The sequence below is a fragment of the Mesorhizobium sp. WSM4844 genome, assembly GCF_055811775.1.
On record NZ_JBVVQB010000043.1, the window covers coordinates 1 to 55,274 of the forward strand.

Annotated in this window: 59 protein-coding genes (1 of these 59 running past the window's edge); 41 read left to right on the forward strand and 18 right to left on the reverse strand. The window is 63.4% G+C overall.

The genetic code is table 11. The features are described 5' to 3' along the window. Window positions 1–81: 81 nt before the first annotated feature. A complete protein-coding gene (locus AC0L2A_RS26200) occupies window positions 82–876 on the reverse strand; it encodes a DUF1223 domain-containing protein (protein WP_473611255.1) in 795 nt (264 codons plus the stop codon). A gap of 176 nt (window positions 877–1,052) precedes the next feature. On the opposite strand from AC0L2A_RS26200, the gene AC0L2A_RS26205 reads away from it, so the two are divergent. After that, complete coding sequence (locus tag AC0L2A_RS26205) at window positions 1,053–1,718, forward strand: ceramidase domain-containing protein (protein WP_473611256.1); 666 nt, start codon at window positions 1,053–1,055, stop codon at window positions 1,716–1,718. Between the two features lie 74 nt (window positions 1,719–1,792). On the opposite strand, the gene acnA is transcribed toward AC0L2A_RS26205, so the two are convergent. Further along, entirely contained in the window at window positions 1,793–4,483 is a 2,691-nt protein-coding gene (gene acnA, locus AC0L2A_RS26210) for an aconitate hydratase AcnA (protein ID WP_473611258.1), read from the reverse strand. Between the two features lie 285 nt (window positions 4,484–4,768). Between acnA and ccmA the strand changes: the two genes are divergently transcribed. The 4 genes from ccmA to AC0L2A_RS26230 all read left to right on the forward strand — a co-directional run bounded on the left by ccmA (window position 4,769) and on the right by AC0L2A_RS26230 (window position 6,974). Continuing rightward, window positions 4,769–5,377, forward strand: coding sequence for a heme ABC exporter ATP-binding protein CcmA (gene ccmA, locus AC0L2A_RS26215; RefSeq protein WP_473611259.1), 609 nt, complete (start codon window positions 4,769–4,771; stop codon window positions 5,375–5,377). 37 nt (window positions 5,378–5,414) lie between these two features. Beyond that, the gene (ccmB, locus tag AC0L2A_RS26220; protein WP_473611260.1) at window positions 5,415–6,080 is read left to right on the forward strand and encodes a heme exporter protein CcmB; all 666 of its coding nucleotides are present in this window, start codon (window positions 5,415–5,417) and stop codon (window positions 6,078–6,080) included. A gap of 151 nt (window positions 6,081–6,231) precedes the next feature. Beyond that, entirely contained in the window at window positions 6,232–6,399 is a 168-nt protein-coding gene (gene ccmD / locus AC0L2A_RS26225; RefSeq protein WP_023803344.1) for a heme exporter protein CcmD, read from the forward strand. Then, window positions 6,396–6,974, forward strand: coding sequence for a DsbE family thiol:disulfide interchange protein (locus AC0L2A_RS26230; protein WP_473611261.1), 579 nt, complete (start codon window positions 6,396–6,398; stop codon window positions 6,972–6,974). Before ccmD ends, AC0L2A_RS26230 begins: the two co-directional genes overlap by 4 nt. Window positions 6,975–7,063: 89 nt before the next feature. On the opposite strand, the gene AC0L2A_RS26235 is transcribed toward AC0L2A_RS26230, so the two are convergent. Then, window positions 7,064–7,231, reverse strand: coding sequence for a hypothetical protein (locus AC0L2A_RS26235; protein WP_023803346.1), 168 nt, complete (start codon window positions 7,229–7,231; stop codon window positions 7,064–7,066). Between the two features lie 296 nt (window positions 7,232–7,527). Between AC0L2A_RS26235 and AC0L2A_RS26240 the strand changes: the two genes are divergently transcribed. Further along, on the forward strand, window positions 7,528–8,445 hold the full coding sequence (locus tag AC0L2A_RS26240) for an SMP-30/gluconolactonase/LRE family protein (RefSeq protein ID WP_473611263.1): 918 nt from the start codon (window positions 7,528–7,530) through the stop codon (window positions 8,443–8,445). 58 nt (window positions 8,446–8,503) lie between these two features. Here the strand turns inward: AC0L2A_RS26240 and AC0L2A_RS26245 are convergent, their stop codons facing one another. From AC0L2A_RS26245 to AC0L2A_RS26280, 8 genes are all read right to left on the reverse strand, one after another. After that, window positions 8,504–9,037: an NADPH-dependent FMN reductase gene (locus AC0L2A_RS26245; RefSeq protein WP_473611303.1), complete on the reverse strand. Its 534-nt coding sequence runs from the start codon at window positions 9,035–9,037 to the stop codon at window positions 8,504–8,506. A gap of 40 nt (window positions 9,038–9,077) precedes the next feature. Then, a complete protein-coding gene (locus AC0L2A_RS26250; protein WP_287222707.1) occupies window positions 9,078–9,698 on the reverse strand; it encodes a pyridoxamine 5'-phosphate oxidase family protein in 621 nt (206 codons plus the stop codon). Between the two features lie 16 nt (window positions 9,699–9,714). After that, entirely contained in the window at window positions 9,715–10,389 is a 675-nt protein-coding gene (locus tag AC0L2A_RS26255) for a septation protein A (protein ID WP_023803351.1), read from the reverse strand. A gap of 62 nt (window positions 10,390–10,451) precedes the next feature. Next, on the reverse strand, window positions 10,452–12,260 hold the full coding sequence (gene ftsY / locus AC0L2A_RS26260) for a signal recognition particle-docking protein FtsY (protein ID WP_473611264.1): 1,809 nt from the start codon (window positions 12,258–12,260) through the stop codon (window positions 10,452–10,454). A gap of 11 nt (window positions 12,261–12,271) precedes the next feature. Beyond that, on the reverse strand, window positions 12,272–13,591 hold the full coding sequence (gene mtaB / locus AC0L2A_RS26265; RefSeq protein WP_473611265.1) for a tRNA (N(6)-L-threonylcarbamoyladenosine(37)-C(2))-methylthiotransferase MtaB: 1,320 nt from the start codon (window positions 13,589–13,591) through the stop codon (window positions 12,272–12,274). After that, complete coding sequence (dapF, locus tag AC0L2A_RS26270) at window positions 13,591–14,475, reverse strand: diaminopimelate epimerase (protein WP_128170464.1); 885 nt, start codon at window positions 14,473–14,475, stop codon at window positions 13,591–13,593. Before dapF ends, mtaB begins: the two co-directional genes overlap by 1 nt. A 278-nt stretch (window positions 14,476–14,753) precedes the next feature. Continuing rightward, window positions 14,754–14,915, reverse strand: a complete 162-nt coding sequence (locus AC0L2A_RS26275) for a DUF1328 family protein (RefSeq protein ID WP_023803355.1) — start codon at window positions 14,913–14,915, stop codon at window positions 14,754–14,756. Window positions 14,916–15,004: 89 nt separating this feature from the next. Further along, on the reverse strand, window positions 15,005–16,015 hold the full coding sequence (locus AC0L2A_RS26280; protein ID WP_473585793.1) for an MBL fold metallo-hydrolase: 1,011 nt from the start codon (window positions 16,013–16,015) through the stop codon (window positions 15,005–15,007). Between the two features lie 293 nt (window positions 16,016–16,308). Between AC0L2A_RS26280 and AC0L2A_RS26285 the strand changes: the two genes are divergently transcribed. The 13 genes from AC0L2A_RS26285 to AC0L2A_RS26345 all read left to right on the forward strand — a co-directional run bounded on the left by AC0L2A_RS26285 (window position 16,309) and on the right by AC0L2A_RS26345 (window position 30,252). After that, window positions 16,309–16,851 carry a protease inhibitor Inh/omp19 family protein gene (locus AC0L2A_RS26285; RefSeq protein WP_473585794.1) on the forward strand — a complete coding sequence of 181 codons (543 nt, stop codon included), beginning with the start codon at window positions 16,309–16,311 and terminating at the stop codon, window positions 16,849–16,851. 146 nt (window positions 16,852–16,997) lie between these two features. Further along, entirely contained in the window at window positions 16,998–18,194 is a 1,197-nt protein-coding gene (gene zapE / locus AC0L2A_RS26290; RefSeq protein ID WP_473611267.1) for a cell division protein ZapE, read from the forward strand. 403 nt (window positions 18,195–18,597) lie between these two features. Further along, entirely contained in the window at window positions 18,598–19,566 is a 969-nt protein-coding gene (gene mdh / locus AC0L2A_RS26295; protein WP_027153710.1) for a malate dehydrogenase, read from the forward strand. Between the two features lie 47 nt (window positions 19,567–19,613). Next, on the forward strand, window positions 19,614–20,807 hold the full coding sequence (gene sucC / locus AC0L2A_RS26300) for an ADP-forming succinate--CoA ligase subunit beta (RefSeq protein ID WP_473611268.1): 1,194 nt from the start codon (window positions 19,614–19,616) through the stop codon (window positions 20,805–20,807). 10 nt (window positions 20,808–20,817) lie between these two features. Further along, complete coding sequence (locus AC0L2A_RS26305; RefSeq protein ID WP_473611270.1) at window positions 20,818–21,372, forward strand: hypothetical protein; 555 nt, start codon at window positions 20,818–20,820, stop codon at window positions 21,370–21,372. Between the two features lie 36 nt (window positions 21,373–21,408). Beyond that, complete coding sequence (locus tag AC0L2A_RS26310) at window positions 21,409–21,780, forward strand: cupin domain-containing protein (protein ID WP_254017006.1); 372 nt, start codon at window positions 21,409–21,411, stop codon at window positions 21,778–21,780. 54 nt (window positions 21,781–21,834) lie between these two features. Further along, window positions 21,835–22,737 carry a succinate--CoA ligase subunit alpha gene (gene sucD / locus AC0L2A_RS26315; protein WP_473611271.1) on the forward strand — a complete coding sequence of 301 codons (903 nt, stop codon included), beginning with the start codon at window positions 21,835–21,837 and terminating at the stop codon, window positions 22,735–22,737. Between the two features lie 66 nt (window positions 22,738–22,803). Next, window positions 22,804–25,788 carry a 2-oxoglutarate dehydrogenase E1 component gene (locus AC0L2A_RS26320; RefSeq protein ID WP_473611272.1) on the forward strand — a complete coding sequence of 995 codons (2,985 nt, stop codon included), beginning with the start codon at window positions 22,804–22,806 and terminating at the stop codon, window positions 25,786–25,788. A gap of 49 nt (window positions 25,789–25,837) precedes the next feature. After that, window positions 25,838–27,145, forward strand: coding sequence for a 2-oxoglutarate dehydrogenase complex dihydrolipoyllysine-residue succinyltransferase (odhB, locus tag AC0L2A_RS26325; protein WP_473611273.1), 1,308 nt, complete (start codon window positions 25,838–25,840; stop codon window positions 27,143–27,145). Between the two features lie 68 nt (window positions 27,146–27,213). Next, complete coding sequence (locus AC0L2A_RS26330; protein WP_473611274.1) at window positions 27,214–27,699, forward strand: hypothetical protein; 486 nt, start codon at window positions 27,214–27,216, stop codon at window positions 27,697–27,699. Then, window positions 27,696–28,451 (forward strand): SDR family oxidoreductase, encoded by a 756-nt coding sequence (locus AC0L2A_RS26335; RefSeq protein ID WP_473611276.1) that lies wholly within the window; start codon window positions 27,696–27,698, stop codon window positions 28,449–28,451. The genes AC0L2A_RS26330 and AC0L2A_RS26335 overlap by 4 nt, the downstream gene beginning before the upstream one ends. 38 nt (window positions 28,452–28,489) lie before the next feature. Beyond that, window positions 28,490–29,896 carry a dihydrolipoyl dehydrogenase gene (gene lpdA / locus AC0L2A_RS26340; protein ID WP_473611277.1) on the forward strand — a complete coding sequence of 469 codons (1,407 nt, stop codon included), beginning with the start codon at window positions 28,490–28,492 and terminating at the stop codon, window positions 29,894–29,896. 125 nt (window positions 29,897–30,021) lie between these two features. Beyond that, the gene (locus AC0L2A_RS26345) at window positions 30,022–30,252 is read left to right on the forward strand and encodes a hypothetical protein (RefSeq protein WP_473611278.1); all 231 of its coding nucleotides are present in this window, start codon (window positions 30,022–30,024) and stop codon (window positions 30,250–30,252) included. A 360-nt stretch (window positions 30,253–30,612) separates the two neighbouring features. On the opposite strand, the gene AC0L2A_RS26350 is transcribed toward AC0L2A_RS26345, so the two are convergent. Beyond that, window positions 30,613–31,695 (reverse strand): TraB/GumN family protein, encoded by a 1,083-nt coding sequence (locus AC0L2A_RS26350; protein ID WP_128187223.1) that lies wholly within the window; start codon window positions 31,693–31,695, stop codon window positions 30,613–30,615. 113 nt (window positions 31,696–31,808) lie between these two features. After that, window positions 31,809–32,747, reverse strand: a complete 939-nt coding sequence (locus AC0L2A_RS26355) for a tyrosine recombinase XerC (RefSeq protein ID WP_128187221.1) — start codon at window positions 32,745–32,747, stop codon at window positions 31,809–31,811. A gap of 132 nt (window positions 32,748–32,879) precedes the next feature. On the opposite strand from AC0L2A_RS26355, the gene rimM reads away from it, so the two are divergent. Both rimM and trmD read left to right on the forward strand, forming a co-directional pair. Beyond that, on the forward strand, window positions 32,880–33,479 hold the full coding sequence (rimM, locus tag AC0L2A_RS26360; RefSeq protein WP_287222732.1) for a ribosome maturation factor RimM: 600 nt from the start codon (window positions 32,880–32,882) through the stop codon (window positions 33,477–33,479). Then, window positions 33,476–34,174 carry a tRNA (guanosine(37)-N1)-methyltransferase TrmD gene (gene trmD, locus AC0L2A_RS26365; RefSeq protein ID WP_473611280.1) on the forward strand — a complete coding sequence of 233 codons (699 nt, stop codon included), beginning with the start codon at window positions 33,476–33,478 and terminating at the stop codon, window positions 34,172–34,174. The genes rimM and trmD overlap by 4 nt, the downstream gene beginning before the upstream one ends. Here trmD and AC0L2A_RS26370 read toward each other — a convergent pair. Then, the gene (locus AC0L2A_RS26370) at window positions 34,156–34,908 is read right to left on the reverse strand and encodes a sulfite exporter TauE/SafE family protein (RefSeq protein WP_091592219.1); all 753 of its coding nucleotides are present in this window, start codon (window positions 34,906–34,908) and stop codon (window positions 34,156–34,158) included. The genes trmD and AC0L2A_RS26370 overlap by 19 nt on opposite strands. A 333-nt stretch (window positions 34,909–35,241) precedes the next feature. Here AC0L2A_RS26370 and rplS point away from each other — a divergent pair, with 333 nt between their 5' ends. The 5 genes from rplS to leuC all read left to right on the forward strand — a co-directional run bounded on the left by rplS (window position 35,242) and on the right by leuC (window position 40,277). Then, the gene (rplS, locus tag AC0L2A_RS26375; protein ID WP_023800592.1) at window positions 35,242–35,781 is read left to right on the forward strand and encodes a 50S ribosomal protein L19; all 540 of its coding nucleotides are present in this window, start codon (window positions 35,242–35,244) and stop codon (window positions 35,779–35,781) included. A gap of 256 nt (window positions 35,782–36,037) precedes the next feature. After that, window positions 36,038–36,835 carry a transporter substrate-binding domain-containing protein gene (locus tag AC0L2A_RS26380; RefSeq protein WP_473611281.1) on the forward strand — a complete coding sequence of 266 codons (798 nt, stop codon included), beginning with the start codon at window positions 36,038–36,040 and terminating at the stop codon, window positions 36,833–36,835. 258 nt (window positions 36,836–37,093) lie between these two features. Then, window positions 37,094–37,903 (forward strand): amino acid ABC transporter permease, encoded by an 810-nt coding sequence (locus tag AC0L2A_RS26385; RefSeq protein ID WP_473611282.1) that lies wholly within the window; start codon window positions 37,094–37,096, stop codon window positions 37,901–37,903. 56 nt (window positions 37,904–37,959) lie between these two features. Continuing rightward, complete coding sequence (locus tag AC0L2A_RS26390) at window positions 37,960–38,595, forward strand: class I SAM-dependent DNA methyltransferase (protein ID WP_473611284.1); 636 nt, start codon at window positions 37,960–37,962, stop codon at window positions 38,593–38,595. A 272-nt stretch (window positions 38,596–38,867) separates the two neighbouring features. Continuing rightward, on the forward strand, window positions 38,868–40,277 hold the full coding sequence (gene leuC, locus AC0L2A_RS26395) for a 3-isopropylmalate dehydratase large subunit (protein ID WP_027153727.1): 1,410 nt from the start codon (window positions 38,868–38,870) through the stop codon (window positions 40,275–40,277). Between the two features lie 50 nt (window positions 40,278–40,327). Here the strand turns inward: leuC and AC0L2A_RS26400 are convergent, their stop codons facing one another. Continuing rightward, entirely contained in the window at window positions 40,328–40,639 is a 312-nt protein-coding gene (locus AC0L2A_RS26400) for a hypothetical protein (RefSeq protein ID WP_023800585.1), read from the reverse strand. 162 nt (window positions 40,640–40,801) lie between these two features. Between AC0L2A_RS26400 and AC0L2A_RS26405 the strand changes: the two genes are divergently transcribed. Further along, window positions 40,802–42,013: a GGDEF domain-containing protein gene (locus AC0L2A_RS26405; protein WP_473611285.1), complete on the forward strand. Its 1,212-nt coding sequence runs from the start codon at window positions 40,802–40,804 to the stop codon at window positions 42,011–42,013. 179 nt (window positions 42,014–42,192) lie between these two features. Then, window positions 42,193–43,416 carry a GGDEF domain-containing protein gene (locus AC0L2A_RS26410; RefSeq protein WP_473611286.1) on the forward strand — a complete coding sequence of 408 codons (1,224 nt, stop codon included), beginning with the start codon at window positions 42,193–42,195 and terminating at the stop codon, window positions 43,414–43,416. Here the strand turns inward: AC0L2A_RS26410 and AC0L2A_RS26415 are convergent. Further along, the gene (locus tag AC0L2A_RS26415; protein ID WP_473611288.1) at window positions 43,400–43,768 is read right to left on the reverse strand and encodes a hypothetical protein; all 369 of its coding nucleotides are present in this window, start codon (window positions 43,766–43,768) and stop codon (window positions 43,400–43,402) included. The two genes, AC0L2A_RS26410 and AC0L2A_RS26415, sit on opposite strands and share 17 nt — an antisense overlap. A 106-nt stretch (window positions 43,769–43,874) precedes the next feature. On the opposite strand from AC0L2A_RS26415, the gene AC0L2A_RS26420 reads away from it, so the two are divergent. The 7 genes from AC0L2A_RS26420 (at window position 43,875) to AC0L2A_RS26450 (ending at window position 49,273) form a co-directional block, all read left to right on the forward strand. Further along, window positions 43,875–44,000, forward strand: coding sequence for a hypothetical protein (locus AC0L2A_RS26420; protein ID WP_473611289.1), 126 nt, complete (start codon window positions 43,875–43,877; stop codon window positions 43,998–44,000). Further along, window positions 43,991–44,326, forward strand: a complete 336-nt coding sequence (locus AC0L2A_RS26425; RefSeq protein WP_473611290.1) for a hypothetical protein — start codon at window positions 43,991–43,993, stop codon at window positions 44,324–44,326. Before AC0L2A_RS26420 ends, AC0L2A_RS26425 begins: the two co-directional genes overlap by 10 nt. A gap of 398 nt (window positions 44,327–44,724) precedes the next feature. Continuing rightward, window positions 44,725–45,144 carry a succinate dehydrogenase, cytochrome b556 subunit gene (gene sdhC, locus AC0L2A_RS26430; RefSeq protein WP_077380892.1) on the forward strand — a complete coding sequence of 140 codons (420 nt, stop codon included), beginning with the start codon at window positions 44,725–44,727 and terminating at the stop codon, window positions 45,142–45,144. 23 nt (window positions 45,145–45,167) lie between these two features. Further along, window positions 45,168–45,542: a succinate dehydrogenase, hydrophobic membrane anchor protein gene (gene sdhD / locus AC0L2A_RS26435; RefSeq protein WP_268929907.1), complete on the forward strand. Its 375-nt coding sequence runs from the start codon at window positions 45,168–45,170 to the stop codon at window positions 45,540–45,542. 4 nt (window positions 45,543–45,546) lie between these two features. Next, window positions 45,547–47,385, forward strand: coding sequence for a succinate dehydrogenase flavoprotein subunit (gene sdhA, locus AC0L2A_RS26440; RefSeq protein ID WP_473611292.1), 1,839 nt, complete (start codon window positions 45,547–45,549; stop codon window positions 47,383–47,385). Between the two features lie 382 nt (window positions 47,386–47,767). Then, window positions 47,768–48,547, forward strand: a complete 780-nt coding sequence (locus AC0L2A_RS26445) for a succinate dehydrogenase iron-sulfur subunit (RefSeq protein WP_473513156.1) — start codon at window positions 47,768–47,770, stop codon at window positions 48,545–48,547. An 87-nt stretch (window positions 48,548–48,634) separates the two neighbouring features. Continuing rightward, entirely contained in the window at window positions 48,635–49,273 is a 639-nt protein-coding gene (locus AC0L2A_RS26450) for a YceH family protein (protein WP_473611293.1), read from the forward strand. 99 nt (window positions 49,274–49,372) lie between these two features. Here AC0L2A_RS26450 and AC0L2A_RS26455 read toward each other — a convergent pair whose 3' ends face one another. Then, window positions 49,373–49,798, reverse strand: a complete 426-nt coding sequence (locus tag AC0L2A_RS26455; protein ID WP_287222750.1) for an OsmC family protein — start codon at window positions 49,796–49,798, stop codon at window positions 49,373–49,375. 30 nt (window positions 49,799–49,828) lie between these two features. On the opposite strand from AC0L2A_RS26455, the gene AC0L2A_RS26460 reads away from it, so the two are divergent. From AC0L2A_RS26460 to AC0L2A_RS26470, 3 genes are all read left to right on the forward strand, one after another. Then, window positions 49,829–50,206: a hypothetical protein gene (locus AC0L2A_RS26460; protein ID WP_473611295.1), complete on the forward strand. Its 378-nt coding sequence runs from the start codon at window positions 49,829–49,831 to the stop codon at window positions 50,204–50,206. Window positions 50,207–50,209: 3 nt separating this feature from the next. Next, complete coding sequence (locus AC0L2A_RS26465; RefSeq protein ID WP_473611296.1) at window positions 50,210–50,566, forward strand: YciI family protein; 357 nt, start codon at window positions 50,210–50,212, stop codon at window positions 50,564–50,566. A 112-nt stretch (window positions 50,567–50,678) separates the two neighbouring features. After that, entirely contained in the window at window positions 50,679–51,206 is a 528-nt protein-coding gene (locus tag AC0L2A_RS26470; RefSeq protein ID WP_287194757.1) for a hypothetical protein, read from the forward strand. Between the two features lie 42 nt (window positions 51,207–51,248). Here AC0L2A_RS26470 and AC0L2A_RS26475 read toward each other — a convergent pair whose 3' ends face one another. Continuing rightward, window positions 51,249–52,496 carry a ubiquinone biosynthesis hydroxylase gene (locus AC0L2A_RS26475; RefSeq protein ID WP_473611297.1) on the reverse strand — a complete coding sequence of 416 codons (1,248 nt, stop codon included), beginning with the start codon at window positions 52,494–52,496 and terminating at the stop codon, window positions 51,249–51,251. Window positions 52,497–52,653: 157 nt separating this feature from the next. Here AC0L2A_RS26475 and tesB point away from each other — a divergent pair, with 157 nt between their 5' ends. The 3 genes from tesB to AC0L2A_RS26490 all read left to right on the forward strand — a co-directional run. Then, on the forward strand, window positions 52,654–53,529 hold the full coding sequence (gene tesB / locus AC0L2A_RS26480) for an acyl-CoA thioesterase II (protein ID WP_128173684.1): 876 nt from the start codon (window positions 52,654–52,656) through the stop codon (window positions 53,527–53,529). A 220-nt stretch (window positions 53,530–53,749) separates the two neighbouring features. Then, window positions 53,750–54,088 carry a P-II family nitrogen regulator gene (locus AC0L2A_RS26485; protein ID WP_023800571.1) on the forward strand — a complete coding sequence of 113 codons (339 nt, stop codon included), beginning with the start codon at window positions 53,750–53,752 and terminating at the stop codon, window positions 54,086–54,088. Between the two features lie 31 nt (window positions 54,089–54,119). Beyond that, window positions 54,120–55,274 carry the 5' portion of an ammonium transporter gene (locus AC0L2A_RS26490; protein ID WP_287327197.1) on the forward strand. The gene runs 264 nt beyond the window's last position, so the window shows 1,155 of its 1,419 coding nt (coding positions 1–1,155); its start codon is at window positions 54,120–54,122; its stop codon lies beyond the right edge, outside the window.

The following is a 55,274-nucleotide window of genomic DNA, read 5'->3' on the forward strand; positions in this document are numbered from 1 at the left end:
GCAAAACTGTTCGCGATGTCCTCGCACACCTGTTCGCGATGTCTCCGGTCCAAACACCCTGGTGGGAGAAGGGGAGGGAGTTCAGGGCTTGTGGATCAGGGCGGCGCCCAGGATGGGACCCGGCATGCCGTCCTTGCCCACCGATTGCAGCAGCACGGCGCAGCCGCCTTTCTTGGTAATCACGCTCATCGGCAGTTCGTAGCGCTGCGCCTTGCCGTGCCACATGCCGGCGGTCTGGATGCCGGAGACGGCGTTCCAATAGGTCATGCTGCGGCCGGTGTTCTCGCCCTTGCCGATCTTGATCGTCTGCGGCGGGTCGAAATAGACGATGACGACATGGGCATCGCTGGGGCCGCTCCCGGCATCGCCGGCGTCGATGATGACGCGGTCGCTGGTCCGGCTGACGTCGATCGGGACCTGCATGCCTTCGCCGGACGTTTCCATGCGGGCGAGCGCGCCGTCGACTTCCTCGCGGCGGGCGCCGTTGACATGGCTGCGGCCATTGATGACGGCCTGCGGCGTATAGACCGAGCGGCTGCCAAAGGCACGCATATACTCATACTGCCGCTCGGTGTTCTCCTTGCGGCTCAGCGTGTCCTTCCAACCGAGATAATCCCAGTAGTCGACATGATAGGCGAGCGCGACGATGTTCTCCTTGGCGGCAAGCTCGGCGAAAAACGCATCGGCCGGCAGGCAGGAACTGCAGCCCTGGCTGGTGAAGAGCTCGACCACGCCCAAGGGCTGGCCGACCAGGGATTTATCTGTCTGGGAGCGGTCGGCCTCGCCGGCAAGCGCATTGGCGGCAAGTCCAGCGCCAGCAAGCACCGAGAGGGCCAGCGCAAATACCGCAAGCCGCAATGGTTTTCGAGGTGTCATGGCCGTTTCGACTCCCGCCGGTGATGGCCGGCTTTGTTCTGGTTGGCGAAATATGTGGCAGAAGCGGCAGTCAACGGGAAGTCACGTTGCGGTGAAACTTTTACCGCTGCAGCCAACTGCAAGGGCGCTCCAGGACGGGCTACACTTCAGGGATACCGATTCGGGCGACAATCAGCATGTGGCAAACTCTCCTGACGCCGGTCGACCTGTACTGCGAGCGGGTCGGGCCACAGTTCTGGGCCGAACCGGTCAACGCACTGACCAATATGGCTTTTCTTGTCGCCGGGCTGTGGGGTGTCCGGGAGGTGCGCCGGCGCGGCACAGGCATCTTCGCCGAAATGCTGGCCTGGTGGGTGGTGGCGATCGGCATCGGCTCGGCGCTGTTCCACACCTTTGCCAACCATGCCACGGTCTGGGCCGACCTGCTGCCGATCGCCGGGTTCACGCTGGCGTACACGCTGTTCAACCTGCGCCGTTTCCTCGGCATGAAATGGGGCAAGGCGATCGCCATCTTCTTCGCCTTCTATGCCGTCACCGGGTTGTTGACCTTTGCCGTGCCGGACTGGCTGCGCCAGGCATCGAACGGCACGACCGGCTACCTGCCGCCCTTCCTGGCGCTCGCCTTCTTCGGCGCCTGGGTGGCGGCGAGCGGCAACCGCGCCGGCTGGTACAATCTGGCGGGCTCGGCGATCTTCGTCGTGTCGGTCATCTTCAGGACGATCGATCCGCTGGTCTGCGGCAGCTTCCCGCTCGGCACGCATTTCCTGTGGCACATCCTCAACGGGCTGATGCTCGGCGTGCTGCTGGCGGCGGCGGCGAGGTTCGGGAAGGGAGGGCAGTAGGCAGTAGGCAGTAGGCAGTAGGCAGTAGGGGAGGTGTTTCCTGCCCCTACTGCCCTACTCCCTATTCCCTCACCTTATGCTGCCAGATCGCGCAGTACATATTGCAGGATGCCGCCGTTCTTGAAGTAGTCGAGCTCGTCCAGCGTATCGATGCGGCAGATGATCGGAATGTTCTTCACCGTGCCGTCGCCATAAGTGATCTTCGCGATCATCTTCTGACGCGGCTTGATGGCGCTCAGTCCGTCGATTTCGACCAGTTCGTCGCCCTTGAGGTTGAGCGAGGCCCATGAGGTGCCTTCCTCGAAGACGAAGGGGATGACCCCCATGCCGACCAGGTTCGAGCGGTGGATGCGCTCGAAGGACTGAGCGATGACGGCGCGAACGCCCAACAGGTTGGTGCCTTTGGCCGCCCAGTCGCGCGACGAGCCGTTGCCGTATTCGACACCGGCGAAGATGACCAGCGGCACGCCTTCCTTCTTGTACTCCATGGCGGCGTCGTAGATCGATTTCTCTTCCTTCGACGGATAGTGGATCGTGTAGCCGCCCTCGCGGCCGTTCTCACCCAGCATGTGGTTGCGGATGCGGATGTTGGCGAAGGTGCCGCGCATCATCACCTCGTGATTGCCGCGCCGCGTGCCGTACTGGTTGAAGTCGGCGACGCCGACGCCATGGTCGGTAAGATACTTGCCGGCCGGCGAGGCCGCCTTGATCGAGCCGGCCGGAGAGATGTGGTCGGTGGTGATTTTGTCGCCGAACAGCCCGAGCACGCGGGCGCCCTTGATGTCGCCGATCGTGCCGAAGCCCGATGTCATGCCGGCGAAGTAGGGCGGGTTCTGCACATAGGTCGAATTGTTGTCCCAGGCATAGGTCTGGCCTTCCGGCACCTTGACGTTCTGCCAGTATTCGTCGCCCTTGAAGACGTCGGCATATTTGCGGGCGAACAGTTCGCGCGTCACGTTCCTCTCGATGAACTCCTGGATCTCGACCGAGCTCGGCCAGATGTCCCTGAGGTAGACCGGGTTGCCGTCGCGGTCCTCGCCGAGCGGTTCGGTGGTCAGATCCTTGGTCACGGTCCCGGCCAGTGCGTGGGCGACGACCAGCGGCGGCGAAGCGAGGTAGTTCGCCTGCACGTCGGGCGAGACGCGGCCTTCGAAATTGCGGTTGCCGGAAAGCACCGCGGCAGCAATCAAGCCCTTGTCGTTGATGGTTCTGGAGATCGGCGCCGGCAACGGGCCGGAATTGCCGATGCAGGTGGTGCAGCCGAAGCCGACCAGATTGAAGCCGATCTGGTCCAGTTCCTTCTGCAGGCCGGATTTCTCCAGATATTCGGCGACGACCTGGCTGCCCGGCGCCAGCGATGTCTTGACCCACGGCTTCTGCTTGAGCCCGAGCCGGTTGGCGTTGCGTGCCAGCAACCCGGCGCCGATCAGCACGCTCGGGTTCGACGTGTTGGTGCAGGAGGTGATGGCGGCAATGACGACGTCGCCATGGCCAAGGTCGTAGTCGGTGCCCTCGACGGCATAGCGCCTGTTGATTTCGACCGCCTTCTTGTATTCGGTTTCCATCGCCTTGACAAAGCCGGCCGGAATGCCTTCAAGCGCGACCCGGCCCTCTGGACGCTTGGGGCCGGCCATCGACGGCACGACACTGCCGAGATCGAGCTCGAGCAGGTCGGTGAAGACCGGATCGGCCGACCCGGTATCGCGCCACATGCCTTGCGCCTTGGCGTATGCCTCGACCAGCGCGATGCGGTTTTCCTCGCGGCCGGACATGGTGAGATAGCGGATGGTTTCGCCATCGACCGGAAAGAAGCCGCAGGTCGCGCCATATTCGGGCGCCATGTTGCCGATGGTGGCGCGGTCGGCCAGCGTCATGTTGGACAGACCCGGACCGAAGAATTCGACGAACTTGCCGACGACGCCCTTCTTGCGCAGCATCTGGGTGACGGTGAGCACGAGATCGGTGGCGGTGACGCCTTCCCTGAGCCTGCCGGTGAGCCGGAAGCCGATGACTTCGGGCAACAGCATGGAGACGGGCTGGCCAAGCATCGCGGCCTCGGCCTCGATGCCGCCGACGCCCCAGCCGAGCACGCCAAGGCCGTTGATCATGGTGGTGTGCGAATCGGTGCCGACGCAGGTGTCGGGATAGGCGGTGGTTTCGCCGCCTTCAGTGTTGGTCCACACGACCTGGCCGAGATATTCGAGATTGACCTGGTGGCAGATGCCGGTGCCGGGCGGCACGACGCGGAAGTTGCGGAAGGCCTGCTGGCCCCATTTCAGGAATTTGTAGCGTTCCTCGTTGCGCTCGTATTCAAGCTCGACATTCCTGGCGAAAGCCAGCGGCGTGCCGAACTCATCGACGATGACCGAGTGGTCGATGACCAGGTCGACCGGCACCAGCGGATTGATCTTTTGCGGGTCGCCGCCGAGCGAGGCCATGGCATCGCGCATGGCGGCCAGGTCGACCACGGCCGGAACGCCGGTGAAATCCTGCATCAGCACGCGGGCCGGGCGATAGGCGATCTCGACCCCGGCGGTGCCCCTGTCGGTCAGCCAGCCGGCAACCGCCTGGATGCTCTCCTTGGTGACGGAACGGCCGTCCTCGTTGCGCAGCAGGTTCTCCAGCAGCACCTTCATCGAATAGGGCAACTGGGCGATGCCGGTGAGGCCGTTCTTCTCGGCCTCGACGAGGTCGTAATAAACATAGTCGGAGCCGCCCGCGGTCAGCGTGCGGCGGCAATTGAAACTATCGAGGGATTTTGACACGTGCGATCCGTCCTTGTCTGTTCAGCCTGAAAGGGAACGGACGCCGATGGCATGCAATCACGCGCAAAGGTGCGGGTACGGCCATTTCCGCTGTCCGTTCCCAGCCAACCCGAGCCGTTCAAGGCGGCGCGTGCGCTGGTTCGGCGCTAATTCGCTTCCCGTGCCGACCGCTGGCACGGATGCCCCGCATATAGAGAATTTCCTGGAATAGTTCTAGACAGTCGAACGGCTATTTTGTGCGATGCGGCAGCTGCCGTGAAGCGATGTTTTCGGGACGGGCATGGAATGCGGCTGATCGCCGAAAATCTGGGCGGCGAACGCGGCGGCGAGGCGGTTTTTTCCGGCCTCGACTTTGCCCTTGGCAAAGGCCAGGCGCTGATCGTCACCGGGCCGAACGGCGCGGGAAAATCGACACTGCTCAGGGTCGTTGCCGGGCTGCTGCCGGTGGCGGCAGGCCGTTTGCTTGTCGAAGGTGGCGGTGAGGATTTTCCGTCGGTCGCCTCGGCCTGCCACTATCTCGGCCACCAGAATGCGATGAAGACGGCGCTGAGCGTGGCGGAAAATCTGCGCTTCTGGCGCGATTTTTCGGGCGCGGATTTCTTGAGCGCCGAAGAGGCGCTGGCAATGGTCGGGCTTGACGGTATCTGCCATCTGCCGTTCGGCTATCTCTCCACCGGGCAACGCCGCCGCGCGGCGATCGCAAAACTGATGGTCAGCCGGCGGCCGCTGTGGCTGCTCGACGAGCCGACGGCCGGGCTGGACAAGGCTTCGGAAGAGCGATTCGGCCGGCTGATGCGGGAGCATCTGGACGAGGGCGGAATCATTATTGCGGCGACGCATCTGCCACTGGGGTTGGAGGGGGCACAGGAATTGAGGATGGGGGAAACTCGGTAATGTCGGCGTTCCCGCCTGGGCAAGGGCATCTAAAACCATGCTAGTCCTCTTCCTGCGCGACATTCGCCTGAGTATCCGGGCCGGCGGCGGGGCGCTGACCGGCGTGATCTTCTTTCTCGCGGTGATCGCCACGATCCCCTTCGGCGTCGGGCCAGACCTCAATCTGCTTGCCCGCATCGGCCCGGCGATCCTGTGGATCGGCGCCTTGCTGGCTTGCCTGCTCGGTCTCGATCGATTGTTCCAGGCCGACCGGGAAGACGGCTCGCTCGATCTGCTGGTGCTCGGCGACGACCGGCAGATGCTGGCGCTGACCGTGCTGACGAAATGCCTGGCGCATTGGGCAGGAAGCGTGCTGCCGCTGGTCATCGCCGCACCCTTGCTCGGCCTGTTCATGAACATGGAGCCGATCGGCATCGGCGCCACGGCGCTGACCCTTCTGGTCGGCACGCCGGCGATCACCTTCATCGGCGCGGCCGGTGCGGCGGTAGCGGTAGCACTGCCGCGCGGCGGGCTGCTGATCTCGGTGCTGGTGCTGCCGCTGACCATCCCGGTGCTGATCTTCGGCGTCTCGGCAAGCTATGGCGCGGTGGCGAACCCTGATCCGTTTCTGCAGCCTTTCCTCATTCTTGCCGCGCTGACCTTGTTTCTTGCCGTGCTGGGGCCGGTTGCGGCAGCGTTGGCGCTGCGCCATGGAACCGACTGATTTGGCCGGCCATCGTTGGTGATTACAGGGCGTCAAAGGCTTGCGGCGCTGCTGTCGATTGCGAAGCCGATGGCGCAGGGTTAAAGGAAGGCATGTTGGAACGAAGCGAAATGGTCCGGCTGAAAGGTTTTGCACCGGAGGAGCGACCCCTATGAGCGCGCATGCGCTCTATGTGACCGCTGCCTATGCCATCACGGCCGTGGTGCTGGCCGGGCTGATCGGCTGGATCCTGCTCGACCAGCGTGCACGCAGACGAGACCTCGCCGAGCTGGAAGCGTCCGGCGTGCGGCGGCGCTCCGACAAGGCGGGGAAATCATGAGCATGGAGACGGAAACGCCGGCGCGCTCACGCCGCCTGATCGTGCTGTTGCCGCTGCTGATTTTCCTCGGGCTGGCGGGGCTGTTCCTGGCGCAGCTGCTGTCCGGCCGCGACACGTCGGAAGTGCCATCGGCGCTGATCGGCCTGCCGGCGCCGCAGACCAATCTGCCGGCGCTGGAGGGCATGAATTTGCCGGGGCTCGATTCCAGGCAGTTCGCCGGCAAGGTCACGCTCGTCAACGTCTTCGCGTCGTGGTGCGGGCCGTGCCGCGACGAACATCCGCTGCTGCTGGCGCTGTCGCAGGACAAGCGCTTCGTCATCGCCGCCCTCAACTACAAGGACCAGCCGGAAAACGCCCGCCGGTTCCTCGGCGATCTCGGCAACCCGTTCCAGGCGATCGGCGTCGACACGGCAGGGCGCGCGGCGATCGACTGGGGGGTCTACGGCGTGCCGGAAACCTTCGTCGTCGGCAAGGACGGCAAGATCGCCTACAAGCACGTCGGCCCGCTGACGCCGGGCTCAGCACAAGCGCTGCTGCTGCCGGAGATCGAGAAGGCGCTGGCAGCACCCGGCTGATGGCCCCGCCGTTTCGTCATCCTTGGGTCTTCACTCCGCTTTGCGTCGTTACACCCAAGGATTACGAACGTGATAGGTCGACCGAAGATTTAGCCGTAGACCTGCTTGTGGACCTGGTAGAGCATTTCGCTGCGGTCGGCGCGCATGTCAGCCAGATCGCGGCTGGAAAACGAGTCGATTTCGGCGATGAGGCGGTTGTATTGCCGGCGCTTGGCGATGCTGGTGCGAGCGCGGCTCATGAGGCTGTCGAGAATCATAGCGAGGTTCCTTCTGTGCCGCATTGTCGCGGCAGGTTGTTCCTCCCTGATCGATACGCAGCATGACATAGTTATGGTGCATCGCAAAAAGAAGATGTTGCAATGCACCATTGCGCTGGGCGCATAGCCGGTTAACGGCGCATTGGCCGTCATTTGGGTTTTGCCATCTGTGCAAGGGCGGCGTTGCCCGTCTCCGTCAAGATGCGGTGAGACCGGTATCAACGATCTTGCCATATCGATCGCCGGCTGGCTTGATCGCGCCGGCACCAACGATTTGCATGACCCGGGAGAAAACCATGGCCGCCGAAGACTACGAAATTCTCGATCCACGCTTTGCGCGGCTGTTCAACGGCAATGCGCAGGTGGACAAGCTGTTCACCGGATGCCGGTGGGCCGAAGGACCGGCCTGGTTTGCGGCCGGCCGTTATGTGGTCTGGTCCGACATCCCCAACAATCGCATGCTGCGCTACGACGAGACCGACGGCAGCGTCAGCGTGTTCCGGCAGCCGTCGGGCAATTCCAACGGCAACACCGTCGACCGGCAGGGCCGGCTGGTCACTTGCGAGCATTCGGGCCGCCGCGTCAGCCGCACCGAGCATGACGGCTCGATCACCACCATCGCCGACAAATGGCGCGGCAAGCGGCTGAACTCGCCCAACGATGCGGCGGTCAAGTCCGACGGTTCGATCTGGTTCACCGACCCGACCTACGGCATCGATACGGATTATGAGGGCGACAAGGCCGAGAGCGAGATCGGCGCCTGCCATGTCTACCGGGCCGACCCCGGCACCGGCGAGATCGAAGCGGTGATCACCGACATGGTCAGGCCCAACGGGCTTGCCTTCTCGCTCGACGAGAGCAAGCTCTATGTCGTCGATACCGGCCGCACGCATGGCGCGAAGAATCCGGCGCATATGCGGGTGTTCGATGTCGACGGGGCCGGCAAGAAGGTCTCAGGCGGAAAGGTCTTCGCCGATTGCACGGCCGGCCTGTTCGATGGTTTCAGGCTCGATGACCAAGGCCGGATCTGGACCAGTGCCGCCGACGGCATCCATTGCTACGATCCGGACGGGACGCTGATCGGCAAGATCAAGGTGCCGGAAGTCGTCGCCAATTGCGTGTTTGGCGGCAACAAGCTGAACTGCCTCTACATCGCCGGCACGACCTCGCTCTACATGGTCCGGCTGATGGTCAACGGCGCAAAGACATTTTGAGCGGCCGTGGGGATCGCGGTCGCTCCGCTCCGGGACAAGAAAGCACAGCGGCCGCCGCTTAACGCGACCGGATGAAATCGGCGAATTCCGAAATGGCGTTGTGCATTGCCAATTGGCTTGCCGGCTCCGACAGGATTTTGTCCACCTCCGGTGGCCTCTTGCCGAGCAGGGCGATTTCGAGCGCGGTGTCTTCAAAAAGCGCGAAAGACATGGTGCGCATGATCTCGGCCAGAGCCGCGCGGGCAAACAGCGAGCGCGGCGAGGCGTGCACCAGCATGGCCGGCTTGGCGACAGCGGCGTCGCGCGACACCAGCCAGTCGAGCGCGTTCTTCAGCCCGCCCGGCACGCCATGGGCATATTCAGGGCAGGAGACGATCACACCGTCAGCGGCGGTGACCGCGTCGATCAGCGCGGATGCTTGCGCTGGCGTCCGCTCGCCTTCGTCATCCGGATTGAAAATCGGCAGCCGGCCAAGCCCGTCATAGACGATGACGCGGCAGCCAGTCGGCGCATTTTGCGCCAAACCCGCGCTCAACGCCGAATTGGTTGAGGCGGCGCGCAGGCTGCCAGAGATTGCAAGGATGTTGAGCAAAGGAATGGAGATCAGCTTGGGCGATTCGTGGTCGGGCACACTACCACATGGTGTGTTTGTATTCTTCGTCCAGCCAGCGGTCGGTCGCCTCGGCCGAATCGGCAAGCGCCAGCTGGTCGCGCAGGATCTGGCCGAGCGTCGGCAGCGTCGCGCGGTCGTACCAGGTTTCCGGCTTCCACAGATCGGAGCGCATGAAGGCCTTGGCGCAATGCATGTAGGCGGCCTTGACCGTCACCAGGACGACGCTTTGCGGTTCCTTGCCGTCGACGGCGAGCCGCTCGCGCAAAGCCGCATCGACGGTGATGCGGGCGTCGCCGTTGACGCGCAGCGTCTCGTTCATGCCCGGGATGAGGAAGAGCAGCCCGACCGAAGGGTTGAGAAGAATGTTCTCCAGCGTGTCGAGCCGGTTGTTGCCGGGCCGGTCGGGGATGGCGATGGTCTTCTCGTCGAGCACGGCGGCAAAGCCCGGCCTGTCGCCCTTCGGCGTCACATCGGCATTGCCGGCGCCGTCCGAGGAGCCGATCAGCACGAAGGGGCTTTTGCCGATGAAGGAACGGCTGTGGCCATCCAGCGCCTTCAGTTCCTTGCGGATCGAGCCGTCGGTCGGCCGAGGCGTCTTGTAGATCGTTCTCAGCTCTTCGCGCGTGGTGACGAATTCCATGCCGTCTCCTTGATCGTTACTTGCCGGGCTTCCCTTCCGTTCCGGTCTTGCCTTCAAGCGAATGGCGCATGATCAGCGGCATCTGGCTGAAGGTGAAAAGAAGGGTGATCGGCATGATGCCCCAGACCTTGAAGGTAACCCAGGCGTCGGTGGAAAAATTCCGCCAGACCACTTCGTTGACAAGGGCCAGGAACAGGAAAAACAGGCCCCAGCGGAAAGTGAGTTTCTTCCAGCCCTCGGCATCGAGGCTGAAGGCCGAATCGAAGACGTAGCCGAGCAGCGACTTGCCGAAGAACAGGCCGCCGAGCAGCACGCCGCCGAACAGCATGTTGACGATTGTCGGCTTCATCTTGATGAAGATGTCGTCCTGCAGGTAGAGCGTCAGCGCGCCGAAGACGAAGACGACGACGCCCGACACCATCGGCATGATCGGCAAGGTGCGGGTGAGCAGCCAGGACGCGGCCAGCGCGATCGCGGTCGCGGCCATGAACAGGCCGGTGGCGACGAAGATCGGTCCGCCGAATTCGGCCAGCACCGGAAATTTCTGCGACAGCCACGCGCCACGGGCGTTGGCGAAGAAGAACACCATCAACGGGCCGAGCTCCAACACCAGCTTGAGCAGCGGATTGACGCCTTCCTTCTTCTGTTTCTGCGGGTCGGACGGGTCGCGTTCGAGGATGCGCGGGTTCATAGGCTTTCCTTCTTGCGCATGATCCTGTCCAAAAAGCCTGCAACTTCTTGGGATCAAGCTTGTTATGCCACTCCAGCGATCGCCCTGGCGAACTCGCTTGCGGAGAATGGTTCGAGGTCGTCGACCTGTTCGCCGACGCCGATGAAATAAACCGGCAATTTGTGCTTTGCCGCAATCGCCACCAGAATACCGCCGCGTGCCGTGCCGTCCAGCTTGGTCATCACCAGGCCGTTGACGCCGGCGACATTGCGGAAGATCTCGACCTGGTTGAGCGCGTTCTGGCCGGTGGTGGCGTCGACCGTCTGCAGCACGGTGTGCGGCGCCTCCGGATCGAGCTTGCCCAGCACCCGGACGATCTTTTCGAGTTCCGCCATCAGCTCGGTCTTGTTCTGCAGCCGCCCGGCGGTGTCGATGATCAGCACATCGGAGCCGGCTTGCCTGGCCTGTTCGAAGGCATCATAGGCGAGGCCGGCGGCGTCGGCGCCAAGCTTCGAGGCGATGACCGGCGACCTGGTGCGCTCGCCCCAGATCTTCAATTGCTCGATCGCGGCGGCACGGAACGTGTCGCCGGCGGCGAGCATCACCGACAGTCCGCCGTCGGTCAGCTTTGCCGCCAGCTTGCCGATGGTCGTGGTCTTGCCGGTGCCGTTGACGCCGACGACAAGGATGACATGCGGCTTGTGGCTGAGGTCGAGCTCCAGCGGCAAGGCGACATGGGTCAGCACCTTCTCCACCTCGGCCGCCATGATGGCGCGCACTTCCGTCTCGGAGACGTCCTTGCCGTAGCGGCTGGCAGCCAGCGAATCGGTGATGCGCAAAGCCGTCTCCATGCCGAGATCGGCGCGGATCAGCACGTCCTCCAGATCCTGCAGCGTGTCCTCGTCGAGCTTGCGCTTGGTGAAGACGCCGGCGATGTTGCCTGACAGTTCCCGGGAAGAGCGGGCGAGCCCCTCCTTCATGCGCTGGAACCACGAGCGTTTCGGCGCCGGTTCCGGCCCCTTCTGCGGTTCGGCTCTCTGCTCGACCTTCTTGGTGACGGTGACCTTGCCGGGAGCCGGCTTTGGCTCCGGTGGCGGTTGCGGAACGGGCTCGCGCTTTACCTCCCCATCGAGGGGAGGGTGGGGCGCTGGAATGGCTTCAGGTTCGGGCGCAATCTCCGCAAGGACCGGCTTTGCCTCGACTGGCGCCGGCTGGCGAATGGGGGGCGGGATCTCGGCCGCCGGCGCCTCAGGCTCGGGCGCAGTTAAGGGGGCCCCGGCTGGCGGTGCGGCATCTTGCGCAGGTCCGCGCTGCCCCTCACCCTTACCCTCTCCCCGCAAGGGACGGGGAGAGGGGGGCGTCAGCGCAGGCGCTTCTTCTTTGCCGCTTGCAAAAGGAAGCTCGGCGAAACGATCCGCCCCCTTCTCCCCGTCACTATACGGGGAGAAGGTGCCGGCAGGCGGATGAGGGGCAGCGCCAACCTCTGATGCCTGAGGCTCAGTCTGCACGATTTCTGGCTGCGTCAGCTCTGGTTCGGGAGCCGCCGGAATCTCCTCTGGCGCCGGCTCCTCGGCAGGCGGCTGCAACTCCTCGACCGGACCAGGCTCCGGCTGGACGTCCGGCGCGGGGGGAATGATCGGGGCGGGCTCGGCCTCTTCAACAGGCGCCGGTTGCGGCGCGGGCGGTGCTTCCGGCTCGACCGCCGGGACGGCTTCCGCTTCGGGCCAAGGCTCTTCGCGTTTCAAAAATTCCGGAACGGCTTGCTCGGCCGCCGGTTTCAGCGCCTCGAGCGCATCCCATTTGATCGGCGGCAGCGGTGCGGTCTCGTCGATCCGCTCCTCGACCACTTCCTTCTTGCCGAACGAAAATATCTTCTTGAGAAAACCAGCCATGTTCTTGCGTCTCAGGCGGCGCGGGCGGCAGGCGGCGCCGCGATCAGTCTGACACCGTCATCGCCGGCGATAGCGGCGTCAACGATTTCGCCCGGCGCGCCGGCGGAGACCGCAGCGAGCGTGAACCCTTCGGTGCGGCCGAGCCCGTCGCGCTCGACCAGGATCGACTGGCGTGTTCCGGCGAGCGAGGAAAGGTGGCTGCGATAGGCGGTGTCACCGGCGGCGCGCAGCCGTGCCGCACGCTGCTTGACCAGTTCGCGGCGAAGCTGCGGCATGCGCGCGGCGGGGGTGCCTTCGCGCGGCGAAAACGGAAAGACGTGGAGATGCGTCAGGCCGCATTCCTCGACGATCTCCAGCGATTTTTCGAACATGGCGTCCGTCTCGGTCGGGAAGCCGGCGATGATGTCGGCGCCGAAGACGATGCCGGGACGCAATTTGCGCAAATCCTGGCAAAAACGGATCGACTGATCCCGGTTGTGCCGGCGCTTCATCCGTTTCAGGATCATGTCGTCACCGGACTGCAGCGACAGATGCAGATGCGGCATCAGCCGGGGCTCGGTGGCGATGGCGTCGAGCAGATCGTCGTCAGCCTCGATCGAATCGATCGAGGAAAGGCGCAGGCGTTTCACGTCAGGCACCTGCTTCAGGATTGTCTTGACCAATTTGCCGAGCTTCGGGCTGCCCGGCAGGTCGGCGCCGAAACTGGTCATGTCGACGCCGGTCAGCACGATCTCGGCATAGCCATTGCCGCTCAGCCGCTTGACCTGCTCGACCACGGCGCCCATCGGAACCGAGCGCGAATTGCCGCGGCCATAGGGGATGATGCAGAAGGTGCAGCGATGGTCGCAGCCGTTCTGAACCTGGACGAACGCCCGCGCCCGGCCTTCGATGGCGTCGACCATGTGGCCGGCCGTCTCGCGCACCGAAAAGATATCGTTGACGCGAGCCTTTTCGGTGTCGTTGACGCCGAAATCCGGTAGCGCGCGATAGGACTGCGCCTTCAGCTTTTCCTCATTGCCAAGGACGAGATCGACCTCGTCCATGGCGACGAAATTCTGCGGCTCGGTCTGCGCGGCGCAGCCGGTGACGATGATGCGGGCCTGCGGGTTCTCGCGGCGGGCCTTGCGGATCGACTGTTTTGCCTGGCGGACCGCCTCGCCGGTGACGGCGCAGGTGTTGAAGATGATGGCGCCGCCTTCCAGCGCGCCAAGGCCGGCGCTTTCCGCCTCTCGCCGCATCACCTCGGATTCGTAGGTGTTCAGCCGGCAGCCGAAGGTGACGACGTCAACACTTTTGGGAAGAGCGGGACCCTTCTTGGCAAGCGCGGCCATCAGGCGGCGCTTTCGGTGTCGCGGGCCCACACGCCGGTCGCCGGGTCGAAGCTCCCGGAAAATTCCCATTCGGCGGCGCCGGTGAGGATGACGTGATCGTCGCCGCGCCACTCGACATGCAAGGAGCCACCTCCGGGCGTCACCAGGGAGACGCTGCGTCCGGTCCGCCTGGTGCGCGCGGCAGCGACGGCGGCGGCACAGGCCGCTGTGCCGCAGGCCTTGGTCAGGCCGGCGCCGCGCTCCCAGGTGCGGATGACCATCGTCTCGGTCGAGGTCACCCGCGCGATGGTGATGTTGGCGCGTTCGGGGAAGATCGGGTGGTTTTCGAGCAGCGGACCGAAGCGGTCGAGCTCATAGGACCAGACGTCGCGATCGACCCAGAAGATGGCGTGCGGATTGCCCATCGACACGACCGAGGGCGAGTGCAGCACCGGCGCGTCGATCGGGCCGACCTGCAGCTCGATCATGCGGGTATCGCGGAATTCCTCGGCGAGCGGAATATCCTGCCAGCCGAAATGCGGCTTGCCCATGTCGACCGAGATCAGCCCGTCGGCATGTTCTTCAGCGTTGAGGATGCCGGCGACGGTCTCGAAGGCGAATGTCTTCTGGCCGGTCTCGGCGGCAAGCGCCTGCACCACGCAGCGCATGCCGTTGCCGCAGGCCTGCGCGCCGGTTCCGTCGGAATTCAGGATGTCGATGAAAAAGGCAGTGCCCGGCGTTCTGGCGTCGTGGATCGCCATGATCTGATCGAACTTCGTCGCGGCATCGGCATTGAGCGCAAGGGCGGCAGCCGGCGCCACCCGGTCGGCGCGACCACGCATGTCGGCAACGATGATTTCGTTGCCGATGCCGTTCATCTTGGCGAAGGGGGCAGTGCTTGCCATGGATCGAAAGGTCTCATGCCGGTTTGGCGCCTATATGGCGGATAGCGGCCGGAATTACCAGTGCGAGACGCCAGCGCGACGTGCGTCGCCTTGGACGCACAAAGTACGCTCTGACATTTTTAAACCTGCGCATCGTGCTCCCTGAAAATCGATTCCGATTTTCGGGCGGATGCGGCTAAAGCGCGTCGCGTTTGAGCCGATTCATGCAACGCGCTTTAGGTTCTTGTTTTATCCATGTCGTTATCGCAATACCGCTACGCACTTTTGCGCGACATGCATTACGCCACCGCCAAGACGCCAAGCATGACCAGCAGGAAGATGATCAGCACGATGCCGATGAGAATGCGGGCGCCGGTGGCGGCGGCTCCGGCCAATGCCGGCATGCCGAGCAGGCTGGCCGCGGCCGCGATTATCAGAAGAATGACAATCCATTTGATCATGGGAAATCCCTCGCAGCCGACGGTTGTGGACCACCACCAACGCGTTTACGACGTCCCGGGTTCCCCCGGGGGCCTCTGGGGTCGCCAGCCTAGAGCGCCGGCACGTCCCAGACTTCGCCGGGACGCAGGGCGCGAAAGCGTTCTTGCGGGACACCTTGATCGTCGAGGGCCTCGCCAAGCTTTCTTGCCGGCTCGTCGATCGGCTCGTTGGTGAGCCGGAACGTGCCCCAATGGCAGCCGGCGGCATAGGCGGCGTCGCACAACAGCATGCCTCGCACCGCCTCCTCCGGGTTCTGGTGGTGTGGCGCCATGAACCAGCGCGGCTCGTAGGCGCCGATCGGCAGGATGGCGAGGCGGAAGCCGCCGTGCCTTGCGGCCATCAGCCGGTAGTTAATGCCATCGTGGAAACCGGTGTCGCCGGCGAAATAGACTTTTCCGCCCGGCGTCTCGACCACAAAGCCCGCCCACAGCGCCATGCGCCGGTCGCGGGTGCCGCGTGCCGACCAATGGTGCACCGGCTCGACATGGACAGCGACGTCGTTGCCGATCTCGACCCGCTCGCCCCAGTCATGCACGGAAAGCCGCATCCCGGGAACGCCGGGGTCGATGATGGCGTCGTTGCCGAGCGGCGTCAGCACCAGCGGGTCGTGCTTTGTCTTCAGCCGCTTCAGCGTGGCGAGGTCGAGATGATCGTAGTGGTTGTGGCTGACCAGCACGAGGTCGATCGGCGGCAGGTTGGAGAAGGCGATGCCCGGCGGATTGACCCGTTTCGGCCCGGCAAAGGGGAGCGGCGAGGCGCGCCGCGACCAGACCGGGTCGGTGAGGATGTTCAGGCCGGCTGTCTGGATGAGCAGCGTCGAATGGCCGACCATGGTCAGCCTCAGTTCGGAGCCGTCGATCCGTTTGGCCGGTGTCGCCTGATGAAACGGACTTGGATTCGCCGACGGCCATTTCGAGCGTTCGCCGCCCAGCTGCCACTTCAAAAGATCGGAAAAGCGGGCAGGCAACTTGCCGTTGGGATTGAAGAACAAGGTGCCGTCGAAATGATCGCTGGGCGGCCCGCTATAGTAGCGGTTGGCCGCCCTTTTCCTCGCAGCCAAGATTTCGCCTCCGGCAAGGTTCGGTTTCATCAGAGATAGGACCGAAGCGGGCTGGCGCAAGCATTTGGCGGCCGGACGCCAAGGGCAGGCCTGTCCTGGCAAAGCGCTGCGCAGTCTCGCGTCAGACCCCCAGGGCAGGTTTTCGGGCGGCACGCATTTGTGGCAAAGTTGCAACAGGTGCCGCCGCAAATGCTATTTTAACCATACAGGGTTGAAATTTTGCCACCTTCTCCGTCTTGGTAAAGGAGATATTGTGCGGACGGCAGCCCGGCCGGATCCGACGGAGGTTTGAAATGAATTTTTCGAAAACCGGTCTGCTGGCCGTATCGCTGGCCGCGCTCTTTGCGAGCGGCTGTTCAACGTCACGGTTCTCGCCGATGGACCAGCAGCCGGCGCCGCTGGAAGCCGCGCCCTCCGGCAAGGTGACCGCAAACCAGCTGCCGCCGCCGGCGTCGCCTGGCACCGCCGACCCGTCGAAATTTCCGACGGCGCCGCAAGGCACGCCCCAGGTCGCCTCGCTTCCGCCGGACGGAACGGCTCCGGCGGGAGCCCCGGATCTTACCGCAAGCAGTGTCGCCGGCGTGTGGAAGGCCAGCGTGTCCGGCCAGAGCTGCCAGGTGGCGACGCCGCAAACCAAATTCGGCTCCGGCTATCGGGCTGGACCGCTGCATTGCCCGGCACCGATCGACGGCATCAAATCCTGGAACGTCGCCGGCAAGCAGTTGACGCTGTACGACGCGAATGGCGGCACGCTGGCACGGCTCTATTCCTCGGGCGGAGAGAAATTCGACGGCCAGACTTCCAACGGCCTGCCGATCTCGCTTACAAGAGGCTGACCCGCCCGCCCCTATTGTTCTTACGCGATTCCGGGCCGAAAACCGCGACACGCTTTTCCCGGAATTGCTCTCTTTTGTTTTTACGCAATTTCGGACAGAAAACCGCTACACATTTTTCTTGGAATTGCTCCGGAACGACGTGATCGATGCATCTGCGCGACGGCCTTCAGACCCATGCGACCGTCCGGCAGCGCTACGACCATCTGGTTGTGTCAGGCCTGATCGACCGCGATCGGGCGCAGGAGCGGGTCGTTGCGGCACTCGACCGGCTGATCGACGAGATTTCGGCAAAACGGCTGGCGCACAAATCGAGCGCGCTGGGCTGGCTGTTCGCTCGCAAGCGCGAGACGCGCGAGGCCGTCAAGGGCCTCTATATCCACGGCGGCGTCGGCCGCGGCAAGACCATGCTGATGGACATGTTCTTCGAGCTGGTGCCGGTCCGGCGCAAGCGCCGTGTGCATTTCAACGATTTTATGGCCGATGTGCAGGACCGCATCCAGAAGCACCGGCAGGCGCGTAAAGAGGGCACCGTCAGGGAAGACGACCCGATCGCGCCGGTGGCCCGCGCGTTGGCCGAGGAAGCCTGGGTGCTGTGCTTCGACGAGTTTTCCGTCACCGACATCGCCGACGCGATGATCCTGTCGCGGCTGTTCTCGGCGCTGTTTGCCAACGGCGTCGTGCTGGTCGCCACGTCCAATGTCGCGCCGCAGGATCTCTACGGCGACGGCTTGAACCGCAAGCTTTTCCTGCCCTTCATCGGCATCCTGGAGCGGCATGCGCAGGTGATTGCCCTCGATGCCGACAAGGACTATCGGCTGGACAAGCTCAGCCGCCTGCCGGTCTATGTCACCCCTGCCGATGCCGCCGCCGATGCTGTCCTCGACGAGGCCTGGGAAGTGATGACGCATGGCAGGCCGACGCAGGCAGCGGCCCTGACGGTAAAGGGCCGGCAGGTCGTCGTGCCGCGCGCCGCCGGCGAAGCGGCGCGGTTTTCCTTTGCCGATCTCTGCGAAAACCCGCTCGGTGCCCGCGATTTCCTGGCGATTGCCGGCCGCTTCTCGACCGTCTTCATCGATCATGTGCCGGTGCTTGGCGAAGGCATGCGCAACGAGGCAAAGCGCTTCATCCTGCTGATCGACACGCTCTACGACCATCGTGTGCGGCTGGTGGTGAGCGCCGCCGCGCCGCCAGCGAAGCTTTATACGGCCAAGCGCGGCAACGAGGTCTTCGAGTTCGAGCGCACCGCGTCGCGGCTGATCGAGATGCAGAGCCACAAATGGCTGGAAGACTGGATGGAGAGGCAGAAGGCGACGCTGACCGAAGCGCAGCAGGCTCGAGCCTGAAGATAGTCTCCGGAAGGTCGCGATCCTTCGCGCCCTCTCTGTCCCGCCGGCAATGGCCATGAGGCGAAATAATCCAGCCTGACCGGTTCATCGAACACATCTTCGGCGACCCGCATCACAAGCGCGTCATCGCCGGGAAACAGCCTTCTTATTTCCATCTTCATTGCGTAATTCTCCCAAGTCGGCTTACGAACTTTGACGTTTACGTAAATCCCATCTCATCTAACCGATTGAAAAATCTCACTCCAAAATAATCGTTTGAATATTCTATGCGCCGGGGCTATTGGGTGCGGCGAAATCTTTGCGGCTTCCCCGCTGCATTCCGGCCTCCTTCCTCGACGCCGTCATCCAATTCGTTAAGGGATTTGGGCGCCGTCACAGTCTAAAGGGAAAACATCCTGACATGGCACGCAACAAGATAGCGCTCATCGGCTCGGGCATGATCGGCGGCACGCTCGCCCACATGATCGGCCTCAAGGACCTCGGCGATGTTGTGCTGTTCGATATCGCCGAGGGCATCCCGCAAGGCAAAGGGCTGGATATCGCGCAGTCGTCGCCGGTCGATGGATTCGATTCCAGGCTGACCGGCGTCAATGATTATGCCGGCATCGAGGGTGCCGACGTCTGCATCGTCACCGCCGGTGTGCCGCGCAAGCCCGGCATGAGCCGCGACGACCTTCTCGGCATCAATCTGAAGGTCATGGAGCAGGTTGGCGCGGGTCTCAAGAAATACGCGCCGAAAGCCTTCGTCATCTGCATCACCAACCCGCTCGACGCCATGGTCTGGGCGCTGCAGAAGTTTTCCGGCCTGCCGAAGAGCCATGTCGTCGGCATGGCCGGCGTGCTCGACAGTTCGCGCTTTCGCTATTTCCTGGCCGAAGAATTCAAGGTGTCGGTCGAGGATGTCACCGCCTTCGTGCTCGGCGGCCATGGCGATTCCATGGTGCCGATGATCCGCTATTCGACGGTCGCCGGCATCCCGCTGCCCGACCTCATCAAGATGGGCTGGACCTCGAAGGAAAAGCTCGACCAGATCGTGCAGCGCACCCGCGACGGCGGCGCCGAGATCGTCGGCCTGCTCAAGACCGGCTCGGCCTTCTACGCACCGGCCGCCTCGGCGATCGCCATGGCCGAAGCCTATCTCAAGGACAAGAAGCGCGTGCTGCCCTGTGCTGCGCATCTCTCCGGCCAGTATGGTGTCAAGAACACCTATGTCGGCGTGCCGGTGGTGATCGGCGCCGGCGGTGTCGAGCGCGTCATCGAGATCGAGCTCGGCAAGGCCGAGCAGAAGATGTTCGACAATTCGGTGGCGGCGGTGCAGGGCCTGTGCGAGGCTTGCGTCAAGATCGCTCCGCAACTCGCCGCCAAATGATCCGCCGCCAAGTGACCCGCCAGTAAAGTGATCTGGAGACAACGCGCATGAACATCCATGAATATCAGGGCAAGGCGCTGCTGAAGGGCTTTGGCGCACCGGTGGCCGAAGGCGTGCCGGTGTTTAGGGCAAGCGAGGCGGAAGCCGCCGCCAAGGCACTGCCCGGCCCGCTCTATGTGGTGAAAAGCCAGATCCATGCCGGCGGCCGCGGCAAGGGCAAGTTCAGGGAGCTTGGCCCCGACGCCAAGGGCGGCGTCAGGCTGGCGAAATCGGTGGCCGAAGTGGTCGCCAACGCCAAGGAAATGCTTGGCCACACGCTGGTCACCAAGCAGACCGGCCCGGCGGGCAAGCAGGTCAACCGCCTCTACATCGAGGACGGCGCCGACATCGAGCGCGAGCTCTATCTGTCGCTGCTGGTCGATCGCACCGTCGGCCGCATCGCTTTCGTCGTTTCGACCGAGGGCGGCATGGATATCGAGGCGGTCGCCCACGACACGCCGGAAAAGATCATCACCGTCGCCATCGACCCGGAAAAAGGCATAACGGCGGATGATTTGAAAGAACTCAACGGCGCGCTGAAGCTCGACGGCGACGCCGCCAAGGACGGCGAGACGTTGTTCCCGATCCTCTACAAAGCCTTCGTCGAGAAGGACATGAGCCTGCTCGAAGTCAACCCGCTGATCGTCATGAAGAATGGCCGGTTGCGCGTGCTCGATGCAAAAGTGTCGTTCGACAACAACGCGCTGTTCCGCCATCCCGACGTGATGGAGCTGCGCGACATCACCGAAGAGGACGAGAAGGAGATCGAGGCGTCGAAATACGACCTCGCCTATGTCGCGCTCGACGGCAATATCGGCTGCATGGTCAATGGCGCCGGCCTTGCCATGGCGACGATGGATATCATCAAGCTCTATGGCGCCGAGCCCGCCAACTTCCTCGATGTCGGCGGCGGTGCGTCGAAGGAGAAGGTGACGGCGGCGTTCAAGATCATCACCAAGGATCCGGCGGTCAAAGGCATCCTGATCAACATCTTTGGCGGCATCATGAAGTGCGACATCATTGCCGAGGGCGTTATCGCGGCGGTCAAGGAAGTCGGCCTGCAAGTGCCGCTGGTGGTGCGGCTGGAAGGCACCAATGCCGAGCTCGGCAAGAAGATCATCAACGACAGCGGGCTCAACGTCGTCTCGGCCGATGACCTCGACGACGCGGCCAAGAAAATCGTGGCGGCGGTGAAGGGCTGAAGGGCAGTCGATGATCTCGACCCGACTTCTGTGTGCAATTGGACTCGGCTGCTTCGCCATGCCGGCGCACGCGGAAGAGATTACGGATGCAATGGTGCTCTATAAAAACATCTGTATCGCATCAAACGGCGATTTGACCAAAGCGGAGCAATTGACGACGGAGAATGGATTTTCGATCGATTCTGACGACTATGGCAGGAAGACTTTCGACCGAACGACTGGAACTCTCCTAGCGCCGTTTGTCATACTCCAGTCGGCCGGATCTAATGGGAATGAGTCTTTGCTCGATATCTGTGCGATCTTCGGAACTACGATTCGAATGGCAGAGTTTGATGACTACGCTCGCTCGCGGGCTTTGATCGAGGTGCCAAAGGAGGAGGTTCTTGGCGATCTAGCGGACCAAAACTATGTCCGGATTTACGCAAACAAGGAGTGCCAGGCTGCTGGGGACGGCAGCGCCGCATGCCTTGTTATCGGGACCATCTGCGACAAGCCGGTAGGCGAAAAGTTCACAGGCGTTTTCCGTTTTGGAACCCCTCGGCCTCGAGTGGGGAATCCTCTATGACCTTACCTCCATCCACAAGCGTGAAGGGCTGATCTGGTGCCTCCGCACAAGATAAACCTCGTCGAGGCGGCGGATCAGAAGATCAAAAAGGTCTTCGATCCGCATATCGCCGGCGACGTGAACGACGCCCAGGTCAAGATCGCCAAGTTCGGCGATGTCTTCGACTGGCACGCGCATGACAACGAGGACGAAGCGTTCCTGGTGCTGCGTGGCCGCATCGCCATCGATTTTCGCGACGGCACGGTGGAGCTTGGCAGCGGCGAGTTCATCGTCGTGCCGCGGTCCGTCGAGCACCGGCCGCGCTCGCTGAGCGAGGAGCCGGTGGTGTTGATGTTCGAACCGGCGACGACGCTCAACACCGGCAATGCCAAGAGCGACCTCACCGTCGCCGATCTCAAGCGGCTCTGACCTGACGATGACCGCGCAGCCTTCCTCCATCAACGGTTTGTAAAAAGGACCACCATGTCCATTCTCGTCGACAAGAACACCAAGGTGCTCGTGCAGGGCCTGACCGGCAAGACCGGCACGTTCCATACCGAACAGGCGCTGGCCTATCACGGGACAAAAATGGTCGGCGGCATCCACCCCAAGAAGGGTGGCGAGACGTGGACCGGCGCCGCGGGCGAGAGCTTGCCGATCTTTTCCACCGTCGCTGAAGGCAAGGCGAAGACCGGCGCCAATGCATCTGTCGTCTATGTGCCGCCGGCAGGCGCCGCCGAGGCGATCGTGGAAGCGATCGAAGCCGAAATCCCGCTGATCATCTGCATCACTGAGGGCATCCCGGTGATCGACATGATCAAGGTCAAGGCGCGGCTCGACCGCTCGACATCGCGGCTGATCGGTCCCAACTGCCCCGGCGTCCTGACCCCCAACGAATGCAAGATCGGCATCATGCCCGGCAACATCTTCCGCAAGGGCTCGGTCGGCGTTGTTTCCCGCTCGGGAACGCTTACCTATGAGGCAGTGTTCCAGACCACCAATGTCGGTCTCGGCCAGACCACCGCCGTCGGCATCGGTGGCGACCCCGTCAAAGGCACGGAGTTCATCGACGTGCTGGAGATGTTCCTCGCCGACGACGAGACACAGTCGATCATCATGATCGGCGAGATCGGCGGCTCGGCCGAGGAAGACGCCGCGCAGTTCCTCAAGGACGAAGCCAAGCGTGGCCGCAAGAAGCCGATGGCCGGTTTCATCGCCGGGCGCACGGCCCCGGCCGGCCGCACCATGGGCCACGCAGGCGCGGTGATTTCCGGCGGCAAGGGCGGCGCCGAGGACAAGATCGCGGCGATGGAATCGGCCGGAATAAAGGTTTCGCCGTCGCCGGCTCGGCTCGGCACGACGCTGGTCGAAGCGATAAAAGGTTAAGGCAGTAAGGGAGTAGGGCCCTACTCCCTTCCAAAACAGGAGACGGAGCCAGGCTCCGCGGAAAAAATGGCAAGACAAGATCAGGCCAACGACCAATTTTCGCTTACCTCTTTCCTCTATGGCGGCAATGCCGACTACATCGACGCGCTCTACGCCACCTATGAGGACGATCCCGCTTCGGTCGACCCCGAATGGCAGGATTTCTTCGCGGCGCTGAAGGACGACGCCGGCGATGTCCGCAAGAATGCCAAGGGCGCCTCATGGGCCAAGCCCTCGTGGCCGCTGCAGGCCAATGGCGAACTGGTCTCGGCGCTCGACGGCGATTGGGGCATCGTCGAGAAGCACATCGAGAAGAAGGTCCAGAACAAGGCGGTGATGAACGGGGTTACCCTGTCCGACGCCGACGTCCATCAGGCGACGCGCGATTCCGTGCGCGCCATCATGATGATCCGCGCCTACCGCATGCGTGGCCATTTGCACGCCAATCTCGACCCGCTCGGCATCGCCAAGCTCGAGGATTACAACGAGCTGTCGCCGGAAAACTACGGCTTCACATCAGCCGACTACGACCGCCCGATCTTCCTCGACAATGTGCTCGGGCTCGAATTCGGCACCATCCGGCAGATGCTCGACATCCTGACCCGCACCTATTGCTCGACGCTCGGCGTCGAGTTCATGCATATTTCCGATCCCGAGGAGAAGGCCTGGATCCAGGCGCGCATCGAGGGCACCGACAAGGAGATCTCCTTCACCGCCGCCGGCAAGAAGGCGATCCTGCAGAAGCTGGTCGAGGCGGAAGGCTTCGAGCAGTTCATCGACGTCAAGTACAAGGGCACCAAGCGCTTCGGCCTCGACGGCGCCGAGGCGCTGATCCCGGCGCTGGAGCAGATCGTCAAGCGCGGCGGCCAGCTCGGCATGAAGGAGATCGTGCTCGGCATGGCGCATCGCGGCCGGCTGAACGTGCTCTCCCAGGTGATGGCCAAGCCGCACCGCGCCATCTTCCACGAGTTCAAGGGCGGCTCGGCCGCGCCCGACGAGGTCGAGGGCTCGGGCGATGTGAAGTACCATCTCGGTGCTTCGTCGGACCGCGAGTTCGACGGCAACAAGGTGCACCTGTCGCTGACCGCCAATCCATCGCACCTGGAAATCGTCGATCCGGTGGTGATGGGCAAGGCGCGGGCCAAGCAGGACTCTCTGTTCGGCCGCAGCCGCGAAGAGATCGTGCCGCTGGAAGAGCGCGCCAAGGTGCTGCCGCTGCTCCTGCATGGCGACGCCGCCTTTGCCGGCCAGGGCGTGATTGCCGAAATCCTCGGCTTGTCCGGCTTGCGCGGCCACCGCGTCGCCGGCACGCTGCACTTCATCATCAACAACCAGATCGGCTTCACCACCAACCCGCGCTTTTCGCGCTCGTCGCCCTATCCGTCGGATGTCGCCAAGATGATCGAGGCGCCGATCTTCCACGTCAATGGCGACGATCCGGAAGCCGTGGTCCATGCCACCAAGGTGGCGATCGAATTCCGCATGAGGTTCCACAAGCCTGTCGTGGTCGACATGTTCTGCTACCGCCGCTTCGGCCACAATGAGGGCGACGAACCGGCCTTCACCCAGCCGATCATGTATCGCAACATCCGCAACCATAAGACGACGGTGCAGATCTATGCCGACCGGCTAATCGCCGAAGGCCATATCAGCCAGGCCGAATTCGACAAGCTGAAGGCCGACTGGCGGGCACATCTCGAGCAGGAATTCGAGGTCGGCCAGCACTATAAGCCCAACAAGGCCGACTGGCTGGATGGCGCCTGGTCGGGCCTGCGCACAGCCGACAACCAGGACGAACAGCGGCGCGGCAAGACCGCCGTGCCGGTCAAGACGCTGAAGGAAATCGGCAAGAAGCTGACCGAGGTGCCGAAGGAATTCGAGGCGCACAGGACGATCATGCGGTTTCTCGAGAACCGCCGCCAAGCGATCGAGTCGGGCGAAGGCATCGACTGGTCGACGGCCGAGGCGCTGGCCTTCGGCGCCATCCTGCTCGACGGCAATCCGGTCCGGCTGTCTGGACAGGATTCGGAGCGCGGCACGTTCTCACAACGCCACTCCGTGCTCTACGACCAGCGCGACGAGACACGCTACATCCCGCTCAACAATCTGTCGGCGGCGCAGGCCGGTTTCGAGGTCATCAACTCGATGCTGTCGGAAGAGGCCGTGCTCGGCTTCGAATATGGCTACAGCCTGGCCGAGCCGAAGGCGCTGACGCTTTGGGAAGCGCAGTTCGGCGATTTCGCCAACGGCGCCCAGGTGGTGTTCGACCAGTTCATCTCGTCGGGCGAGCGCAAGTGGCTCAGAATGTCGGGCCTCGTCTGCCTGTTGCCGCATGGCTATGAAGGCCAGGGGCCGGAACATTCGTCGGCCAGGCTCGAGCGCTTCCTGCAGCTTTGCGCCGAAGACAACATGCAAGTGGCCTATTGCACGACGCCGGCCAACTACTTCCACATCCTGCGCCGGCAGTTGAAGCGGGATTTCCGCAAGCCGCTGATCCTGATGACGCCGAAGTCGCTGCTGCGCCACAAGCGGGCGGTGTCTACGCTGCCGGAGATGTCGGGCGAAAGCGCATTCCACCGGCTGTTGTGGGACGATGCCCAGCAGCTCCCCGGCCAGGCGATCAAGCTCACCAAGGATTCGAAGATCCGCCGCGTCGTGCTCTGCTCGGGCAAGGTCTATTACGACCTCTACGAGGAGCGCGAGAAGCGCGGCATCAACGACATCTATCTGCTGCGCGTCGAACAGCTCTATCCGTTCCCGGCCAAGGCGCTGATCACCGAACTGTCACGCTTCCGCAACGCCGAGATGGTGTGGTGCCAGGAGGAGCCCAAGAACATGGGCGCCTGGTCGTTCATCGATCCCTATCTGGAATGGGTGCTGGCGCACATCGACGCCAAGCACCAGCGGGTGCGCTATACCGGCCGGCCGGCCGCCGCGTCGCCGGCGACCGGGCTGATGTCGAAGCATCTCGCCCAGCTTGCCGCCTTGCTCGAAGACGCGCTCGGTGAATAGAACAGAGTTCGGCGAATAGAACAGAACCGACAGAAAACGGACAGGCACAATGGCTACCGAAATCCGCGTCCCCACTCTTGGCGAATCCGTCACCGAGGCGACCATCGGCAAATGGTTCAAGAAGGTGGGCGACGCGATCGCCACCGACGAGCCGCTGGTCGAACTCGAAACCGACAAGGTCACGGTCGAAGTGCCGGCCGCGGCCGCAGGAACGCTCAGCGAGATCGCCGTCAAGGAAGGCGAGACGGTCGAAGTCGGTGCTTTGCTCGGCATGATTTCGGCGGGCAATGGGGCAAAGGCGGCAGCACCCGAACCCGCGAAGGCGTCAACATCCGAACCGAAGCAGGACGCGGTATCGCAGGCCTCGGCGCCGACCGCCGCAGCCACCGTCAAGCAAGCCGCGGCCGAGACCGCCAAGATCGCCGGCGATGCCGGGCCGATCGAGGCACGCGCGATGCCGCCGGCGCCAGCGGCGGCGAAGCTGCTGGCCGAAAGCAATCTCGCGGTCGACCAGATCTCGGGTTCCGGCAAGCGCGGCCAGGTGCTCAAGGGCGACGTGCTCGACGCGATCGCCAGGGGCGCTCCGTCGCAGCCTTCCGAGACGCCGAAGGCCCCTGCACCGGTCGCCGCCCGTGCGCCGTCCTCGGCCGACGACGCGTCGCGCGAAGAGCGGGTGCGCATGACCAAGCTGCGGCAGACCATCGCCCGCCGCCTCAAGGAAGCGCAGTCGACCGCCGCCATGCTGACCACCTTCAACGAGGTGGACATGAGCGCGGTGATGGCGCTCAGAACCAAATACAAGGACGTGTTCGAGAAGAAGCACGGCGTGAAGCTGGGCTTCATGGGCTTCTTCACCAAGGCCGTCACCCACGCGCTGAAGGAAATCCCTTCCGTCAATGCCGAGATCGACGGCACCGACATCATCTTCAAGAACTACGCCCATATCGGCGTCGCCGTCGGCACCGAAAAAGGCCTCGTTGTGCCTGTCGTGCGCGATGCCGACCAGATGGGAATAGCCGAGATCGAGAAGGAGATCGGCCGGCTGGGCATTGCTGCGCGTGACGGCAAGCTTTCCGTGGCGGATATGCAGGGAGGCACGTTCACCATCTCGAATGGCGGCGTTTACGGCTCGCTGATGTCGACGCCGATCCTCAATGCGCCGCAGTCGGGCATCCTGGGCATGCACAAGATCCAGGAGCGGCCGGTGGTGGTCGGCGGCCAGATCGTGATCCGGCCGATGATGTATCTGGCGCTCTCCTACGATCACCGCATCGTCGACGGCAAGGAAGCGGTGACCTTCCTGGTGCGGGTCAAGGAAAGCCTGGAGGATCCGGAACGGCTGGTGCTCGATCTCTAGGCCCGGTCGAGGTGAGCCGGAGAATGGATCTGCGCCACCGAATGAGTTCCTCTCGTTTGCGTTCCGGAATGTTTTTCACGCTGTGCGCGGCCGGTGTTGCGCAGACGGGATCGGCAGCCTTTGCCGCATGCCCGTTCGAACTCGCCGTCTATGGCGATGCCGAGAGCGCGGCCGAGATCGATTTCAGGCCGACAGGGGGATCGGCTGTCGTCACCAACACCTTCAAGATGGTGCTCGACAACGATGTCGTGCTCGACGGCATCGTCATGTGGACGCAAGGCGTGGCGCGGCCGCATGGTTCGCTGATGTACAAATGCCCGACAGGTGACGTCACCGGCGACGAGCTCGCCGCCTGCACGCTGTGGGAGGGGGTCGTCTACAGTGCGGATGACAAGGGCAACGTCGCTCTGCTGCCGGCCGAAGGCGTCGATGCGCCGAAGACCCTGATCTTTCCCGACCTCGGACCGTCGCTGCAGAGGTCGACCGCCTATGGCGCCAACGGGTTTTCAAAGGTGCCGTGGGACGTTTTTTCGCTGAAGGGCTGTCAGGAATGAGCGCGGCCAAAAAAGTGCTGCTGGTGACCGGCGGCGGCCGCGGCATCGGCGCTGCCACATCCAGGCTTGCCGTCACGGCTGGATACCGTGTTGCGATCAACTACGCATCGAACGAGGCTGCTGCCACGGCGCTTGTCGAGGCAATCGAACAGGCCGGCGGCGAAGCGCTGGCCATCAAGGGCGACGTTGGCAGCGAGGCCGATATCCAGGCGATGTTCGAGAGGATCGATCATGTCTTCGGGCCGCTCGATGCGCTCGTCAACAACGCTGGCGTGGTCGACCAGAGGGCGCGTGTCGACGAAATGAGCGGAGCACGGCTGGAGCGCATGATGCGCATCAACGTCATTGGCCCCATGCTCTGTGCCCGCGAAGCGGTGAAGCGCATGTCGACCAGCCATGGCGGCAACGGCGGCGCCATCGTCAATGTCTCCTCGATTGCAGCGAGAATTGGCGGGCCGGGCGAATATGTCGACTACGCTGCCTCGAAGGGCGCGATCGATTCCTTCACAATCGGCCTGGCGCGCGAGGTGGCCGGCGAAGGCATTCGCGTCAACGCGGTCAGTCCAGGGATTGTCGATACCGAAATTCATGCCTCCGGCGGACAGCCGGATCGCGTCGAGAGGATGCGTCACGGCGTGCCGATGCAAAGGGCGGGAACCGCCGAAGAGGTCGCCGCGGCAATTCTCTGGCTCCTGTCGGACGGGGCGTCCTATACGACAGGCGCGAATTTGGAAGTGGGCGGCGGCCGCTAATCCCAGACAAGGCTGAGTGCAGACCAGAAGGAAAAATCATGGCTTATGACGTCGTTATCATCGGATCGGGACCAGGCGGCTATGTCTGCGCCGTCAAGGCGGCACAGCTCGGCCTGAAGACGGCGGTGGTCGAGAAGAACCCGACCTTCGGCGGCACCTGCCTCAATATCGGCTGCATCCCGTCCAAGGCGCTGCTGCATGCCTCCGAGATATTTTCTGAGGCCGGTCATTCCTTCGACACGCTGGGCGTCGAAATCGGCGCGCCGAAGCTCAATCTGGAAAAGATGATGGCGCACAAGGACGCGACAGTGGCGTCCAACGTCAACGGCGTCGCCTTCCTGTTCAAAAAGAACAAGATCGACAGCTTTCGCGGCACCGGCAAGGTCCTGTCCGCCGGAAAAGTGTCGGTGACCGGCGAGGACGGCAAGGTCGAGGAGATCGAGACCAGGAACATCGTCATCGCCACCGGCTCCGATGTCACCGGCATCCCGGGCGTCAAGGTCGAATTTGACGAGAAAGTGATCATGTCGTCGACCGGCGCGCTGTCGCTGGACAAGGTGCCGGGTCACCTGGTGGTGGTCGGCGGCGGCGTCATCGGGCTGGAGCTCGGCTCGGTATGGGCGCGGCTCGGCGCCAAGGTGACCGTCGTCGAGTTCCTCGACACCATTCTCGGCGGCATGGACGGCGAGGTCGCCAAACAGTTCCAGCGCATGCTGTCCAAGCAAGGCATAGAATTCAGGCTCGGCGCCAAGGTGACCGGTGTCGCCAAGGCCAAGAAGGGCGCCACCGTCACCTTCGAGCCGGTCAAGGGCGGCGCGGCCGAGACGATCGAGGCGGATGCGGTGCTGATCGCGACGGGACGCCGGGCCTATTCGGACAGTCTCGGGCTGAAGGAGGCCGGGGTCGAGGTCGACGAGCGCGGCCGGGTCAAGACCGACGGGCATCTCACGACCAATGTCCCCGGCATCTATGCCATCGGCGACGTCATCGCCGGGCCGATGCTCGCCCACAAGGCCGAGGACGAGGGCGTGGCGGTGGCCGAGATCATTGCCGGCCAGGCCGGCCATGTGAATTACGGCGTGATCCCGAACGTCGTCTACACCAGTCCGGAAATCGCCTCGGTGGGCAAGACAGAGGAAGAGCTGAAGGCGGCCGGCATCGACTACAAGGCCGGCAAGTTTCCGTTCAGCGCCAATGGCCGGGCGCGCGCCATGCTACACACCGACGGCTTCGTGAAGGTCCTGGCGGACAAGCAGAGCGATCGCGTGCTCGGCGTCCACATCGTCGGCTTCGGCGCCGGCGAGATGATCCACGAGGCGGCGGTGCTGATGGAGTTCGGCGGCTCGTCGGAAGATCTTGCCCGCACCTGCCACGCCCATCCGACGATGTCGGAAGCGGTGAAGGAAGCGGCACTGGCGACCTTCTTCAAGCCGATCCACATGTAGGCCTTCCCAAGGAACTCCGGCAGCCATCTGACGGCTCAAAACAAAAACGGCCCGCTTTTCAGCGGGCCGTTCGTATTTGAAGTCAGCAGCCGATCACTGCGGGGCTGGTGCGGGGGCCGGAGCAGGTGCTGGCTCTGCAGGTGCCGGAGCCGGAGCTGGCGCTGGTTCTGCTGGCGCCGGAGCGGGCGCTGGTTCTGCCGGCGCCGGGGCAGGAGCAGGCTCTGCAGGGGCCGGGGCAGGCGTTGGTTCAGCGGGCGCTGGCGCCGGGGCCGGCGTGGTTGCAGCCGGCGGTTCACCAGGCTCTGGCGCCTCACCGCTTGTTCCAAAAATATAATAAGCGACGATGGCCAGGATAACGACGACCAGGGCAATCAGCCAACCGGTGCTGCCGCCACCCGACTTGGGAGGGGGGGTCGGAGTGGTGTACGGGTCGTTTGGATTCGCCATAAAAGTGTCCTCCGTGGATGAAAAGTATCAATCAACACACATCAACGCGCAATCGTTGAACAGGTTTCACGCTAGGAATCGAAAACGCCGAAAACAGGGCATTCTTCGCCGGGAATCGTTTGTCTGCAAGCACTTTACTCGCAAAACTCACCGTGATCGAGCCAAATTAGACCCTTCGACCGTCCTGTACTGAGACAAACCTCCGGCGATTCGGGCAAAGCGTCGCCCCGAATCACGCCTTTGCCGGGTCTGCAACTCGACCGTGCAACTCAGTCGACGGCAGTGACGGTGTAGCCGGCCTTGCGGAAATCCTCGACCAGGCCCTCCGCGCCAGGGAGGTGCAGGGCGCCGACCGCCATGAACACGTTGCCCTTGGCGAGGATCGGCCTGGCATGGTCGATCATCACCTTGTTGCGGCTGGTGATCATGATTTCCTCGAAGGCGGCATAGCTTGCTGAATCGTCTTCGTCGCCGGGAAGGACGGCACGAAACAGCGGCCAGAGCATGCCGGTGTCGCCGCGCTGGTAAAGCACGATCATGGTTTCATTGACGTCGTTCACCCTGTCGCCGAGCTTCAGGGTGTCGACGAGGCCCTTCATGTGAAACGCAAGCGGCAGCGAGGCCATGGCGCGAAGCTGGTCGGCGACGGTCTCCAACCCATCGACGGCCTTGCCTGAGGCTTTGGCGTCCTCTGCAAGCTTGATGTCGAGCACCGGCGTGCCGCCGGCCTGGCGGGCCAGTTCACAGGCCGGGAGCGCGACCATGGTCGACAGCATCCACGGCTTCATCTTGGCAACGCTCGCCGGTGGAATGCCGCGCGCGTCGAGCGCCTTGTTCACCGCCGCCGCATCGTCCGGCGACAGCAGCGAGGACAGCGTGGTGCTGTCGGTGAACATCATTAGCTCCGGCTCTTTCAGGAACGCCGCCATCATCTTCTGCTTGTCGAGCACCTCCGTGGTCTCGATGACGACAGTGTCGGCGGCGTCAAAGGCCTTTTGCGCGGCGGGCGGCAGCGCGGTCACGCGCGGGTCGGTCATGTGCATGGTGCCGAACAGGAAGGACGGTCTTTCGCCCGCCTTTTCCAGTTTCCACAACAGGCCCTTACCGTTCGGTGTCGCGGCCGCTTCCGTCTCGATCTTGCGGTAGGCGGCCGGGTCGTCCTTCTGCAAGGCCGACAGCATGTCGGCGCCGGCGCAGACCTGGGTTTCAGCCCCTGGGGTTTCAGCGCGCGCCCTGCCGGCGGCGAGCAGCGCGATGACGAGGAAAGAGAGGAAAAACAGGACGTTCAGCGCGACGAGCAGCTTCAGCGAAGCAAAGGCAGTGCGGTCGGCGATAGCAATGACGCGTTTCATGGCTCGCTTTTAGAGACAAAGAACGGCGAAACGGTTAACCGGCGCGGCAAAATTGTCTCGGACATCGTTCGACGGCGCATACCCTGGCTGCAACTTGCGAAATCATGCGTCGGCTACGCCCGCGGGTGGGCCGCTTCATAGATTTCGAGCAGCCTCGCGGTGTCGACGCCGGTATAGATCTGCGTCGTCGACAGGCTGGCGTGGCCCAAAAGTTCCTGGATGGTGCGCAGGTCGCCGCCCCGCCCAAGCAGATGTGTGGCGAAGGAATGGCGCAACGCATGCGGCGTGGCGGTGTCCGGCAGATTGAGCGCCGAGCGCAGCTTGGCCATGTCGCGCTGGACGATGGCCGGGTTGAGCGGGCCGCCGCGGGCGCCGCGAAACAGCAGACCCTTCGGATCGAGATGATAGGGGCAGAGCCGGCGGTATTGGGCGATCGCCCGCAGCGCGATCGGCAGCACCGGCACCAGCCGCGTCTTGCCGCCCTTGCCGGTGACGCGCAGCACCGTTTCATCAGGCGACGACAGGTCGCCGCCGGACAGGCCGAGCGCCTCGGAAATGCGCAGGCCCGAGCCGTAGAGCAGCGTCAGCACGGCGGCGTTGCGGGCGGCGATCCACGGTTGCTCCGCCAGCTGGCCTTCCACCGAAACGACGTGTTTCGCATCGCTTGCCGTCAGCGGCTTGGGCAGCGACTTCGGCTGCCGCGGCGCGCGCAGTGCCGCAGCACCCGCCGCATTGACGAGGCCGCGCCGCTCCAGAAAGCGCAGCAGCGAGCGGATGCCGGCGAGCCCCCGCCCGAGCGTGCGGGCGCCGGCGCCTCCGGCACGGCGGGCAGCCAGAAAGCCGCGCAGATCGGCCGGGCGCAGATCGGCTATATCCGAAATGCCGGGCGAGCCGCCGCAATGGCCGGTCAGGAAGTGCAGGAACTGGCGCGTGTCGCGCTCATAGGCTTCCACGGTTTCCGGCGACAGCCGGCGCTCGCGCGCCAGCATCTTGAGCCAGCTTTCGCGGGCCGCCTGAAGGTCTGGCTTGGCCGGGATGAGGAATTCCTGCATTGCGCTCTTCCGATATGCCGCTCTTCCATTTCCGGGCGATCTTCCGGCAGCCGGGTTAGGAAGCGGTGAAGAGCCGCGTCATTGAAATGACAAGAGCGTGGAGCTAGAGCAAGGCAAAGGATTTTTCCACCGATGACCAAACCGCAAAACCCTGTCCAGATGGCCGTGATCGGCGCCGCCCATGGCATCAAGGGCGAATTGCGCGTGAAAACCTTCACCGGCGATCCGCTGGCGCTGGCCGACTACGGGCCGCTCTATGCCAGGGACGGCCGCGCCTTCCAGATCGTCGACATCAGGCCGGCCAATAACGTCGTGGTGGTGCGCTTCAAAGGTATCAGCGACCGAAACGCTGCCGAGGCGCTCGCCGGCACGGAATTATTCGTCGACCGCTCGATGCTGCCGGACGACGGCGAAGAGGACGAGTTCTATCATGCCGATCTCGTCGGGCTGGCGGTCCGGGACGATACCGGTGCTGACATCGGCAAGGTCGTCGCCGTGCATAATTTCGGCGGTGGCGATATCCTCGACGTGATATTGGCGGGGCGCAAAGGCGTGCTGGTCCCGTTCACGCAGGCTGCCGTTCCTGACGTGTCGATCAAGGACGGTTTCGTCCGCATCGATCCGGCGGCGGCGGGCTTGATCGATGACGAAGACAGCGATGCTCCTGGCAGCGATGGTTTCGACCCGAAAGGCAGGCCGCGCGGGCCGAAGGACGCCGGGGGCAACCGGTGAGTTTTTCCGCCTCGGTGCTGACGCTCTATCCCGAAATGTTTCCCGGTGCACTCGGCGTGTCACTGGCCGGCCGGGCGCTGGAGGCCGGCACATGGTCGCTGGAAGCAATCCAAATCCGCGATTTCGCCACCGATCGCCATCGCACCGTCGACGACACGCCGGCCGGCGGCGGCGCCGGCATGGTGATGCGCGCCGACGTTCTGGCCAAGGCGATCGACCATAGCTCGCCACCGGGCGATCCACGGCCACGGCTGCTGATGAGCCCGCGTGGAAAACCGCTGACGCAGGTGCGTGTGCGCGAACTGGCCGCGGGGCCGGGCGCGGTGATCGTCTGCGGACGCTTCGAAGGCGTCGACCAGCGGGTGATTGACGCGCGGGGGCTGGAGGAGGTCTCGGTCGGCGACTTCATCCTCTCCGGCGGCGAGCCGGCAGCGCTGGTGCTGCTCGACGCCGTGGTGCGGCTGTTGCCCGGCGTGATGGGCAATACGGTGTCGGGCGATGAAGAGAGCTTTGAAAACGGCCTGCTCGAACATCCGCACTACACGCGTCCGCAGGAATTCGAGGGCCAGCAAATCCCCGAGGTTCTCACCTCGGGCAATCATCAGAAGATCGCCGCGTGGCGACGCGCCGAATCGGAAAGATTGACGAAAGAGCGGCGGCCGGACCTGTTAGCCGCTCAGCCCTTGGTGAAGTAATAGAAGGCAAGAAACACTCCGACCCCGACGACGAAGCCACGCACGGCAATTTGCGGCACGCGCTTGGCGATCCAGACGCCGGCATAGCCGCCCAGCGCGCCGCCCGGTATCATGACGATCGCCTGCCGCCAGGCGATGACGTCGCCGGAGACGAAGACCAGGATGGCTACTGCCGCGATGACCACGGCCAGCAGGTTCTTCAGCGCGTTGAGGCGGTGATAGTCGCCGGCCTGGGTGAGGCCGAGCGTCGCCAGCATCATGACGCCCATGCCGGCGCCGAAGAAGCCGCCATAGACGGCGGTGGCGAACTGCGCCAGGGAACCGACCAGCGAACCCACCGCGGCCTGACGGCCCGGCTTGGGCGCCGGCTTCAGCCACGGCCCGGCGGCGAACAGCGCGGTTGCCGCGAGCAGCAGCCAGGGCACCAGGACGCGAAACGACGGATTGTCGAGCGCCAGAAGGATGAGCGCACCGGCCAGCGCGCCAAAAGCCGAGATAAGGCCGAGCAGCAACGCGGTGCGCCAGAAATGCTTGATGTCGGACCAGTAGGCGAGCGTCGAGGTGATGTAGCCGGGAAATTGCGTCAGCGACGAGGTGGCGTTGGCGACGATCGGCGGCAAGCCGACCAGCGACATGGCGCCGAAGGTTATGAATGTCCCGCCGCCGGCTATGGCGTTGACGGCACCTGACAGAAAGCCCGCGAAAAAGAGCAGGGCCGCATCGAGAACTGGCATGGAGGGTGTTGCCGCCGGAGGAAAGTCACGTTCTGCCCGGCTTAAAAAGCTTGGGCCTTCAACGCAACCCCTGTGCCGGAAGATTGCGACGTTGACCAACGACCAAAAAAGAACGCGGCAAAGGCGTGACAAAGCGTCGAAATAGCTGTATGTGCGCGCCGAACCGGGAGAAAATCTGCCGGACCCGTCAACAATGACGGTGTAGTCGCCCCTGCCCGATGTTCTCGAACCCAGATGTTCTCGAATAAAGGGCATAGCCGAGCGGTCAATGGAACTGCAAGGCGAGTGTCGGACGCTCTGACTGTCGGAAGAACAAGAAGTGGATTTGTAGAGATGGATATCCTCCGTCAGCTCGAGGCCGAACAGGCCGCCAAGATCGAAGCCAAGCGCAAGCTTCCCGAATTCCAGCCCGGCGACACCGTACGCGTCCAGGTCCGCGTGACCGAAGGCACCCGCACCCGCGTCCAGGCCTATGAGGGCGTCGTCATCGCCCGCGCCGGCGCCGGTTTCCAGGAGAATTTCACCGTTCGCAAGATTTCCTACGGCGAAGGCGTGGAGCGCGTGTTCCCGGTCTTTTCGCCGATGGTCGAGGGCGTCGAGATCGTGCGCCGCGGCAAGGTGCGCCGCGCCAAGCTCTATTACCTGCGCGATCGTCGCGGCAAGTCGGCCCGCATTTCGGAAAACACCGGCGTGCGCGCCCGCAAGCTGAACGATGAGGAGCGCGATGCGCTGAACGCCGAGAAGGCCCGCATCGAGGCCGAGAAGGTGGCAGCCGCCCAGGCGCTGGCCGCCGAGAAGGCCGCGCAGGAAGCCGCCGAGAAGAAGGCCGCCGACGAGGCCGCCAAGGCCGAGGAAGCCGCTGCCGCCGAATAAGGCGAATTCAAAAACCATGTTTCGGAAAGGCGGCTTCGGCCGCCTTTTTTGCCTCGCGGAATGGGTTTCGATTTTGCCGGGCCGCCGGTGCGCAATCGAAACGGATCGTTCCGTAATGCCGTGAAAGCATGGAATCCATTTTCGCGCGAAGCCGCATCAAGCCGGCTTGCAAGGCGCCTGCGGAAAGCTAAAGTCGGCGCCGGATTTCCTGCAAGCCTCGACCATGTCGAGGCCGTTCAAATGCCCGGGGTGTACCATGATCAAATCGAAACTGCTGTTGGCCGGCCTGTTGGCTCTGGTACTTGCGCCCGTCGCCGCCCTGGCGCAGGCGCTGCCCGATCTCGGCGGCAAGAAGGTGGTGGTGGTGACGGAAAACGCCTATCCGCCGCTGCAGTTCATCGACGCCAAGACCGGCAAGCAGATCGGCTGGGAATATGACGCGATGAACGAGATCGCCAAGCGGCTGAATTTCCAGGTCGAGTACCAGAACACCTCCTGGGACGCGATGATCCAGGCGGTTTCCGACAACCAGTACAACATCGGCATGACCGGCATCACCATCAAGGACGATCGCAAGCAGAAGGTGGATTTCTCCGACCCCTATATGCGCTCGGAACAGTTCATGCTGGTGCGCGGCGACGAGAAGCGCTTCACCGACGCCAAGACGCTCGGCGCTTTCAAGGACGGGTTGATCGGCGCGCAACCCGGCACCACGCCGTTCTACACCGCTGTCTACAGCGTGCTCGACGGCAATGAGCAGAACCCGCGCATAAAACTGTTCGAGACGTTCGGCGCCACGGTGCAGGCGCTGAAGACCGGCGACGTCGATGTCGTGCTGACCGACGGCACTGCCGGCAAGGGCTATGTCGAGGCGTCCAATGGCGGGCTGAAGCTGATCGGCGGACCACTCGGCACCGAGGATTTCGGCTTTATTTTTCCGAAAGGCTCGGATCTGGTGAAACCGGTCAACGCAGCCATCGCCGCGCTGAAGGCCGACGGCACACTCGACGCGCTCAACAAGAAATGGTTCCTTGATTACAAGATGGGGCAGTGAGCTCGTCTTGCATGACGATTGCGCGCTAGAACGCTCACCGACTTTGCTCTGCGAGACCCCCCTCTGCCCTGCCGGGCATCTCCCCCTCACGGGGGGAGATTGGATGTCACCTCAGCTTTCGCTAATCTCCAAGGTTGGCAAGTGGGCGCTATCCGCGAAGCAGCCAATCTCCCCCCTTGAGGGGGAGATGTCCGGCAGGACAGAGGGGGGTGCCTTGGCACCATGCCTTCGCGATGTCTGCTTTGCCGGCGTCGCCTGATGCCGCCCCCTTCCACCGCCAAGTCCGACTTCCCCTGGTGGCTCGCCGCGGCCGCGGCGCTCGCCCTGGCAGCCGCTATCTTCATCGCCGCGAGCGACCTCTATGCCCAGGTTTTCGCGACCGTCGCCAAGGGCATCGGCATCACCGTGTTCGTCACAATGGTCGCCTTCGCGCTGGCCTCGGCAATCGGGCTCGGCATTGCGCTGATGGGGCTGTCGGGGTCGCGCTGGCTGCGCCAGATCGCGCGCTTCTATGTCGAGATCATTCGCGGCGTGCCAATGCTGGTGCTGTTGTTCTGGATCGCCTTCGCCGGCGCGCCGGCCTTCGTCGCGGGATGGAACGCGCTGACGGCGCCGCTGCAGAGCGCCGGCCTGTTCGGCGAGCTAATGATACGCGACGTATCGTTGCTATGGCGCGCCATCATGGCGCTGACCATCGGCTACTCGGCCTTCATCTCGGAGGTCTTCCGCGCCGGCATCGAGGCGGTCGAGAAGGGCCAGATCGAGGCCGCGAAGGCGCTGGGGCTGACGCGCACCCAGCGTTTTCGGCTGATCGTCTTTCCGCAGGCGATCCGCACCATCCTGCCGCCGCTCGGCAATGATTTCGTCGCCATGGTCAAGGATTCCTCGCTGGTCTCGGTGCTCGGCGTCGCCGACATCACCCAGATGGGCAAGATCTATGCAGCCGGCTCGTTCCGCTTCTTCGAGACCTATTCGATCGTCGCTTATATCTATCTCATCCTGACGGTCGGCCTGTCGCTGGCCTTGCGGGCGCTGGAGAAGCGGCTGCGCCGCCAAGATGAGCGATAGGCGGCAGGCGAGGACGGCGCTACCATGCGGCATATGTCCTGTGTCCGGAGAAAGCAGTGATCGTCGACAAAGCCAATGCGGCGCTGGATGCGGTCTATACGGCCGACACGCCGGAAGCGCTTGCCAAGGCCTACGCCGCCTGGGCTGCGACCTATGACAGCGAAACCGCCGCGCTCGGCTACCTCCTGCCGTTCCTGATCGCCGCCTGGGTGGCGCGCCATGTGCCGTCAGGCGAGGGGCCGCTGCTCGACGCCGGCTGCGGCACCGGCCTGTCGGGACCGTCGCTCAAGGCGCTGGGCTATGAGGACATCACTGGGCTCGACCTGTCGGCTGAAATGCTGAAAATCGCCGGCAGCCGGCAGGCTTACAGCGAGCTGAAACAGGCGATGCTCGGCGATCCGCTGCCCTGGCCGGACCGGCATTTCCGCGCCTTCTTCTCGACCGGCGTGTTCACCATCAGCCATGCACCGGCCTCCGGCCTGCATGAACTGGTGCGCATCACCAGGAAGGGCGGCCACGCCATCTTCACCGTTCGCGACCAGGTTTTTGCGAGCGGCGGGTTTCAGGCGACGTTCGACGAACTGGAGCAGGCGAAAAAATGGCGGCCGGTCGAAGAAAGCCCGTGGTTCCGCTGCTATGCGATCGCCGAACCTGAGGCGCTGGTGAAGACATTTGTGTTCGAGGTGGTTTGAATACCGGTTTGCAGAACCCAGGTTCTGCGAACGCCGCCGCGATTGCCGAAAAGCCAAAACATTGGTATGAGCCACGCCATGGAACAGCTTTTTGGCGATCCGGCTTACAAGGGTTTCGTGCTGCAGGACAGAAAACGCCTGCCGTCGCGGTTCTCGGCGCGCGTTTCCGGCGCTCTGACCAGCCGACTTCGCTGAGATATCCGGGCTAGGCCCTGTTTGCCGGCTAGCCGGCGCTAGTCGCTTCCCATTTTCATATCGACGGATTTACGCACATGAGCGCACCGCGCACCCTCTACGACAAGATATTCGACGACCATGTCGTCGACCGCCAGGACGACGGCACCTGCCTGCTCTATATCGACCGTCACCTCGTCCATGAAGTGACCAGCCCGCAAGCTTTCGAAGGCCTGCGCATGACCGGCAGAAAGGTCCGCCATCCGGAAAAGACGCTGGCCGTGGTCGATCACAATGTATCGACCTCGCCCGAGCGCAAGTTCGGCATCAAGAACGAGGAAAGCCGCATCCAGGTCGAGGCGCTGGCCAGGAACGCCAAGGATTTTGGCGTCGAATACTATTCCGAGAAGGATATCCGCCAGGGCATCGTCCACATCATCGGTCCGGAGCAGGGCTTTACGCTGCCCGGCATGACCATCGTCTGCGGCGACAGCCACACCTCGACGCATGGTGCGTTCGGCGCATTGGCGCACGGCATCGGCACGTCGGAAGTCGAGCATGTGCTGGCCACGCAGACGCTGATCCAGCGCAAGGCCAAGAACATGCTGGTGCGCGTGGACGGCGTGCTGCCGGAAGGCGTCACCGCCAAGGACATTATTTTGGCGATCATCGGCGAGATCGGCACTGCCGGCGGCACCGGCTACGTCATCGAATATGCCGGCGAAGCGATCCGCGCGCTGTCCATGGAAGGCCGCATGACCATCTGCAACATGTCGATCGAGGGCGGTGCCCGGGCCGGCCTGATCGCGCCTGACGAGACAACCTTCGCCTATGTCAAGGACAAGCCGCGCGCGCCGAAGGGCGAGGCATGGGACGCCGCGCTCGCCTACTGGAAGACGCTGCAGTCCGACGAGGGCGCGCATTTCGACAAGGTGGTCGTGCTCGACGCGGCGAAACTGCCGCCGATCGTCTCCTGGGGCTCCTCGCCCGAGGACGTCGTCTCGGTCCAGGGCATCGTGCCGAACCCCGACGATATCACCGATGAGAACAAGCGTACGTCCAAGCAGCGCGCGCTCGACTATATGGGCCTGACCCCAGGCACCAAGATCACCGATATCGCGCTCGACCGCGTCTTCATCGGCTCCTGCACCAACGGCCGCATCGAGGATCTCCGCGCTGTCGCCAAGGTGGTCGAGGGCAAGAAAGTCAGCCCTCACGTCGATGCGATGATCGTGCCGGGCTCCGGTCTGGTCAAGGAGCAGGCGGAGGCCGAAGGTCTCGACAAGATCTTTGTCGCCGCTGGCTTCGATTGGCGCGAGCCGGGCTGCTCGATGTGCCTTGCCATGAACGACGACCGGCTGAAGCCGCATGAGCGCTGCGCCTCGACCTCGAACCGCAATTTCGAGGGCCGCCAGGGTTTTAAGGGCCGCACCCATCTGGTGTCGCCGGCGATGGCGGCGGCGGCGGCGATCGCCGGCCATTTCGTCGACATCCGCGAGTGGAAATAACCCGCTGACGAGTTGCCAGAACCCGAACCGCGATGCGGTTCGGGTTCTCTTCACGCCGGGCGCCTGACGAATTCGTGGAATTGCTCACGGCGGCCGGGTTCATCCTTTGCCACCACGAGCGCCAGCTGCCGTTCGTCGAACAGCTTGAACCATTCGTCCCATTCGACCAGTTCGTAGCCGCCGGCGTTGGCCGGGCGTTCGGCCTGGTCCTGGTCCTGATAGGCATGCTGGCCGAAAACCAGCCTCAGCATGGCTTGCGTGCCTGTTTCGGGCGATACATCGACGATTGCCGGAAATCCGGCACGTGACGCGGCCCAAGAGCGAATTGCCTCGTGGTCGGTCAGCATGATCGTATCGGCCATGAAAGCGTCTCCATCGATTGCTGCTGGAAAACGCCGGTCGCGGTTTCAAGTTCCGTGCAACTGCTTCATGGGGGTCCTCGCGCATATTCGACTTTGCTTAACCGCTTGTTTGGGCTTGCGCCCTAAGGTCTCTCTTACGGAAGCGTGGGGGTTCACGGTCCTTTGGACAACGGTCTGCTGACAGGGTTACTCAACCCGACGATCGCGCTTGCGCTCGGCGCGGTGTTTCTCGTGCTGTGGTTTTATCAGCGTCACTGCGCCTATCTGGCTGTGCTCGCCGCCAGTTACTGGCTTTCGGCGGCCGGGTTCCTGCTGCAGTATTTCACCCTGCCCATCGGCATGGCGCCGACCAAACTGCTCTCCGTCACCTGCTTCACGATTGCTGCCAGCGGTCTCGCCGGCACGATCGTGACACGTTATGGACGGCGCGTGCCCTTTGTTGCGATCGGCTTTCTGGCGAGCGGCGGCCTGGCCGCTTTTTGCTGGTTCATGTTCATCCAGCCCGATCTCACCTGGCGAATCCTGGCGATGAATTTCGCTTTCGGCGGGCTCAGCCTGGTAGTCGCCGCCGAACTGCGCGTGGTGCGCGGCAGGGGCCCGACGGAAATGATGCTGTTCGTGCTGTCGCTGCTTTCCGGGCTGAATTTCGTCGCGCGCACCCTCGTTATTGTCATCGCGCATGGACCCTACCAAAGCTATGACGGGTTCTATGCCTCGTCCTACTGGACGACAGCGCTGCTGTCGCATGCACTGCTGTCGCTGCTCATCGCGCTTAGCCTGTTCTGCGCGGCTGCGCTCGACGTGATGAAAACGCTGAAGGCCGAGGCGTACACCGACCCGCTGTCGGGCCTGCTCAACCGGCGCGGCTTCGAGGAACGCGCCACGCATCTCCTGCAGCACTGCGCCACCGCCAACCTGCCGGTCGCGCTGGTGCTCGCCGACCTCGATCACTTCAAGGCAGTCAACGATCTGCACGGGCATGTGGCGGGTGATCGCGTGATCGCCGATTTCGCCGCCAAGCTTCGATCGGCTGCCGGCACCAGCGGCGTTGCCGGCCGCATCGGTGGCGAGGAGTTCGCGGTGCTTTTGCCGCTGAGCGACCTTGGCGCGGCAAGGCTGTTTGCCGAAGCCATTCGCACGCTCTATTCGGCGGGCAGCGTCGACGGGCTTCCGCCCGGCACAAGAGTGACGGCGAGCTTCGGCGTGGCGGCCCGCACTGGCGAAGAGGGGCTGGAGCCGCTGATGCGCCGCGCCGACGAGGCGCTTTACAAAGCCAAGCGGAACGGCCGCGACAGCGTGCGGCTATCCTATGAACGGTCGGCCCATGGACGGTCGGAAACAGCGCTGGTCGTGGAGCCGCTCAAAGCCGGCTGATCGTCCGCGCCTAGAGCATTTGCAGCCAAGGAAATCACTTGGCGCCGCAGAAATCGCAGCTAAAACAAATAAACAGCGCGGGGTGCGCGGTTCAATTCGAACGCATTCCGTCCTACGCCCATGTTAACGTCTTTTTCGCCCGTTGGTGATTTGCTGTCGCAGGGAGTGTGAAAGACCACATGGGCGGCGGCGCAGAGTTCATCCTTGCAATCAACCTGCTTGTCGCCGGCCTGCTGGCGGCCGCCTTCATGACCATATCGTTCAACGACGTGGCGCGCGCGCCGGCGCGCTGGCTGGTCTTCGGTTATCTGCTCGGGATAGCCTATTTCGCCATCGAGTTAAGCATTCCGCTCTTCGACAATGCACGACCCGCAGTCGTCGCGGGCTTCGCCGTTTTCCTGGGCGCCACCATCGCCTTCAATGGCGGGCTTGCCCATAAATACGCCGTGGCGCCGCCTTGGGTGCCGATGCTCGTCTTCCTGTTTGCGGCCACCGTGGCCGTGTATTTCGTGCAGGATCTGCCGCGCCAGTCGCTTGCCCGCATGATGGCCTACCAGCTTCCCTATGCCGCCATGCAGTTCGTCGGCGTCGGCATCGTCTGGTCGTCCAGGCAAAGACGCGACTGGCTCGACCATGCGCTGATGGCCGTACTGGCAGCCAGCGCCCTGCAATTCGTGAGCAAGCCGTTCATCGCTCATGCATTGGGCGGCTGGGGAGCCAATCCGCAGGCCTATTTGCAGAGCAATTACGCTCTGGTGTCGCAATCGCTTGGCACGGTGTTTGCCATGACAATCGCGCTTCTCATCCTGATCATTCTGGTCCGCGACGTGCTCGCCGAAGCGACGTCGAAGTCGGAGACGGACACGCTATCGAGGCTGCTCAACCGTGGCGGCTTCGAGCGTCATGCCGAGCTTGCGATGCGTGACGCCGTGCGCAGGGGTATTCCGGTCGCGCTGGTCATCGCCGACCTCGACCATTTCAAGAGCATCAACGACAGTTTCGGCCATGCATCCGGCGACAGGGTCATCGAGGCCTTTGCCGGCTTCCTGCGTGATGCGGCCGCCGAGCATCACGTCGCCGGCCGCATCGGTGGTGAGGAATTCGCCATCATCCTGCCGGGAACCAACCTCGCTGCCGCGCGGCTCTTCGCCGAAGGCACGCGCAGCGCTTTCGGGGCGTTGCCGATCGACTGTCTGCCGGCGAACCATCGTTGCACCGCCAGCTTCGGCGTTGCCGAGCTCCACCCGACTGAGAATTTTTCCGACCTGCTGCGGCGCGCCGACGAAGCGCTCTACCAAGCGAAGGGCAGCGGACGCAATTGCGTGCGGATCTCGATAGGATCAATCGCCGCCCGGCAGCCGGCTGTCGCCAATGTCGGGCCGAAGATCAGCGGCAGGGGCTAAGCTCCGGCATCTCGCCGTCGGAAAGCCCGTACATATAGCTGCGGCCCTTGACGAAAACCGGCGGCCTGTAGCAGTCGCGGCTGCTGACATCGTCCGGTTCGTCTTGATAGACGATTTTGGGCTTGCCGGCACCGACGTAATCCGACATTTCCTTGGCCAGTTCGCCCTCGCCAACGAGGATGCGCTTGTAGCCGGCGGCGCTCTCGATGACGAGGTTGCCGAAGGAATCGGCATAGACGCGGTCGCGCGTCCCGGCGCGTGCCGGCGCTGCGAAGCCGATGGCCACCGCCACCAGGACGACGGCCATCGAGACGGGCGCCGGAAGGCGCGATCTGGCTGAATTCGAACGCATGGCGTCCCTCATTTGTCAGAGGCCGAGTCTTGCTCAAATGATAAATTAACCTTTTCTTAACCATTGTTAAGAGGCCAGCCCTGCTGGCCGCCAGTTCTCGGCAAACATGGTTAATATCCGCGGCCATCTTTCGGCCATGCTTGCCACCACCATCGCGGCCGAGCGCGAGATCGGTTATCTTGGCAAGCATCGCGGCTGGATTGACGCGCAGGGAGACAGCACATGGCGTTAGGCCGGACGTTTCGGGTGACGCTGGCCCTTTGTCCATTGCTGACCACACTTGCCTGCGTGTCTCAAACCAATGCGCCAGCCGCCGCGCCCGATTCACCGCAGCCGCGCACCGCAACCTACAGTTGCGCCGATGGCGCCAGGATCACCATCGAAAATCTCGGCACATCGGTGCGGGTGCTTGGTCCGGACGGCGCCAGCGAGGACCTGCCGGCCTCGCCAGCCAATCAAAACAGCCGCTTCGGCGCGGCGCATGACGCAATCGTGATCGACGGGCGCGACGCGCTGGTGATGAAGGGCGGGAAGACGCCGCTGACCTGCAAGCGCTAGGGGCATGCCGATATTCAGGTGAGGCCGGTCTGCCCACAGTGGTTTCCTGCGCTTCCGGTACTCACGTACCCAAAAGTACGCTCCGTTCCGGTTCTCGGAACCACTGTTCGCCACCGCCTGACCTGAAATCTCAACATGCTCCAAGCCGTAGGGTCGATACCACATACCGCACCGCAGCGAACATTGCGCCGGCTTTGGGTCGCGCCCTAATCGATTGAAGCGAAACCCCGCCTTTTGTCAGACTAAATTACGTTTTCGAAACGATTTTCCGGCTTTGACGCGGTGCAAAAAGAGCATTAGAAACCGGTCTGTCCAAAGTCGCAACCGGAAGCGGTAATGCCGCATTTCCACCTGGGCTCCAAGAGACGCCGAACTTGGGACGCCGAACTGGGGGAGCCATGAGCAAATCACCAGCCACCCGCGAATTTGCCAGACGTGAACGGCCGCTGTCGCCGCATCTGACCGTCTATCGACCGCCGATCACGATGACGATGTCGATCATCCATCGCATCACCGGCGGGGCGCTCTATTTCGGCACGCTGCTGGTCGCGCTGTGGCTGATGGCGGCGGCGAGCTCGCAGTCCACCTTCGATGCCGTCAACTGGGCCTTCGGCTCGTGGCTGGGGCGGCTGGTGCTGTTGTTCTATACCTGGGCGCTGATGCACCACATGCTGGGCGGCGTGCGCCATCTGATCTGGGACACCGGGGCCGGTCTTGAAAAGGACACCGCCTCCAGGGTCGCCTGGGCGACGCTGGCCGGCTCGATCGTACTGACGCTGCTGATCTGGATCGCCGGCTACATGGCGCGGGGAGCCTGATCGTGAGCCACCACAACACCGACATGCGCACGCCGCTGGCCAAGGTCCGCGGCCTCGGCTCCGCCCGCGAGGGCACGGAGCATTTCTGGCGCCAGCGCCTGACGGCGATCGCCAACATTCCGCTGATCCTGTTCTTCGTCGGCTTTCTGATCGCGCTGAACGGCGCCGGCTATGCGCAAGTGCGCGCCGCACTTGCCAACCCGTTCGTGGCGCTGGTCCTGGCCCTGGTGCTGTTGTCCGGGCTCTACCATATGCGGCTCGGCATGCAGGCGATCATCGAAGATTATGTGCATGGCGAGGGCATGAGGCTGGCGCTGCTCGCCCTCAACACATTCTTTCCCGTAGTGGTCGGCGTCGCCTCGATCTTCGCCCTGCTCAAACTGGCATTTGGAGGCTGAAATTTTGGCCAAGGTCGCGAACAACGCCAACACGGCGTCCGCCTACAGCTATGTCGACCACAAATTCGACGTGGTTGTGGTCGGTGCCGGCGGCTCCGGCCTGCGCGCCACGCTCGGCATGGCCGAACAGGGCCTGCGCACCGCCTGCATCACCAAGGTTTTCCCGACGCGATCGCACACTGTCGCCGCTCAGGGCGGCATCGCCGCCTCGCTGTCCAACATGGGCCCCGATTCCTGGCAGTGGCACATGTACGACACCGTGAAAGGATCGGACTGGCTCGGCGACGTCGACGCCATGGAATATCTGGTGCGCGAAGCACCCGCCGCCGTCTACGAGCTCGAGCATTACGGCGTGCCGTTCTCGCGCACCGAAGAGGGCAAGATCTACCAGCGGCCGTTCGGCGGCCATATGATGAATTTCGGCGACGGCCCGCCGGTGCAGCGCACCTGTGCGGCCGCCGACCGCACCGGCCACGCCATCCTGCACACGCTCTACGGCCAGTCGCTGAAGAACAACGCGCAGTTCTTCATCGAGTATTTCGCGCTCGACCTGATCATGGAGCCGGACGGCACCTGCACCGGCGTCGTCGCCTGGAACCTCGACGACGGCACCATCCACCGTTTTTCGGCAAAAATGGTGGTGCTGGCGACCGGCGGCTATGGCCGCGCCTATTTCTCGGCGACCTCGGCGCACACCTGCACCGGCGACGGCGGCGGCATGGCAGCGCGGGCCGGGCTGCCGCTGCAGGACATGGAATTCGTGCAGTTCCACCCGACCGGCATCTACGGCGCCGGCTGCCTGATCACCGAGGGCGCGCGCGGCGAAGGCGGCTATCTCGTCAATTCCGAGGGCGAGCGCTTCATGGAGCGCTATGCGCCGTCGGCCAAGGACCTTGCCTCGCGTGACGTGGTCTCGCGCTGCATGACGCTGGAGATCCGCGAGGGACGCGGCGTCGGCAAGAACAAGGACCATATTTTCCTCCACCTCGACCACCTCGATCCGGCCGTTTTGCACGAGCGACTTCCGGGCATTTCGGAGTCGGCAAAAATCTTTGCCGGCGTCGATTTGACCAAGGAGCCGATCCCGGTGCTGCCGACGGTCCACTACAATATGGGCGGCGTGCCGACCAATTATTGGGGCGAGGTGCTCAACCCCACCGCCTTGAACCCGGACCAGGTGTCGCCCGGGCTGATGGCGGTCGGCGAAGCCGGCTGCGCCTCCGTCCACGGCGCCAACCGGCTGGGCTCCAACTCGCTGATCGATCTGGTGGTGTTCGGCCGTGCGGCGGCGATCCGGGCTGGCCAGGTGATCGACCGCAACGCGGCGATCCCGTCGCCCAACGAGGCCTCGGTCGACAAGATCATCGACCGCTTCGACCGGCTGCGCCACGCCAACGGCTCGACGCCGACGGCGGTTTTGCGCGAAAAGATGCAGAAGGCGATGCAGGACGATGCGGCGGTGTTCCGCACCCAGGAATCGCTGCAAAGCGGCTGCAAGCGCATTTCGCAGATCTGGGGCGAGCTCAAGGACGTAAAAGTGTTCGACCGCTCGATGATCTGGAACTCAGACCTGGTCGAGACGCTGGAGCTGGAAAACCTGATGGCCAACGCCATCACCACGGTCTACGCCGCCGAGGCGCGCAAGGAGAGCCGTGGCGCACATGCGCGGGAGGATTTTTCGGCGCGCGACGACGCGAACTGGCGCAAGCACGCGCTGTCCCGGCTCAGCGAGGCCGGCGAGGTGTCGCTCAGCTATCGGCCGGTGCACACCGAGCCGCTGCTTAGGGAAGCCGACGGCGGCATCAACCTGGCCAAGATCGCGCCCAAGGCCAGGGTGTATTGAGGTGAAATACTTAGCCGTCCCGATGCTTTCGATTGTTGCCGGTGGTTGCACGGCGTCAGCTGACACTGTCTATCTTTATGATAACGCAGGCAGATTCTCAAAGATGTTTAACGACATCCCGGTTTGGAGGGACGCGTCCAGCGCGCAGTCGTCAAACAGATTTTGGTTCGAGAAAGGCAATGGGCCAGTTAGGTGCGTGGTAGGAGACGGGGATTTGCCAGCCCGTGCCGCGAGAAGGCAAATTATAGAGAAAGCCGTGGAAGTGCGCGTATACGGCAGTTGCACGGGATTCGTAAATTCCCGCTATGTTCACGCGGAGAAATAGGGTGGCATTGGCGGTCGCAGGATATTCCGGCACGCCGATCCGAAAGGACCTGAGGTAATGGTCGAACTGACGCTTCCCAAGAACTCGAAGATCAAGGCCGGGAAAACCTGGCCGAAGCCGGAGGGTGCGACCAATCTGCGGGAGTACCGCATCTACCGCTGGTCGCCGGACGATGACGAGAACCCGCGCATGGACACTTATTTCGTCGACATGGACGATTGCGGGCCGATGGTGCTCGACGCGCTGCTCTGGATCAAGAACAAGATCGACCCGACGCTGACGCTGCGCCGCTCCTGCCGCGAGGGCATTTGCGGCTCCTGCGCCATGAATATCGACGGTTCCAACACGCTTGCCTGCACCAAGGGCTGCGACGACATTTCCGGTGCGATCAAGGTCTACCCGCTGCCGCATATGCCGGTGGTCAAGGACCTGGTGCCCGACCTGACCAATTTCTACGCCCAGCACGCCTCGATCGAGCCGTGGCTGAAGACGGTGTCGCCCGAACCGGCCAAGGAATGGCTGCAGAGCCATGAGGACCGCGAAAAGCTCGACGGGCTCTATGAATGCATCCTGTGTGCCTGCTGCTCGACCTCATGCCCGAGCTACTGGTGGAACGGCGACCGCTATCTCGGCCCGGCGACGCTGCTGCAGGCCTATCGCTGGCTGATCGATTCCCGGGACGAGGCCAAGGGCGAACGGCTCGACAATCTCGAAGACCCGTTCCGGCTCTATCGCTGCCACACCATCATGAACTGCGCCCAGACTTGTCCCAAGGGGCTGAACCCGGCCAAGGCGATCGCCGAGATCAAGAAGATGATGGTGGAGAGAAGGGTTTAGCTTCGGACGGGTTGCTGCAGGGATCATTTCGTCGGTAGTGATCCTTCGCGCCGGCGCTGTCCCGCCGACTTCAAAGGAAGCCGACCCATGACCGATACCGAACTCCCCATCCTCTCTCCCGTCGAAGCGCGCGTGCTCGGTTGCCTGATCGAAAAGAAGGAACTGACGCCCGACATCTACCCGCTGACGCTCAATGCGGCACTTGCCGCCGCCAACCAGAAGACGGCGCGCGAGCCGGTGATGTCGGTCGAGCTTGTCGAGGTGAGACGAGCGCTTGGCCAACTCGAGCACAAGGGGCTGGTCAGGCAGGTCTTTGCCTCGCGCGTCGAGCGCTACGAGCATGTCGTCGCGCAGCGCTTTTCGCTGACCTCGGCGCAGATTACGCTGCTTGGGCTGCTGTTGCTGCGCGGTCCGCAGACCGCCTATGAATTGCTGGCGCGCAGCGAGCGCATGGCGCGGTTGCCCTCCATCGACGAGCTTCGCAGCAATCTCGACCTGTTGATCGGCCGCAAGCCGCCGCTCGTTCAGCAGATCGATCGTGGTCCCGGCCAGCGTGAGGACCGCTATGTGCATCTCCTGGGCGGGCCGGTGCAGCTGTCGGCTGCCGCAGCGCCCTTGCAAGCGCCTTCGCCGGCCTCGGATCTCGAAGCGCGCGTGCAGGCTCTCGAGGAAGAGGTCGCACAGCTGCGCGCACGCATCGACGCGCTGACCGGCGACGGACGCTGATGACCTTTTGAGGTGTTGGAGGGACGTGAAGGATCGCCTACGCCGCACAAATGAAAACGCCGGCCTTGGAGCCGGCGTTTATCACCTCATGCCATCTGCTCAGCCGAGCTTGGCGTCGAGCGAAACCTTTATGGCGCCGAGCGCCTTCGAGACCGGGCATTCGGCCTTGGCCTTCTCGGCCAGCTCCTGGAACTTCGCCGCATCGATGCCCGGCACCTTGCCGACCACCGTGAGCGCGCTGCCGGTGATCCCCGTGCCAGGGACCAGCGTCACCACCGCCTTGGCGTCGAGTTCGGTGGCGGGGGTGCCGTTCTCGGCCAGGAAGTGAGAGAACTGCATGGCGTAGCAGCCGGCATGCGCGGCGGCGATGAGTTCCTCGGGATTGGTGCCGGCCTTGCCGCTTTCGTCCTCGAACCGCGCCTTGAACGAGTACGGCGTGCCTTTCAGGGCCGCGCTCTGCGTGTCGAGCGTGCCGTTGCCCTCTTTCAGATTGCCTTTCCAGACGGCGTTTGCGGTGCGGTCCATGAATTCCTCCTTGATTGTGGTGGCTGAGCCGTGATCGGCGTCTGGTCGACTATAGCGCGCGCGGGCACGAAGGCCACCCGTGCTTTCGCGCCAATGACGACGCGAAAAAAAATCCGCGTGCAAAAAATGTCGACTTCCATCTGCCTCGGCCGTCCTGCGGGCGGCCACGGGTTTCGTGGCCGAATGGAGGACACCATGAATAGTCTGTTTTCTGCTCACTGGAGTGACACCGGCCGAAAGGCGGCTGAACAGGAACCTGACCGGTTGGATCGGCAACCTTCAGGTTTCGGTCGACTGCTTGCTGCGGTCGCCATGATTGGGGTTGCGGTATCCCTTCTCGATCATGCGGCGGTCAAAAGCCCGGCTGGGACCTTGATCGCCAACAGTTCGTCCCAACAAGGAAGATGAGAGATGAAATATGTTTGCCTGGTTTATGGTGAGGAAAAAGACCTTTACGCAATGAGCCCGGAGAGGCTGGCCAGGCTCGACGCCGACTCGCTGGCCTATGACAAATCGGTGGAGCAAAGCGGCCGGCTGATCATCGCGCAGGCGCTGCAGTCGGTAAAAACCTCGAAAACCGTGCGCCGGCGCAAGGGCAAGCGGCTGATCACCGATGGTCCCTTCGCCGAGACCAAGGAGCAATTGCTCGGCTTCGTCGTGATCGAGGCGGGGGATATCGACGAGGCGCTGGAGATTGCTGGCGGGATTCCGCTGGCCGAAATCGGCACCATCGAGGTCAGGGCGATCTACAACGTGCCGGGATCTTGAACATAATTCCGGTTGCGTCCGGCGGAATCGATTTCTTCGGCGGGCGCAACTTTTGCGTGTTGAAGCGAGACAGCACTTCTCCTATCGTCGCTGCGGTTGGGGGATTTCGGGCATGCATATACTGATTGCTGCAATTGGGCTGTTGGGAGCGGCGGCGTTCTGGTGGTATCGGATGAAGGCCATGAACGATGCGGCGCGCGAGGTCGCGGACGTCGTTGGGCGTGTTCAAGGCAACATTCGGCGCAAGAGGTTGCGCAAGCAGGCGGCGCTCTCACCGCTGACGGCGATCGACGATCCGGTCGTGGCGGCCGCGACGCTGATCACCGCCATCATTGCCGAGAACGGCCCTGTCCTGTCGCAGCGCGAAGCCGTGATTCGGTCGGTGATTTCGGAGATTGCAGACGACAAGAAGACCGATGAGGCTGTGGTCTACGCCAAATGGGCGGCGTCCCAGATCGACGATGCCACGATCGTCATCGACAAACTGGCGCCGTTCCTGCGCGAACGTCTCGATGTGACTGAGCGAAACGATTTACTGCAGATGGTGAACCGCGCGGCGCAGGCTGGTGAGCAACCCCTAAAAATATCCGACCAGAGGATACTGAGGCTGCGCCAGAAGCTCGGCTTCGAGGTCAACTAAGGGTGTGCTGATATTCAGGTGATGCCGGCCCGTCAGTCGGGTTCAGATCGCCTCGCCCTTGAGCAGTTTCGGCGTGTCGCCGGACAGACCGGACGCCTGGCGGATGAAGAAATCCTTCAGCCGCGGCATGCGTTCGACGAGACCGAGGCCGATGTCGCGGACGGCGCGCAACGGGCCGATGTCGTTGGAAAACAGACGGTTCAGGACATCGGTGGTGATGCCCATCTGCAGCGTGTCGAAGCGCCGCCACTGCTGGTAGCGTTCGAGCACGTCGAGCGCACCGACATCCTGGCCGAGCCGGTCGGCCTCGACCACCACTTCGGCCAATGCCGCGACATCCTTGAAACCGAGATTGAGGCCCTGGCCGGCGATCGGGTGGATGCCGTGGGCGGCGTCGCCGGCGAGCGCAATGCGCGGCGCGACGAAATCGCGGGCGATGGTCAGGCCGAGCGGCCAGGCGCGCGGCCTGTCGGCGACGCGAATTTCGCCGAGCTTCAGGCCAAACCGCTGTTCCAGCTCGTGCTCGAAGACGAGGTCGTCGCCGTCGACCAGTTTTTCGGCGTCTTCCGACCGCTCGACCCAGACGATCGACGAGCGGTGAGTGCCGTCCTTATCCGGCTTGAGCGGCAGCGTGGCGAACGGGCCGGCTGGCAGAAAATGCTCTTCGGCGCGGCCATTATGCGGCCGTTCATGCGCGACGGTGCAGACGATGCCGGACTGGCCGTAGTCCCATTTCACCGTCTTGATGCCGGCCATGTCGCGCAGCTTCGAGTTGACGCCGTCGGCGGCGATCAGCAGCCGCGCCTTCAGCGTCGCGCCGTCGGCAAGATGCACCGTGATGCCGGCGCCGTTGACGTCGAAGGCACTGACGGCGACGCCTTCGATGATGTCGATGCCGAGTGTTTCAGCGCGCCGGCGCAAGGCGCCATTCAAATCCCGGTTGGCCACCATATGCGCAAACGCTTCGCCGGGCGCGACCTCGCCATCGAACGTGAGAAACACCGGGCGCAACGGATCGGAGGTGCGCGAATCGGTGACGATCATCTCGGTGATCGCCTGCGCCTCGGGGGCGATCTCGGCCCAGACGCCGAGCTGGTCGAGCATGCGGCAAGCGGCAGCGGCGATCGCCGAGGCGCGGCCGTCCTTTTGCCAGATGCCGGCGGGCGCGGCGTCGACGACAGCGACCGCCAGGCTCGGTCGTGCCTGTTTCAGCGATACGGCGGCGGCAAGGCCGACATAGCCGGCGCCGGCGACCAGAATGTCGAGCGCGGTTCCCGCCTTGTCGACCATCGCAAATTCCTTTCCGGCCAATTCCTTTCCGGCCTTGACTGCCCGTCATTCCTGTCGGAAACCGCCATAACACTTTTGCGGCTTCTGAAGCTCGCTTCGAGTGAAATATCGAAATTAAGGCGAACTTCGGAATCAAAACGACAGGGGGGCGCGAAACATGACGGCGGCCATGGACGAGCTTCTCGGCATTCTCGACCTCGAGCAGCTGGAACACAACCTGTACCGTGGTCGCAGCCCCAAACTCGACTGGCAGCGTGTCTTCGGCGGCCAGACCATCGCCCAGGCGCTGGTCGCCGCCCAGCGAACGGTCGAGCCCGAACGCCACGTGCATTCGCTGCACGGCTATTTCATGCGGCCGGGCGACACCAAGGTGCCGATCATCTACCAGGTCGACCGCATCCGCGACGGCGGCTCCTTCACCACGCGGCGTGTCGTGGCGGTCCAGCACGGCCAGGCGATCTTTTCGCTGGAAGCCTCGTTCCAGCAGGACGAGGTCGGTCTCGAGCACCAGGTGCCGATGCCGCTGGACGTGCCGGCGCCCGACACATTGCTGTCGCAGCGCGAATTGATCGGCAAGTTCGGCGCGGCCGTGCCCGACGGCATCAGGCGCTACTGGGAGCGTGACCGGCCGATCGAGATGAAGCCGGTTATGCTGGAGCATTACACCAGCCGGGAGAAGCTGGAGCCGAAACAGAACATCTGGATCCGCACGACCGGCCCGGTTCCGGGCGATCGCGCCACGCAGGCGGCAGTGCTTGCCTATCTTTCCGACATGACGCTGCTCGATACCTCGACCTTTGCGCATGGCCGCGCCATCTTCGATAGCGACATCCAGGCGGCGAGCCTCGATCACGCCATGTGGTTCCATCGCAGCCATCCGCTGGACGACTGGATGCTCTACACCCAGGACAGCCCGTCGACGCAAGGGTCGCGGGGGTTCACGCGCGGGTCGCTGTTTGCCCGCGACGGCACATTGATCGCCTCGGTTGCCCAGGAAGGCCTGATCAGGCTGAAGCGGCCGCCCGCGGAATAGGCAATTTTGCAAAATTGCCTACTTTTTAATCAGCTGCGCTGCCGCGACTATGAACAGTCAGCCGACAAACCTTCCCCAAGTCGTTATTTAACAGCAGCTTAACACCCTGCTTCGGCAACTGGCACGGAGCTTGAATCCTAGCGGGCACTCTCCGGCTCTCATGGGGATCGGCGAAGTCGTGCAAACGCGGGGGACCCGCAACAGTAAAGGGTGAAACCTTATGAAAATCGTGATGGCAATCATCAAGCCGTTCAAGCTCGACGAGGTGCGCGAAGCGCTTACCGCAGTCGGCATCCAGGGCCTGACCGTCACCGAAGTCAAAGGCTACGGGCGTCAGAAGGGACACACGGAAATCTATCGCGGGGCGGAATACGCGGTCAGCTTCCTGCCGAAGATCAAGATCGAAGTCGCGGTCGGCCTGGACATGGTCGACAAGGCCGTCGAAGCCATCACTGCGGCGGCCAAGACCGGTCAGATCGGCGACGGCAAGATCTTCGTTTTCGGCATCGACCAGGCGGTGCGCATTCGCACCGGCGAAACAGACACCGACGCGCTTTGAGCTGCGGAAACGTATTCCAATGGAGAGTTCAATGAATATTCCTTCTACTTTGAAGTCGGTGGCGCGCACCGCGCTGCTGGGCTCACTCGCTATCGCAGCGCTGGGCACGGTCGCCGCATTCGCGCAGGAAGCGGCGCCGGCCGCACCGGCCGCGCCGGCCTTTACCGTCGACAAGGGCGACACGACGTGGATGATGATCTCCACCATCCTGGTGCTGCTGATGACCATTCCCGGCCTTGCCCTTTTCTACGGCGGCCTGGTTCGCGCCAAGAATATGCTGTCGGTGCTGATGCAGGTCTTCACCATCACCAGCGTGGTCATGATCGTCTGGGTTTTCTACGGCTACAGCCTTGCCTTCACCCCCGGCAACGCCTTCGTCGGGGGCCTTTCCAAGATGTTTCTCGCCGGCGTCGACGTGACGACGGTGTCGGAAACTTTTACCAAGGGCGTCGCCATTCCTGAACTGGTGTTCGTCATCTTCCAGATGAGCTTCGCCTGCATCACGCCTGCCCTGATCGTCGGCGCCTTCGCCGAACGCGTCAAGTTTTCGGCCGTGATCCTTTTCACCATCCTGTGGGTCACATTCGTCTACTTCCCGATCGCGCATATGGTCTGGTTCTGGGGCGGCCCGAGCGCTTACAGCGACCCGTCGGGGCTCATCTTCAGCTTCGGCGCCATCGACTTCGCCGGCGGCACCGTCGTCCACATCAATGCGGGCATCGCCGGCCTTGTCGGCGCGCTGATGATCGGCAAGCGCATCGGCTACAACAAGGACGTCATGGCGCCGCATTCGATGACACTGACCATGGTCGGCGCGTCGCTGCTGTGGGTCGGCTGGTTCGGCTTCAACGCCGGTTCGAACCTCGAAGCCAACGCCTATGCGGTGCTGGCCATGGTCAACACCTTCGTCGCCACAGCCGCGGCGGCAGTGACCTGGATCGTGCTCGAAACGCTGCTGCGCGGCAAAGCCTCCATGCTTGGCGCGGTTTCGGGCGCTGTTACCGGACTTGTCGCCGTCACGCCCGCCGCCGGCTTTGGCGGACCGATGGGCGTCATCGTGCTCGGCATCGTCGCCAGCTGCGTCTGCTACTTCTTCGTCTCGGTCGTGAAGAACAAGTTCGGCTACGACGACAGCCTCGATGTCTTCGGCATCCACTGCGTCGGCGGCATCATCGGCGCGCTCGGC

Coding starts and splice junctions, on each gene's coding strand:
- AC0L2A_RS26200 (WP_473611255.1), bottom strand. CDS start 876: ATGACACCTCGAAAACCATTGCGGCTTGCGGTATTTGCGCTGGCCCTC.
- AC0L2A_RS26205 (WP_473611256.1), top strand. CDS start 1,053: ATGTGGCAAACTCTCCTGACGCCGGTCGACCTGTACTGCGAGCGGGTC.
- ccmA (WP_473611259.1), top strand. CDS start 4,769: ATGCGGCTGATCGCCGAAAATCTGGGCGGCGAACGCGGCGGCGAGGCG.
- ccmB (WP_473611260.1), top strand. CDS start 5,415: ATGCTAGTCCTCTTCCTGCGCGACATTCGCCTGAGTATCCGGGCCGGC.
- ccmD (WP_023803344.1), top strand. CDS start 6,232: ATGAGCGCGCATGCGCTCTATGTGACCGCTGCCTATGCCATCACGGCC.
- AC0L2A_RS26230 (WP_473611261.1), top strand. CDS start 6,396: ATGAGCATGGAGACGGAAACGCCGGCGCGCTCACGCCGCCTGATCGTG.
- AC0L2A_RS26235 (WP_023803346.1), bottom strand. CDS start 7,231: ATGATTCTCGACAGCCTCATGAGCCGCGCTCGCACCAGCATCGCCAAG.
- AC0L2A_RS26240 (WP_473611263.1), top strand. CDS start 7,528: ATGGCCGCCGAAGACTACGAAATTCTCGATCCACGCTTTGCGCGGCTG.
- AC0L2A_RS26250 (WP_287222707.1), bottom strand. CDS start 9,698: ATGGAATTCGTCACCACGCGCGAAGAGCTGAGAACGATCTACAAGACG.
- AC0L2A_RS26255 (WP_023803351.1), bottom strand. CDS start 10,389: ATGAACCCGCGCATCCTCGAACGCGACCCGTCCGACCCGCAGAAACAG.
- ftsY (WP_473611264.1), bottom strand. CDS start 12,260: ATGGCTGGTTTTCTCAAGAAGATATTTTCGTTCGGCAAGAAGGAAGTG.
- mtaB (WP_473611265.1), bottom strand. CDS start 13,591: ATGGCCGCGCTTGCCAAGAAGGGTCCCGCTCTTCCCAAAAGTGTTGAC.
- dapF (WP_128170464.1), bottom strand. CDS start 14,475: ATGGCAAGCACTGCCCCCTTCGCCAAGATGAACGGCATCGGCAACGAA.
- AC0L2A_RS26275 (WP_023803355.1), bottom strand. CDS start 14,915: ATGATCAAATGGATTGTCATTCTTCTGATAATCGCGGCCGCGGCCAGC.
- AC0L2A_RS26285 (WP_473585794.1), top strand. CDS start 16,309: ATGAATTTTTCGAAAACCGGTCTGCTGGCCGTATCGCTGGCCGCGCTC.
- zapE (WP_473611267.1), top strand. CDS start 16,998: ATGCATCTGCGCGACGGCCTTCAGACCCATGCGACCGTCCGGCAGCGC.
- mdh (WP_027153710.1), top strand. CDS start 18,598: ATGGCACGCAACAAGATAGCGCTCATCGGCTCGGGCATGATCGGCGGC.
- sucC (WP_473611268.1), top strand. CDS start 19,614: ATGAACATCCATGAATATCAGGGCAAGGCGCTGCTGAAGGGCTTTGGC.
- AC0L2A_RS26305 (WP_473611270.1), top strand. CDS start 20,818: ATGATCTCGACCCGACTTCTGTGTGCAATTGGACTCGGCTGCTTCGCC.
- sucD (WP_473611271.1), top strand. CDS start 21,835: ATGTCCATTCTCGTCGACAAGAACACCAAGGTGCTCGTGCAGGGCCTG.
- AC0L2A_RS26320 (WP_473611272.1), top strand. CDS start 22,804: ATGGCAAGACAAGATCAGGCCAACGACCAATTTTCGCTTACCTCTTTC.
- odhB (WP_473611273.1), top strand. CDS start 25,838: ATGGCTACCGAAATCCGCGTCCCCACTCTTGGCGAATCCGTCACCGAG.
- AC0L2A_RS26330 (WP_473611274.1), top strand. CDS start 27,214: ATGTTTTTCACGCTGTGCGCGGCCGGTGTTGCGCAGACGGGATCGGCA.
- AC0L2A_RS26335 (WP_473611276.1), top strand. CDS start 27,696: ATGAGCGCGGCCAAAAAAGTGCTGCTGGTGACCGGCGGCGGCCGCGGC.
- lpdA (WP_473611277.1), top strand. CDS start 28,490: ATGGCTTATGACGTCGTTATCATCGGATCGGGACCAGGCGGCTATGTC.
- AC0L2A_RS26350 (WP_128187223.1), bottom strand. CDS start 31,695: ATGAAACGCGTCATTGCTATCGCCGACCGCACTGCCTTTGCTTCGCTG.
- AC0L2A_RS26355 (WP_128187221.1), bottom strand. CDS start 32,747: ATGCAGGAATTCCTCATCCCGGCCAAGCCAGACCTTCAGGCGGCCCGC.
- rimM (WP_287222732.1), top strand. CDS start 32,880: ATGACCAAACCGCAAAACCCTGTCCAGATGGCCGTGATCGGCGCCGCC.
- AC0L2A_RS26370 (WP_091592219.1), bottom strand. CDS start 34,908: ATGCCAGTTCTCGATGCGGCCCTGCTCTTTTTCGCGGGCTTTCTGTCA.
- rplS (WP_023800592.1), top strand. CDS start 35,242: ATGGATATCCTCCGTCAGCTCGAGGCCGAACAGGCCGCCAAGATCGAA.
- AC0L2A_RS26380 (WP_473611281.1), top strand. CDS start 36,038: ATGATCAAATCGAAACTGCTGTTGGCCGGCCTGTTGGCTCTGGTACTT.
- AC0L2A_RS26385 (WP_473611282.1), top strand. CDS start 37,094: ATGCCGCCCCCTTCCACCGCCAAGTCCGACTTCCCCTGGTGGCTCGCC.
- leuC (WP_027153727.1), top strand. CDS start 38,868: ATGAGCGCACCGCGCACCCTCTACGACAAGATATTCGACGACCATGTC.
- AC0L2A_RS26400 (WP_023800585.1), bottom strand. CDS start 40,639: ATGGCCGATACGATCATGCTGACCGACCACGAGGCAATTCGCTCTTGG.
- AC0L2A_RS26410 (WP_473611286.1), top strand. CDS start 42,193: ATGGGCGGCGGCGCAGAGTTCATCCTTGCAATCAACCTGCTTGTCGCC.
- AC0L2A_RS26415 (WP_473611288.1), bottom strand. CDS start 43,768: ATGCGTTCGAATTCAGCCAGATCGCGCCTTCCGGCGCCCGTCTCGATG.
- AC0L2A_RS26420 (WP_473611289.1), top strand. CDS start 43,875: ATGGTTAATATCCGCGGCCATCTTTCGGCCATGCTTGCCACCACCATC.
- AC0L2A_RS26425 (WP_473611290.1), top strand. CDS start 43,991: ATGGCGTTAGGCCGGACGTTTCGGGTGACGCTGGCCCTTTGTCCATTG.
- sdhC (WP_077380892.1), top strand. CDS start 44,725: ATGAGCAAATCACCAGCCACCCGCGAATTTGCCAGACGTGAACGGCCG.
- sdhD (WP_268929907.1), top strand. CDS start 45,168: ATGCGCACGCCGCTGGCCAAGGTCCGCGGCCTCGGCTCCGCCCGCGAG.
- AC0L2A_RS26445 (WP_473513156.1), top strand. CDS start 47,768: ATGGTCGAACTGACGCTTCCCAAGAACTCGAAGATCAAGGCCGGGAAA.
- AC0L2A_RS26450 (WP_473611293.1), top strand. CDS start 48,635: ATGACCGATACCGAACTCCCCATCCTCTCTCCCGTCGAAGCGCGCGTG.
- AC0L2A_RS26455 (WP_287222750.1), bottom strand. CDS start 49,798: ATGGACCGCACCGCAAACGCCGTCTGGAAAGGCAATCTGAAAGAGGGC.
- AC0L2A_RS26465 (WP_473611296.1), top strand. CDS start 50,210: ATGAAATATGTTTGCCTGGTTTATGGTGAGGAAAAAGACCTTTACGCA.
- AC0L2A_RS26470 (WP_287194757.1), top strand. CDS start 50,679: ATGCATATACTGATTGCTGCAATTGGGCTGTTGGGAGCGGCGGCGTTC.
- AC0L2A_RS26475 (WP_473611297.1), bottom strand. CDS start 52,496: ATGGTCGACAAGGCGGGAACCGCGCTCGACATTCTGGTCGCCGGCGCC.
- tesB (WP_128173684.1), top strand. CDS start 52,654: ATGACGGCGGCCATGGACGAGCTTCTCGGCATTCTCGACCTCGAGCAG.
- AC0L2A_RS26485 (WP_023800571.1), top strand. CDS start 53,750: ATGAAAATCGTGATGGCAATCATCAAGCCGTTCAAGCTCGACGAGGTG.